Source organism: Pseudomonas sp. GW823-FHT02C05, from assembly GCF_058797595.1.
This window is the reverse complement of the sequence record NZ_JBXAJU010000005.1, coordinates 282810-340480: the sequence shown is the minus strand read 5'-3', so window position 1 is coordinate 340480 and position 57671 is coordinate 282810. Positions and strand designations below refer to the sequence as shown.

At 63.7% G+C, this 57671-nt stretch carries 48 protein-coding genes and 2 pseudogenes (1 of these 50 only partly in view); 19 read left to right on the top strand and 31 right to left on the bottom strand.

Translation table 11 applies throughout. The annotated features are described in order from the left end of the window. Positions 1-28: the 5' end (the start) of a polyhydroxyalkanoic acid system family protein gene (locus tag AC1RGE_RS26755; RefSeq protein WP_047283591.1), read on the bottom strand. It extends 248 nt beyond the left edge of the window; the window shows 28 of its 276 coding nt (coding positions 1-28); it begins with the start codon at positions 26-28; its stop codon lies beyond the left edge, outside the window. 155 nt (positions 29-183) lie between these two features. On the opposite strand from AC1RGE_RS26755, the gene ubiE reads away from it, so the two are divergent. The 11 genes and pseudogenes from ubiE to AC1RGE_RS26700 all read left to right on the top strand — a co-directional run bounded on the left by ubiE (position 184) and on the right by AC1RGE_RS26700 (position 8310). After that, entirely contained in the window at positions 184-954 is a 771-nt protein-coding gene (gene ubiE, locus AC1RGE_RS26750; RefSeq protein WP_011058802.1) for a bifunctional demethylmenaquinone methyltransferase/2-methoxy-6-polyprenyl-1,4-benzoquinol methylase UbiE, read from the top strand. Beyond that, the gene (locus AC1RGE_RS26745) at positions 954-1577 is read left to right on the top strand and encodes a ubiquinone biosynthesis accessory factor UbiJ (protein ID WP_015633857.1); all 624 of its coding nucleotides are present in this window, start codon (positions 954-956) and stop codon (positions 1575-1577) included. Before ubiE ends, AC1RGE_RS26745 begins: the two co-directional genes overlap by 1 nt. After that, entirely contained in the window at positions 1574-3178 is a 1605-nt protein-coding gene (ubiB, locus tag AC1RGE_RS26740; RefSeq protein WP_011058800.1) for a ubiquinone biosynthesis regulatory protein kinase UbiB, read from the top strand. Before AC1RGE_RS26745 ends, ubiB begins: the two co-directional genes overlap by 4 nt. Positions 3179-3258: 80 nt before the next feature. After that, positions 3259-3651 carry a phosphoribosyl-AMP cyclohydrolase gene (gene hisI / locus AC1RGE_RS26735; protein ID WP_011058799.1) on the top strand — a complete coding sequence of 131 codons (393 nt, stop codon included), beginning with the start codon at positions 3259-3261 and terminating at the stop codon, positions 3649-3651. Position 3652: 1 nt separating this feature from the next. Then, positions 3653-3985, top strand: a complete 333-nt coding sequence (locus AC1RGE_RS26730; RefSeq protein WP_011058798.1) for a phosphoribosyl-ATP diphosphatase — start codon at positions 3653-3655, stop codon at positions 3983-3985. Positions 3986-4010: 25 nt separating this feature from the next. Continuing rightward, entirely contained in the window at positions 4011-4292 is a 282-nt protein-coding gene (locus tag AC1RGE_RS26725) for a twin-arginine translocase TatA/TatE family subunit (RefSeq protein ID WP_011058797.1), read from the top strand. Positions 4293-4302: 10 nt separating this feature from the next. Further along, entirely contained in the window at positions 4303-4761 is a 459-nt protein-coding gene (gene tatB / locus AC1RGE_RS26720) for a Sec-independent protein translocase protein TatB (protein ID WP_011058796.1), read from the top strand. Further along, entirely contained in the window at positions 4758-5552 is a 795-nt protein-coding gene (tatC, locus tag AC1RGE_RS26715) for a twin-arginine translocase subunit TatC (RefSeq protein WP_011058795.1), read from the top strand. The genes tatB and tatC overlap by 4 nt, the downstream gene beginning before the upstream one ends. Then, entirely contained in the window at positions 5549-6256 is a 708-nt protein-coding gene (locus AC1RGE_RS26710; RefSeq protein WP_011058794.1) for a 16S rRNA (uracil(1498)-N(3))-methyltransferase, read from the top strand. Before tatC ends, AC1RGE_RS26710 begins: the two co-directional genes overlap by 4 nt. A gap of 137 nt (positions 6257-6393) precedes the next feature. Further along, positions 6394-7455, top strand: a pseudogene (locus AC1RGE_RS26705) (methyl-accepting chemotaxis protein); the annotation flags it as partial. Continuing rightward, the gene (locus AC1RGE_RS26700; protein ID WP_374046634.1) at positions 7438-8310 is read left to right on the top strand and encodes a methyl-accepting chemotaxis protein; all 873 of its coding nucleotides are present in this window, start codon (positions 7438-7440) and stop codon (positions 8308-8310) included. The pseudogene AC1RGE_RS26705 and the gene AC1RGE_RS26700, both read left to right, overlap by 18 nt. A 49-nt stretch (positions 8311-8359) precedes the next feature. Here AC1RGE_RS26700 and AC1RGE_RS26695 read toward each other — a convergent pair whose 3' ends face one another. From AC1RGE_RS26695 to hutC, 19 genes are all read right to left on the bottom strand, one after another. Next, positions 8360-9094 (bottom strand): amino acid ABC transporter ATP-binding protein, encoded by a 735-nt coding sequence (locus AC1RGE_RS26695; protein ID WP_346624874.1) that lies wholly within the window; start codon positions 9092-9094, stop codon positions 8360-8362. Further along, on the bottom strand, positions 9087-10049 hold the full coding sequence (locus AC1RGE_RS26690; RefSeq protein ID WP_492585319.1) for an amino acid ABC transporter permease: 963 nt from the start codon (positions 10047-10049) through the stop codon (positions 9087-9089). Before AC1RGE_RS26690 ends, AC1RGE_RS26695 begins: the two co-directional genes overlap by 8 nt. A gap of 145 nt (positions 10050-10194) precedes the next feature. Further along, positions 10195-10992, bottom strand: a complete 798-nt coding sequence (locus AC1RGE_RS26685) for a transporter substrate-binding domain-containing protein (RefSeq protein ID WP_019095754.1) — start codon at positions 10990-10992, stop codon at positions 10195-10197. A gap of 259 nt (positions 10993-11251) precedes the next feature. Continuing rightward, positions 11252-13822 (bottom strand): glucans biosynthesis glucosyltransferase MdoH, encoded by a 2571-nt coding sequence (mdoH, locus tag AC1RGE_RS26680; protein ID WP_011058789.1) that lies wholly within the window; start codon positions 13820-13822, stop codon positions 11252-11254. Continuing rightward, positions 13815-15647: a glucan biosynthesis protein G gene (locus AC1RGE_RS26675; RefSeq protein WP_011058788.1), complete on the bottom strand. Its 1833-nt coding sequence runs from the start codon at positions 15645-15647 to the stop codon at positions 13815-13817. Before AC1RGE_RS26675 ends, mdoH begins: the two co-directional genes overlap by 8 nt. A gap of 276 nt (positions 15648-15923) precedes the next feature. Further along, a complete protein-coding gene (gene dtd, locus AC1RGE_RS26670; RefSeq protein ID WP_492585317.1) occupies positions 15924-16361 on the bottom strand; it encodes a D-aminoacyl-tRNA deacylase in 438 nt (145 codons plus the stop codon). Then, complete coding sequence (gene pip / locus AC1RGE_RS26665; protein ID WP_011058786.1) at positions 16358-17329, bottom strand: prolyl aminopeptidase; 972 nt, start codon at positions 17327-17329, stop codon at positions 16358-16360. The genes dtd and pip overlap by 4 nt, the downstream gene beginning before the upstream one ends. Before the next feature lie 202 nt (positions 17330-17531). Continuing rightward, on the bottom strand, positions 17532-18332 hold the full coding sequence (hutG, locus tag AC1RGE_RS26660; RefSeq protein ID WP_015633851.1) for an N-formylglutamate deformylase: 801 nt from the start codon (positions 18330-18332) through the stop codon (positions 17532-17534). Between the two features lie 10 nt (positions 18333-18342). Continuing rightward, positions 18343-19548, bottom strand: a complete 1206-nt coding sequence (gene hutI / locus AC1RGE_RS26655) for an imidazolonepropionase (protein WP_011058784.1) — start codon at positions 19546-19548, stop codon at positions 18343-18345. Between the two features lie 10 nt (positions 19549-19558). Then, positions 19559-20971: an amino acid permease gene (locus tag AC1RGE_RS26650; RefSeq protein ID WP_015633849.1), complete on the bottom strand. Its 1413-nt coding sequence runs from the start codon at positions 20969-20971 to the stop codon at positions 19559-19561. 156 nt (positions 20972-21127) lie between these two features. Next, positions 21128-22666: a histidine ammonia-lyase gene (gene hutH / locus AC1RGE_RS26645; protein WP_492585315.1), complete on the bottom strand. Its 1539-nt coding sequence runs from the start codon at positions 22664-22666 to the stop codon at positions 21128-21130. Positions 22667-22783: 117 nt separating this feature from the next. Beyond that, complete coding sequence (locus AC1RGE_RS26640) at positions 22784-24307, bottom strand: HAL/PAL/TAL family ammonia-lyase (RefSeq protein ID WP_492585313.1); 1524 nt, start codon at positions 24305-24307, stop codon at positions 22784-22786. 42 nt (positions 24308-24349) lie between these two features. Next, positions 24350-25180: a quaternary amine ABC transporter ATP-binding protein gene (locus AC1RGE_RS26635; RefSeq protein WP_492585311.1), complete on the bottom strand. Its 831-nt coding sequence runs from the start codon at positions 25178-25180 to the stop codon at positions 24350-24352. Further along, positions 25177-26028, bottom strand: a complete 852-nt coding sequence (locus tag AC1RGE_RS26630) for an ABC transporter permease (RefSeq protein ID WP_102862765.1) — start codon at positions 26026-26028, stop codon at positions 25177-25179. The genes AC1RGE_RS26635 and AC1RGE_RS26630 overlap by 4 nt, the downstream gene beginning before the upstream one ends. Before the next feature lie 71 nt (positions 26029-26099). Next, the gene (locus AC1RGE_RS26625; protein WP_492585309.1) at positions 26100-27065 is read right to left on the bottom strand and encodes an ABC transporter substrate-binding protein; all 966 of its coding nucleotides are present in this window, start codon (positions 27063-27065) and stop codon (positions 26100-26102) included. A 75-nt stretch (positions 27066-27140) separates the two neighbouring features. Further along, entirely contained in the window at positions 27141-28610 is a 1470-nt protein-coding gene (locus tag AC1RGE_RS26620) for a purine-cytosine permease family protein (protein ID WP_401262797.1), read from the bottom strand. Positions 28611-28739: 129 nt separating this feature from the next. Next, a complete protein-coding gene (gene hutU / locus AC1RGE_RS26615) occupies positions 28740-30422 on the bottom strand; it encodes a urocanate hydratase (protein WP_492585307.1) in 1683 nt (560 codons plus the stop codon). Between the two features lie 404 nt (positions 30423-30826). Continuing rightward, positions 30827-31399 (bottom strand): HutD/Ves family protein, encoded by a 573-nt coding sequence (locus tag AC1RGE_RS26610; protein WP_011058775.1) that lies wholly within the window; start codon positions 31397-31399, stop codon positions 30827-30829. Further along, the gene (hutC, locus tag AC1RGE_RS26605; protein WP_011058774.1) at positions 31396-32145 is read right to left on the bottom strand and encodes a histidine utilization transcriptional repressor HutC; all 750 of its coding nucleotides are present in this window, start codon (positions 32143-32145) and stop codon (positions 31396-31398) included. The genes AC1RGE_RS26610 and hutC overlap by 4 nt, the downstream gene beginning before the upstream one ends. A 107-nt stretch (positions 32146-32252) precedes the next feature. On the opposite strand from hutC, the gene AC1RGE_RS26600 reads away from it, so the two are divergent. Continuing rightward, on the top strand, positions 32253-33617 hold the full coding sequence (locus AC1RGE_RS26600; protein ID WP_125063319.1) for a formimidoylglutamate deiminase: 1365 nt from the start codon (positions 32253-32255) through the stop codon (positions 33615-33617). Between the two features lie 81 nt (positions 33618-33698). Here the strand turns inward: AC1RGE_RS26600 and AC1RGE_RS26595 are convergent, their stop codons facing one another. Together AC1RGE_RS26595 and AC1RGE_RS26590 are read right to left on the bottom strand one after the other, a co-directional pair. Continuing rightward, positions 33699-34268: a lipocalin family protein gene (locus AC1RGE_RS26595; protein WP_011058772.1), complete on the bottom strand. Its 570-nt coding sequence runs from the start codon at positions 34266-34268 to the stop codon at positions 33699-33701. A gap of 36 nt (positions 34269-34304) precedes the next feature. After that, entirely contained in the window at positions 34305-34559 is a 255-nt protein-coding gene (locus tag AC1RGE_RS26590) for a hypothetical protein (RefSeq protein WP_011058771.1), read from the bottom strand. Between the two features lie 192 nt (positions 34560-34751). On the opposite strand from AC1RGE_RS26590, the pseudogene AC1RGE_RS26585 reads away from it, so the two are divergent. Further along, positions 34752-35876, top strand: a pseudogene (locus AC1RGE_RS26585) (HAMP domain-containing protein); the annotation flags it as partial. Between the two features lie 93 nt (positions 35877-35969). Next, positions 35970-36734 (top strand): methyl-accepting chemotaxis protein, encoded by a 765-nt coding sequence (locus AC1RGE_RS26580; RefSeq protein ID WP_370059460.1) that lies wholly within the window; start codon positions 35970-35972, stop codon positions 36732-36734. A 36-nt stretch (positions 36735-36770) separates the two neighbouring features. On the opposite strand, the gene AC1RGE_RS26575 is transcribed toward AC1RGE_RS26580, so the two are convergent. The 5 genes from AC1RGE_RS26575 to AC1RGE_RS26555 all read right to left on the bottom strand — a co-directional run bounded on the left by AC1RGE_RS26575 (position 36771) and on the right by AC1RGE_RS26555 (position 46232). Next, positions 36771-37373, bottom strand: coding sequence for a DUF924 family protein (locus tag AC1RGE_RS26575; RefSeq protein WP_492585305.1), 603 nt, complete (start codon positions 37371-37373; stop codon positions 36771-36773). Between the two features lie 3 nt (positions 37374-37376). Then, positions 37377-38387, bottom strand: a complete 1011-nt coding sequence (locus AC1RGE_RS26570; protein ID WP_011058768.1) for a class 1 fructose-bisphosphatase — start codon at positions 38385-38387, stop codon at positions 37377-37379. 186 nt (positions 38388-38573) lie between these two features. Next, the gene (locus tag AC1RGE_RS26565) at positions 38574-39947 is read right to left on the bottom strand and encodes a DUF3999 domain-containing protein (RefSeq protein ID WP_103290641.1); all 1374 of its coding nucleotides are present in this window, start codon (positions 39945-39947) and stop codon (positions 38574-38576) included. Next, positions 39944-43576 carry a DUF2339 domain-containing protein gene (locus AC1RGE_RS26560; protein ID WP_492585303.1) on the bottom strand — a complete coding sequence of 1211 codons (3633 nt, stop codon included), beginning with the start codon at positions 43574-43576 and terminating at the stop codon, positions 39944-39946. Before AC1RGE_RS26560 ends, AC1RGE_RS26565 begins: the two co-directional genes overlap by 4 nt. 205 nt (positions 43577-43781) lie before the next feature. Then, positions 43782-46232, bottom strand: a complete 2451-nt coding sequence (locus AC1RGE_RS26555) for a glycogen/starch/alpha-glucan phosphorylase (protein ID WP_041115300.1) — start codon at positions 46230-46232, stop codon at positions 43782-43784. A 269-nt stretch (positions 46233-46501) separates the two neighbouring features. Here AC1RGE_RS26555 and AC1RGE_RS26550 point away from each other — a divergent pair, with 269 nt between their 5' ends. After that, positions 46502-46942 carry a YkgJ family cysteine cluster protein gene (locus AC1RGE_RS26550; RefSeq protein ID WP_026020056.1) on the top strand — a complete coding sequence of 147 codons (441 nt, stop codon included), beginning with the start codon at positions 46502-46504 and terminating at the stop codon, positions 46940-46942. A 269-nt stretch (positions 46943-47211) separates the two neighbouring features. On the opposite strand, the gene typA is transcribed toward AC1RGE_RS26550, so the two are convergent. Both typA and thiI read right to left on the bottom strand, forming a co-directional pair. Beyond that, a complete protein-coding gene (typA, locus tag AC1RGE_RS26545; RefSeq protein ID WP_019093868.1) occupies positions 47212-49032 on the bottom strand; it encodes a translational GTPase TypA in 1821 nt (606 codons plus the stop codon). 139 nt (positions 49033-49171) lie between these two features. Next, positions 49172-50626, bottom strand: a complete 1455-nt coding sequence (gene thiI / locus AC1RGE_RS26540) for a tRNA uracil 4-sulfurtransferase ThiI (protein ID WP_011058762.1) — start codon at positions 50624-50626, stop codon at positions 49172-49174. Positions 50627-50957: 331 nt separating this feature from the next. Here thiI and glnA point away from each other — a divergent pair, with 331 nt between their 5' ends. From glnA to AC1RGE_RS26525, 3 genes are all read left to right on the top strand, one after another. Next, positions 50958-52364: a glutamate--ammonia ligase gene (gene glnA / locus AC1RGE_RS26535; protein WP_011058761.1), complete on the top strand. Its 1407-nt coding sequence runs from the start codon at positions 50958-50960 to the stop codon at positions 52362-52364. 136 nt (positions 52365-52500) lie between these two features. Then, complete coding sequence (locus AC1RGE_RS26530; RefSeq protein WP_011058760.1) at positions 52501-53055, top strand: chorismate mutase; 555 nt, start codon at positions 52501-52503, stop codon at positions 53053-53055. Positions 53056-53123: 68 nt separating this feature from the next. Further along, entirely contained in the window at positions 53124-53630 is a 507-nt protein-coding gene (locus AC1RGE_RS26525) for a DUF4124 domain-containing protein (RefSeq protein WP_492585302.1), read from the top strand. Positions 53631-53633: 3 nt separating this feature from the next. Here AC1RGE_RS26525 and AC1RGE_RS26520 read toward each other — a convergent pair whose 3' ends face one another. Then, a complete protein-coding gene (locus tag AC1RGE_RS26520) occupies positions 53634-54821 on the bottom strand; it encodes a CaiB/BaiF CoA transferase family protein (RefSeq protein WP_492585300.1) in 1188 nt (395 codons plus the stop codon). Positions 54822-54856: 35 nt separating this feature from the next. Further along, positions 54857-56578: an acyl-CoA dehydrogenase family protein gene (locus tag AC1RGE_RS26515; protein WP_492585298.1), complete on the bottom strand. Its 1722-nt coding sequence runs from the start codon at positions 56576-56578 to the stop codon at positions 54857-54859. Between the two features lie 110 nt (positions 56579-56688). Between AC1RGE_RS26515 and AC1RGE_RS26510 the strand changes: the two genes are divergently transcribed. Then, entirely contained in the window at positions 56689-57588 is a 900-nt protein-coding gene (locus tag AC1RGE_RS26510) for a LysR family transcriptional regulator (protein WP_011058756.1), read from the top strand. Positions 57589-57671 lie beyond the last annotated feature (83 nt).

Genomic DNA, 57671 nt, shown 5'->3' with positions numbered 1-57671 from the left:
GGGCACGTTCAACACTAATACGGGCCATTGAAGGTCTCCTGCTGTTTCGGGACTTGCCTGAAGCATCTTGACCCTGCGTGCGTCAAAACGTCCCGGCGGATCGCTATCTTACATTCAGCCTTGCCAAGACAAAGACCGCCACCGGCATTAGAATGTCCCGCATTCTCTTTTGGTGACAGCGATATGACTGATCAGCGCAAAGGCAGCGATGCCGAACCCACCACTCACTTCGGCTTCAAGAATGTTCCTGAAAGCCAGAAAGCGGAAAAAGTCGCTGAGGTGTTCCACTCGGTAGCGGCCAAGTACGACTTGATGAACGACGTGCTGTCCGGTGGCATGCACCGCCTGTGGAAACGCTTCACGATCGAGCTGTCCGGCGTGCGCGCCGGCAATCGCGTACTGGACATCGCCGGCGGCACGGGTGACTTGACCAAGCGTTTCTCCCACCTGGTGGGCCCGACCGGCCAAGTGGTACTGGCCGACATCAACGAATCCATGCTCAAGGTCGGTCGTGACCGCCTGCTGGACCTGGGTGTGGCCGGCAACGTCGAGTTCGTCCAGGCCGATGCGGAAAAACTGCCGTTCCCGGACAACCATTTCGACTGCGTGACCATTGCCTTCGGCCTGCGCAACGTGACCCACAAGGAAGACGCCCTGCGCTCCATGCTGCGGGTGCTCAAGCCCGGTGGGCGCCTGCTGGTGCTGGAGTTCTCCAAGCCCACCAACGCGCTGATGTCCAAGGTCTACGACGCCTACTCGTTCGCCTTCATGCCCCTGGCCGGCAAGCTGATCACCAACGACTCGGAAAGCTACCGCTACCTGGCCGAATCGATCCGCATGCACCCCAACCAGGAAACCCTGAAGTCGATGATGGTCGAGGCCGGTTTCGACCGCGTGACCTATCACAACATGACCGCAGGCATCGTCGCCCTGCACCGCGGCATCAAGCCCTGATGTTGCTCAGCGGCCTGCTCGCCAGCGTCGAGACCGGCATCAATCGGGTGCTGCGTCTGGACAGCACGGCACTGCCGCGCCTGCAGCACCTCAATGGCAAGGTGATCGCCGTGGAATGCCGCAACCCGGCACTGCAGCTGTTCATCCTGCCCAGCGATGAAGGCCTGATGCTCGCCAGCCAGTGGGCCGCGGACCCGGACTGCACCCTGCGCGCACCGGCCTCGAGCCTGCTGCGCCTGGCCCTGAGCAAGGACAAGACCGCGGTCCTGCACGGCCCCGAAGTGGAGCTGGAAGGCGATAGCGGCGTGCTGCTGGACCTGGCAGCAACCCTTCAGGACCTGGAGCTGGACTGGGAATACGAACTCTCGCGCTGGCTGGGCCCCGTGGCCACCCAGCTGTTCAGTGGCCATGTGCGCAGCCGCGCCCGCTGGTATCAGCAAGGATTTGCCAGCCTCAACCAGAACCTCGCCGAATTCCTCGCCGAAGAATCGCGGACCCTGGTGGGTCAGCGTGAAGCCGAAGCGCGCTTTCGCGAGCTGGATCAGGCCAAACTCGACCTGGAACGTCTCGAGGCGCGCTTGGAGCGCCTTTCCCGATCCCTTGACCCAAGCGATAACGCATGAAGCTGCTTGCCGTCCGCCGTCTGTTGCGCATCCAGCGCGTCGTGATCCGCTACCGCCTCGATGACCTGCTGTTCGACCTGCCCCTGCCCTGGTTCCTCCTGGCCCTGCGCTTCGCCCTGCCCTGGCGCTGGTTCCCGCGCAAGCCGCTGGACCTGAGCCGCGGTGCACGCCTGCGCCTGGCGTTGCAGGACCTGGGGCCGATCTTCATCAAGTTCGGGCAGATCCTCTCGACCCGCCGCGACCTGCTGCCGGAAGACATCGCCGACGAGCTGATGCTGCTGCAGGACCGGGTGCCGCCGTTCGACTCGCAAAAGTCCGTGGCCCTGATCGAAGCGCAGTTGGGCAAGAAGATCAGCGACGTGTTCAGCCGCTTCGACATCGAGCCCCTGGCGTCGGCGTCGGTGGCCCAGGTGCACGCCGCCAAGCTCAAGACCGGCGAAGAAGTGGTGGTCAAGGTGATCCGCCCCGGGCTCAAGCCGATCATCGCCCAGGACCTGGCGTGGCTGTTCATCCTCGCCCGTGCCGCGGAAAAGCTCTCCGCCGACGCGCGCCTGCTGCACCCGGTGGACGTGGTCAGCGACTACGAGAAAACCATCTACGACGAGCTCGACCTGCTGCGCGAGGCGGCCAACGCCAGTCAGCTCAAGCGCAACTTCGAAGGCTCGCCGCTGCTCTATGTACCCCAGGTCTACTGGGACTGGTGCCGGCCCAAAGTGCTGGTGATGGAGCGCATCTACGGCATTCAGGTCACCGACCTGGCCACCCTGGCCGACCAGCGTACCGACATGAAGATGCTCGCCGAGCGTGGCGTGGAGATCTTCTTCACCCAGGTGTTCCGCGACAGTTTCTTCCACGCCGACATGCACCCGGGCAACATCTTCGTCAGCACCGTGCAGCCCTGGAGCCCGCAGTACATCGCCATCGACTGCGGCATCGTCGGCAGCCTGACCCCGGAAGACCAGGACTACCTGGCCCGCAACCTGTTTGCCTTCTTCAAGCGCGACTACCGCCGCGTGGCCCAGTTGCACATTGATTCCGGCTGGGTCCCGGCGGAAACCAAGCTCAACGAATTCGAGGCGGCGATCCGCACCGTGTGCGAGCCGATCTTCGAAAAACCGCTGAAGGACATTTCCTTCGGCCAGGTGCTGATGCGCCTGTTCCAGACCGCTCGGCGCTTCAACATGGAAGTGCAGCCGCAACTGGTGCTGCTGCAGAAGACCCTGCTCAACATCGAGGGCCTGGGCCGCCAGCTGTACCCGGACCTGGACCTGTGGAACACCGCGCAACCCTTCCTCGAACGCTGGATGCGCGAACGGGTCAGCCCCAAGGCCGTGCTCGGCAACATCCACAGCCAGATCGAACAGTTGCCGCACCTGGCCAACATGACCCGCGACCTGCTGGAGCGCATGTCGCAGCCCCATGCCGCCGATCCGCCGGCGCCCTGGCACAAGCGCAAGGACGACTGGTTCCTGCGCCTGCTGGGCACTGCCCACCTGGGCGGTGGCGCGGTCCTGGCCGCCGGCGGTCCATTGCATGAGCTGGGGCACTGGCCTGCTGGCATCATGATTGCGGTCGGTTTGTATCTGATCGTTCGCCGATAGCCAGTGGCGCGACCTGCTGGCAAACTGTCGAAATCGCCGAGGCGTCACCAGCGGGTTGAGCCCGGTTGTCGGAGTCGAAAATGAAAGATTGGCTGGACCAGATCAAATGGGATGCGGACGGCCTGGTGCCGGCCATCGCCCAGGATCACAAGACCGGGCGCGTACTGATGATGGCCTGGATGAACCGCGAGGCCCTGAGCCTGACCGCTGCCGAGAATCGCGCCATCTACTGGTCACGTTCCCGTGGCAAGCTGTGGCGCAAGGGCGAAGAATCCGGGCACGTGCAGAAGCTTCATGAAATGCGCCTGGACTGCGACGCCGATGTGATCATCCTGATGGTTGAGCAGATCGGCGACATCGCCTGCCATACCGGCCGCCACAGCTGTTTCTACCGCGTCTATGAAGATGGCGAGTGGAAAACCGTCGAACCGGTCCTCAAGGACCCGCACGCGATCTATTCTGCAGGACACTGACATGAGCGATACCCTCACCCGTCTGGCCCAGGTGCTGGAAGAGCGTAAAGACGCCGCAGCCGACAGCTCCTACGTTGCCAGCCTGTACCACAAGGGCCTGAACAAGATTCTGGAAAAAGTCGGCGAAGAATCGGTGGAAACCATCATCGCCGCCAAGGACGCTGCCATCAGCGGCGACTGCAGCGATGTGATCTACGAAACCGCGGACCTGTGGTTCCACACCCTGGTCATGCTGGCGCAGCTGGGGCAGCATCCCCAGGCGGTGCTCGATGAGCTGGACCGCCGCTTCGGTTTGTCCGGACACGCCGAGAAAGCCTCGCGTCCGTCCGCCTGAACAACTTTCTAAGAGGAAACGCAGCATGGGCATTTTTGACTGGAAACACTGGATCGTCATCCTGGTGGTCGTGGTACTGGTATTCGGCACCAAGAAGCTCAAGAACCTGGGCACCGACGTCGGCGAATCGATCAAGGGCTTTCGCAAGGCCATGAATGACGACGAAAAGCCTGCCGAACCCGTGGTCCCGCCAGCGGCGCAGCCTGTGCCACCGGTTCAGCCGCAGCAGAGCGCGCCGTTGAACCAGCCGCACACCATCGATGTGCAGGCGCAGAAAGTCGAAGAGCCGACCCGCAAAGACTCGTGAGCACTGACTAATGTTTGGTATCAGCTTCTCTGAACTGCTGCTGGTGGGCCTGGTGGCCCTGCTGGTGCTCGGCCCCGAGCGCCTGCCCGGCGCTGCGCGCACCGCCGGCCTGTGGGTCGGGCGCCTCAAGCGCAGCTTCAACGCGATAAAACAGGAAGTTGAACGTGAAATCGGTGCCGACGAAATCCGCCGGCAACTGCACAACGAGCACATTCTGTCCCTGGAGCAGGAAGCGCGGAAAATCCTCGCCCCGACCCAGCAGCAACCGACTCCGGTAGAGCCTGTGGCCGAGCAGACGATTCACGCGCCAGGCGCCGCTACGGTCGCCGAAGCGCCGCCAGCCAGCGAAGTGCCCGCGCCTCTGCCATCGACACCAGCACCGGCACCGACCGCAGAGCCCGCAGCCCCAGTGGCAACACCCGCCACCACGGCCCCCCACGACTCCACCCTGCCGCCGCGAGCACCATGAGCGATATCCCAGAGAACGACCAACACATGCCGCTGGTGTCGCACCTCACCGAGCTGCGCACCCGCCTGCTGCGCTGCGTAGCGGCGATCTTCATCATCTTCGCCGGGCTGTTCGCCTTCACCCAGCAGATCTACACCATCGTCTCCACACCGCTGCGCCAGTACCTGCCGGTCGGCGCGACGATGATCGCCACCGACGTCGCCTCGCCGTTCCTGACGCCGCTGAAGCTGACCATGATGGTCTCGCTGTTCCTGGCGATCCCGGTGATCCTGCACCAGATCTGGGGCTTTATCGCACCCGGCCTGTACAAGCATGAAAAGCGCATTGCCGTGCCCTTGCTGGTGTCGAGCATCCTGCTGTTCTACATCGGCATGGCGTTCGCCTACTTCCTGGTGTTCCCGCTGATCTTCAAGTTCTTCGCCGCCGCCACCCCGGCCGGCGTGGAGATGATGACCGATATCACCAGCTACCTCGATTTCGTCATGACCCTGTTCTTCGCCTTCGGCGTGGCCTTCGAGATCCCGGTGGCCGTGGTCCTGCTGGTGTGGATAGGCGTGGTCAACGTGGCGTACCTGCGCAAGATCCGCCCTTACGTGATCATCGGCTGCTTCGTGGTGGGCATGATCCTCACCCCGCCGGACATTTTCTCCCAGACCCTGCTGGCCGTGCCCATGTGGCTGCTGTTCGAGATCGGCGTGCTGTTCGGCGGGCTGATCAGCAAACGTGGCGAGCACCCGGACGATGAACCGGCCGACGACCACAACGACCAGCCGCCAGCGACCCAAGCGTGAACCTGCTGCTTCTGGAAGAGGCCGATTTCATTGCGGCCGACCGGGTCGTGCTGCGCGACCGACGCCTGACCCACATGCAGGACGTGCATCGGGTGGCGGTCGGCGACAGCCTGCGGGTCGGGCGCATTGGCGGCTTGATGGGCAGTGCCCAGGTACTGCGCCTGGAGCCTGCTGAAGCCGAACTGCAAGTGACCCTCGATCAGCCGCCACCGGCCAAGCTGCCGTTGACCCTGGTGCTGGCCCTGCCGCGCCCGAAAATGCTTCGCCGGGTGTTCCAGACCATAGCGACCATGGGCGTGCCGCGGCTGGTGCTGGTGAACAGCTACCGGGTAGAAAAGAGCTTCTGGCAGACCCCGTTCCTGGAACCCGAAACGATTCGCGAACACCTGGTGCTCGGCCTGGAACAGGCCCGTGACACCGTGCTGCCCGACGTCCTGATCGAAAAACGCTTCAAGCCCTTCGTCGAAGACCGCCTGCCGGCCCTCAGCGCTGGCACCCTGGGGCTGGTGGGCCACCCTGGCCCATATCCGCCCTGCCCTCGCGGGCTGGACCAGGCCGTCACCCTGGCCATTGGCCCGGAAGGCGGCTGGATTCCCTACGAGATCGATCTTCTGGGCAAGGCCGGCCTGCAACCGGTGCAACTGGGCGAACGCATCCTGCGGGTCGAAACCGCGGTCACCGCCCTGCTTTCGCGCCTGTTCTGAGCCCCCATGTGCGTGCTGGCCAAGTGGCCAGCCGGACCTCACGGTCGTAATGGCAACTAGCCACTCAAGCTACAGAATCCCCCACTCCCGCCGATAGCCTATGGTTAAGCGCACATTGCTAAAAGGGAGTTCGCAGAATGTACCGTTGGCTAGCCAGAAACCTGGGAAACGTAAGCGTCAGCCTCAAGCTGGGTATCGGCTTCGGCCTGGTACTGCTCCTGACCCTGCTGATCACCGCCACCGGCTGGACCGGCCTGGGCCGGGTGATCGACCGGGGCGACAAACTGGGCAATATTTCCGTTATCTACGCCCTGACCAAGGACCTGCGCATCGCCCGCCTCAACTACGAGATGAGCCGCGGTGAACACGGCCCGGCCGCGGTCAACGACTTCCTCAAGCAACTCAACGACGGCCTGCAGGACGCTCGCGCGCAACTGCAGCAACCGGAAAGCATCACCATGGTCGACCAGCAACTGGACGCCGTGGCCGAATACCAGAAGGCCTTTGCCGACATGACTCGCGCCACCGCCAACCGCGAGGCCGCGAGGTCCCAGCTTGGCGCCACCGCGGACAATGCCGTGGCCCGGGTCGCGGAGGTTGAGAACTCACTGCTGCAAGGCGACAGCGTGGCGCAGTTCAATAGCGTGATCGACCTGTCCAAGCTGATCCAGCAGGCACGCTTCCAGGTACGCGGCTACACCTACAGCGCCAAGCCCGAGGCCAAGCAGCCGGCGCTGGACGCCATCGACAACGCCCTGAACAACCTCACCAGCCTGCCTTCGCGCCTGCCCGAGCAGCACGTTGCCAACCTGCAACAGGCCAGCGACTCGCTGAAGGCCTACCGGATGGCCGTCAGCGCCTACAGCGACGCCGAAGAAGCCAGCGCGGCTGCGCTCAAGCGCATGGCCGCCCAGGGCGACCGGCTGATGGACCTGAGCAAGCAGCTGACCGTGGCCCAGACCACCAAGCGTGACAGCGACGCCGCGCAGGCCAAGAGCACCCTGCTGATCGCCACCTTGCTGGCCATGCTGTTCGGCCTGATCGCCGCCTGGGCCATCACCCGGCAGATCACCCAGCCGCTGCAGCAGACCCTCAAGGCCGCCGAGCGCGTGGCTTCCGGGGACCTGAGCCAGAACCTCGCCGTGGAGCGCCGCGACGAACTGGGCCAACTGCAGAAAGCCATGCAGCGCATGACGGTAAGCCTGCGGGAACTGATCGGCGGCATCAGCGACGGGGTGACCCAAATCGCCAGCGCCGCCGAGCAACTGTCCGCGGTGACCGAGCAGACCAGCGCCGGGGTCAACAGCCAGAAAGTCGAAACCGACCAGGTGGCCACGGCCATGAACGAAATGGCCGCCACCGTGCAGGAAGTGGCGCGCAACGCCGAGGAGGCCTCCGAGGCCGCTGTGGCGGCCGACCAGCAGGCCCGCGAGGGTGACCGGGTGGTGAACGAAGCCATCGCCCAGATCGAGCGCCTGGCCAGCGAGGTGGGCCATTCCACCGAGGCCATGGGCCATCTCAAGCAGGAAAGCGACAAGATCGGCAGCGTCCTGGATGTGATCAAGTCGGTGGCCCAGCAGACCAACCTGCTGGCCCTGAACGCCGCCATCGAGGCCGCCCGGGCCGGTGAAGCCGGGCGGGGTTTTGCCGTGGTGGCGGATGAAGTACGCAGCCTGGCGCAACGTACCCAGCAATCCACCGAAGAAATCGCTGAACTCATCGTTGGCCTGCAAAGCGGCACCCAGCAGGTGGCCAGCACCCTGGATACCAGCCGCAGCCTGACCGACAGCAGTGTCGAGCTGACACGCCGGGCTGGTGGTTCCCTGGAAAACATCACCCGTACCGTGTCGGCGATCCAGGCGATGAACCAGCAGATCGCCGCGGCAGCAGAGCAGCAGAGCGCGGTGGCGGAAGAGATCAACCGCAGCGTGTTGAATGTGCGGGATGTGTCTGAACAGACGTCATCGGCCAGCGAGGAAACCGCCGCGTCCAGCGCCGAGCTGGCGCGGCTGGGGATTCACCTGCAAACCCTGGTGGGGCGTTTCCGGGTCTGAGCCGCTTCGCCGGCAAGCCGGCTCCTACCGGGAAATGCAGGAGCCGGCCTTACAGCACCTGGCGCAGGAAAGCCTGGGCCCGCGGGTCTTGCGGCGCGTCGAAGAACACCTGCGGCGCCGCGTCTTCCAGCAATTTGCCGTGATCGAAGAACAGCACCCGATCCGCCACTTCCCGGGCAAAGCCCATCTCGTGGGTCACGCAGACCATGGTCATGCCTTCCAGGGCCAGGGTCTTCATCACATCCAGCACCTCGCCGACCATTTCCGGGTCCAGGGCCGAGGTCGGCTCGTCGAACAGCATCACCTTGGGTTCCATGGCCAGGGCCCGGGCGATGGCCACACGCTGCTGCTGGCCACCGGAAAGCCGCGAAGGAAACTCGTGGGCCTTCTGGGCGATCCCGACCTTTTCCAGCAACGTCAGGGCCTTGGCCTCGCGCTCCTGCTTGCCGCGCTTGCGTACCACCTTCTGCGCCAGGCAGAGGTTTTCCAGCACGGTCATGTGCGGGAACAGGTTGAAGTGCTGGAACACCATGCCGACTTCCCGGCGGTAGGCGTTCACATCGGTCCTCGGGTCGGCCAGTTGCAGGCCGTCGATGCTCACCGAGCCGGAATCGAACTCTTCAAGGCCATTGAGGCAACGCAGGAAGGTCGACTTGCCGGAGCCGGACGGGCCGATCACCACCAGCACCTCGCCCTTGGCCACCTGGGTGGTGACGTTATCCACCGCGCGCACCACCTGGCCGCGGGTGTCGAAGACTTTTACCAGATCGCGGACTTCAATCACTTTGCGCGAGCCTCCGCTCAAGCCGGCTGGCCATCTTCGACAGCGGCAGGTTGATCAACAAATACAGGCCTGCCACGCAGAACAGGATCTCGAATGGCGAGAACGACGTGGTGATGACTTCCCGGCCGCTCTTGAGCAGTTCGGTAATGGCGATCACCGACACCAGGGAGGTGTCCTTGACCAGGCTGATGAACTGCCCGGCCAGCGGCGGCAGCACCCGCTTGAAGGCCTGGGGCAGCACCACATGGCGCATCGACTGGCCCGCGCTGAGCCCCAGGGAGCGAGCGGCTTCGTTCTGCCCGCGGGCGATGGACTGCACCCCGGCGCGAACGATTTCCGCCACATAGGCCCCGGTAAACAGCGACAGCGCGGCGATCCCGGCGAACTCCCGGGACAGATTGAGCACCGTGCCAATAAAGAAATAGAAGATGAAGATCTGCACCAGCAGCGGCGTGCCCCGCACCAGTTCGACATAGATCGTCGACAGGTCGCGCAGGGTCGGGTTGCTGGACAACCGGCACAGGCCGGTACCCAGGCCGATCAGCAGCCCCAGCACGCCGGACACCACCGACAGCCACAAGGTGGTCCACAGGCCCCACAACAGCGGGCCCGCGGCCCAGTGCCGGGTCACGCCAATCACATCGCCTTCGGCCACGTCATCGCCGCTGGCCACCTGCAGGCTGCCTTCATCGACACTCAGACGCTGCTCGGCACCGGAGTCACCGCGCAACGTGACTTGAGCCTTGCCGTCCTGGCGCACCACCTCGGCGACGGTGGAGATCTCCGCCGCCCGCTGGGACTCTTCGGCCTGATAGGCGAAGTACTGGGGGACACGGTTCCAGCGCCATTCGTAGGACATCAGCGAGGTGGCGTAGTACAGGGCGCCGGCCAGGCCGATCAGCACCAGCACGGTCAGTACGTGCCAGGGCCATTGGGCTTTTTTCTGTTTGTTCACTTTGCAGGTTCCAGCGGTTTGCAGCGGGGAGGTTCGGCAGAGCCCGGGTGGGCATCGTCGCGAGCAGGCTCGCTCCTACAAAAACGCTATGCGCCCTGTAGGAGCGAGCTTGCTCGCGATCAACCGCAAATCAGTTGCCTGACACCTATTCCATGTCCTTGAGCCACTCGGTGCTCTTGAACCACTTGTCATGGATGCGATCGTAGGTGCCGTCTTCGTGGATCTGGTGCAGGAAGTTGTTGATGAAGTTGATGCTGTCGTAATCGCCCTTCTTCAAACCGAAGGCCAGGGGCTCGTAGGTGAACGGCTTGTCGAGGAATACCAGCTTGCCATTGCCCACTTTGTTGACGGCCACCACGTTGTACGGAGCGTCGTAGATGAAGGCGTCGGCCTTGCCGTTGACCACGTCCAGCACCGCTTCCTGCTCGTTGTCGTAGCCGTGGTACTTGGCCTTGGCGATCAGCTTCTTGGCGACCATCTCACCGGTGGTGCCCAGCTTGGAGGTGATGCGGTAGTCGGCGCTGTTCAGGTCCTTGTAGGACTTGATGGTGCCTTCCAGGTCCTTGCGGATCAGCAGGGTCTGGCCGACCACGATGAAGGGTTCGCTGAAGTTCAGGCGCAGGTTGCGTTCCTGGGTCAGGGTCATGCCGCTGCCGATCATGTCGAACTTGTCGGTCAGCAGGGCCGGGATGATGCCGTCGTAGCCAGTGGAAACCATCTCCAGCTTGACCCCCATGGACTTGGCCATGGCCTTGAGCAGGTCGACTTCGAAACCGATGATTTCGCCACGCTTGTTGGTCATCTCGAACGGCATGTAGGTCGGGTCCATGCCGACTTTCAGCGTGCCGCGCTTGACCGCGTCGTCGATTGCGCCGGCCTGGGCCGTGTTGACCGCCAGCAGGGCCGCGGCACCCGCCAGCAGCAGCGAAAGATACTTCTTCATCTCAAGTCCCCTGAAGCCATTTTATTGTGGTGTCTGCGCACGGCGGTCATCTGCTTGAGTGCTTCGAATGGCAGGCCGTTGTCGATTGCGCGCAGAAATTTGCGGGTGCGATGCTAACGCACTCGGCCATTTGCACAAGGATTTTTGTTGTTTCAGGGGGAGCGACCGGTGGCCGCTGCCACAGCCTCCGACAAGGCATAGGCGGCCATTGGCGCCATAAAGCAAAACGCCCTTGAGCAAGAGCTCAAGGGCGTTGGCTTCAGGCCGGTTGCGGCGCCGCGTTCAGCGGCTGCAACGGCAGCAGCGGTGCATGGGGATCGGCATCCACCGACTGGCGCCAGGCGCTCAGCCATTCGCTGTGCCCCTCGCTCCAGACCTGCTCGTGCAGGCGCCCCAGGGCTACCGGGTCGCTCAACAGCGCCAGCCGCTCGCTGTTGTTCAGGGCCGCCGGGCCGACTTTCAGAGCATGCCGTACACGCTCCTGGCGCAGCCACTCGATGGGCTCGGCCTGGGTGTGGCGCGAGGTCGCCAGGGCACAGGCCAGGGCGTTCTGCTGCGGATCCACCACGGCCCGGACAAAGCCGTCGTTGAGCGCATGCCAGCGGTTTTCATGGGTGTACTGGTCGGTTGCCAGCAGCGCCTGTGGCGGAGCGTATTCCTCAGGGATCAGGAACAGGCTTTCGTCACGGGACTTCAGGCCCAGGCCCACACGACTGGAGATCACCGACACCGGGATCGACAGCATCAACGAACCGACGATCGGTACCAGCCACCAGAGGAAGCTCGGATTCAACCAGATCACCAACAGCGCCCAGCAGAAGCCCAGCAGGGTCTGCGGACCGTGGCGCTTGACCGCTTCGCTCCACGGCGTGGAGTCGTCGTCACGCTGTGGCGAGTTCCAGGTCGCGGCCCAGCCCAGGAACGCGGCCAGTACGAAACGGGTGTGGAAAATCATCCGCACCGGCGCCAGCAGCATGGAGAACAGCATCTCCAGGAGCATCGACAGGGTCACCTTGAACTTGCCACCGAACTCTTTCGCACCCTTGGCCCAGATCAGGATGATGCTCAAGAGCTTGGGCAGGAATAGCAGCACGATGGTGGTGGAGAACAGCGCGATGGCCTTGTCCGGGTGCCACTGCGGCCACAGCGGATACAGCTGCCGCGGCTCGAGGAAGTACTGCGGCTCCATCAGGGTGTTGACCGCCAGCAGGGCCGTGGACAGCACCAGGAAGAAGAACCACAGCGGCGCCGACAGGTAGGACATCACCCCGGTGAGGAACACCGCGCGGTGCACCGGGTGCATGCCCTTGACCAGGAACAGGCGGAAGTTCATCAGGTTGCCGTGGCACCAGCGCCGGTCACGCTTGAGTTCGTCCAGCAGGTTCGGCGGCAGCTCTTCGTAGCTGCCCGGCAGGTCGTAGGCAATCCACACGCCCCAGCCGGCACGGCGCATCAGCGCGGCTTCGACGAAGTCGTGGGAGAGGATCGCACCGGCGAAGGCACCCTTGCCCGGCAACGGCGCCAGGGCACAGTGCTCGATGAACGGCTGCATGCGGATGATCGCGTTGTGCCCCCAGTAGTGGGATTCCCCCAACTGCCAGAAGTGCAGGCCGGCGGTGAACAGCGGGCCGTAGACCCGGGTGGCGAACTGCTGCATGCGCGCATACAGGGTGTCCATGCCCGAGGCCCGTGGCGCGGTCTGGATGATCCCCGCGTCCGGCGTGGCTTCCATCAGGCGTACCAGGCTGGTCAGGCATTCGCCGCTCATGACGCTGTCAGCGTCGAGCACGACCATGTACTTGTAGTCACCGCCCCAACGACGGCAGAAGTCGTCGAGGTTGCCGCTCTTGCGTTTCACTCGGCGGCGACGGCGGCGATAGAAGATCTTGCCGAAGCCCTTGGCTTCGCGGCAGACATCCAGCCAGGCCTGCTGCTCGGCCACGCAGATATCGCTGTCGTTGCTGTCGCTGAGGACGAAGAAGTCGAAACGGTCCAGGTCACCGGTGGCCGCCACCGACTCGAAGGTCGCGCGCAGGCCGGCAAACACCCGGGGCACGTCTTCGTTGCAGATCGGCATCACCAGTGCGGTGCGCGCATCCTTGGGAATCGGCTCGTTGCCGGCGCTGGCCCCAGAGATGCGGTACTTGTCGTGGCCGGTCAGCAGTTCCAGGAAGCCCATCAGCGCGGTCCAGAAACCTGCCGAGACCCAGCAGAACAGGATCCCGAACAGAATCAGGATGCTGGTCTGCAGGGCATAGGGCAGCACTTGCTGGGCGGTCTGCATCAGCGGCTGGTGCATGACCTCTTCCAGGTCGACGAAGGACCAGCCCTGGTACGGCATGATGCCTTTCATGTACCAGCCGGCGACGATGGTCTGGCCGAGCATCAGCACCAGCAGGATGTAGCGGCGGATAGAACCGACGGTACGCCAGCGAGCGGCCGGCAGTACCCGTTCGTCCTTCTTCGGCGCTGGCGGGTTGGTACGCCCGGTCAGGCGCCGCCAGCCGCGCACCAGGATATTGGTGCGCCACGGCTCCGGGACCACCTTGGTGCGGCGGATCGGTGGCGTGGCCTTGAGGCAGACCCGGCCCTCGGCGTCCACCGCGAGCATTTCCGCTTCTTCCAGCTCAGCGGCGGTGCTCAGGGTCAGGCGCTGGCCCACCGAGGCCTGGGCGGCATCGGTGGGGCCATCGAAGGTGCTGGACGACAGGCGTTGGTGCAATTCGCTGAAGGACTGGCAGCCCGCGAGTTCCGCGCGCTGCTGGTCCGACATCGGCAAATGCGCCAGGTACTCGGCAAGAGACTCTGGCTGTAGTTGAGAGTTACTCATCGGCAGGCAACTGATAGCTCCAGGTCTCGGTCAGGACTTGCTCCGTTTTAACCGGTTCCGGTGTGGCTGGGGCCGCGTCCGCAGCAGCAGGCTGCTTGGCGTCTTTGTGGTCCTTGTCCTTGGCGTTCTTGGCGTCTTTAGCCTCTTTGCCCGGCTGGGCTTGCGCCTGCTTGGCGGCTGCCGCTGCGGCTTCCTTCTCTTTCTTCTCCTGCTGCTTGGCGGCGATCTTGTCGGCCTTGGCGATGGAGGAGTTGGAGTTCGGCGTCGAGGCCTTGGCCGGCTCGGGCTGCGCAATGTCGCGGACCAGAGCGGCACGCATCTCGGTGGACTTGCTCGCGTCCTTGATCTTCATCCGCAGGGTCAGGCGCCAGCCCTTGGTTTCCGGGTTGTAGCGAACGCTGTTTTCCACCAGCTCGGCGTTGTCACCCACGCTGACCTGGCTGCGAACGTCGGCGTTTTCCGGCAATGCCGCCAGGGACGGGCCTTCGAAGTCCACCAGGTAGGCCACGCTGCCGTCGGGCTGACGGATCAGGTTGGACTGCTTGACGTCACCGGTGGAGCGCAGGGTCTGCTGTACCCAGGCGCTGTCAGGGGAATGCAGGGCGGCTTCGTCGATGGTCCAGTGCAGGCGATAGGCGAAATCCAGCGGCTGGCCTGGCTCAGGCTGCTTTTCCGGGTTCCAGAACGCCACGATGTTGTCGTTGGTTTCGTCCGCGGTCGGGATCTCTACCAGGTCGACGGTGCCCTTGCCCCAGTCGCCCTTGGGCTCGATCCAGGCGCTTGGGCGCTTGTCGTAGCGGTCGTCGAGGTCTTCATAGTGGCTGAAGTCGCGGCCACGCTGGAGCAGGCCGAAACCACGCGGGTTCTCCACCGAGAAGTTGCTCACGGCCAGATGTTTCGGGTTGTTCAGCGGGCGCCAGATCCACTCGCCATTGCCGGCGTGGATCGACAGGCCGCTGGAGTCGTGCAGTTCGCGACGGTAGTTGAGGACCTTCGACGGCTGGTTGGCGCCGAACAGGTACATGCTGGTCAGCGGGGCCAGGCCCAGCTTGCCGACCTTGTCACGCAGGAACACCCGGGCCTTGACGTCGACAATGGTGTCGGCGCCCGGCCGCAGGGTCAGGCGATAGGCGCCGGTGGCCCGTGGCGAATCCAGCAGGGCGTAGATCACCAGGTGCTTGTCGGTAGCCTTGGGCTGCTGGATCCAGAACTCGCTGAAACGCGGGAATTCCTCGCCGGATGGCAGGGCGGTGTCGATTGCCAGGCCCCGGGCGGACAGGCCATAGGTATGACCCTTGCCAACGACGCGGAAATAGCTCGCGCCGAGCATGGTCATGATCTCGTCTTGCTTGTCAGCCTTGTTGATCGGGTACAGAACGCGGAAACCGGCATAGCCGAGCTTCTCGGTGGCCTTGGGGTCGAACTTCACGTCGCCGAAATCGAAACGGTTCGGGTCGTACTTGATCTCGGTAACGGTGTTGGCGCTGATCTCGTTGATCTTCACCGGCGTGTCGAAGTGCATGCCCTGGTGGTAGAACGACAGCTTGAACGGTGTCTTCTGGTCGGCCCATTCGGCTTTTTCGGTGAGGAAGCGGATTTTCTGGTAATCCGCGAACTTCATCTCACGGAACTCGTTCGGCAGGTTACTGCGCGGGGCCTCGTACTTCTGCCCGGCCAGGTCCTTGGCCTTGACCGATACATCATCCAGATTGAATGCCATGAGTTGACCGGCGCCGAGCAGGCAGACCAGCGCAGAGCCCGTCACCAGTGCGTTTCGTAACCGTTTGGCAAACAAGTTTGGTGCATTACAGGGACTAACAATCACGAGCAACCCTCGCCGAAAACAGATCAAAAAACCAACGGCCAGCTATCTATATGCCAGGTTGGCGAGCATTGTTCCGACTCCGATGGGGCTAAATGATTCCCCAAACGGCCGTGGACAAGTCTCTACTTAAGTCAAAATGGACCAACGAACGCTGATCCCCGTAGCGCGCGATTATCTAGTAGCCCGCGTTACAACGCATCAGGGGTAACAAAGTATTTATCGCGAAAAACAGCCGTTTGCGGCCCAAATCGGTGGAAAAAGCTGTTTCAGGCGTTTTCAGGTCTGTAACAGGAAGGTTACCGGGCCATCATTGACCAGATGCACCTGCATGTCCGCGCCAAAACGCCCTGATGCCACTTTGCCATGCAACTGTTGCGCCTTCACTACCAGGTAGTCAAAAAGCTCTTCGCCAAGGGCCGGCGGCGCGGCTGTGGAAAAGCTCGGGCGCAGCCCGCTCTTGGTGTCCGCCGCCAGGGTGAATTGCGACACCAGCAGCAAGCCGCCCTGCACATCCGCCAGGGACAGGTTCATCTTGCCCTCGGCATCACTGAACACCCGATAGTTAAGCAGCTTATGCAGGAGTTTGTTGGCACTGGCCCGGGTGTCCTCGGGCTCCACCGCCACCAGTACCAGCAATCCCTGGTCCACCGCGCCGACTATGTCCCCGGCGACTTCCACCCGCGCGCCACGCACGCGCTGCAACAGGCCCTTCATGCTTCTTCGGGCGGCAGGTCGAGCAGACGGCGCGCCATCTGGTCGGTGGCGCGTACCAGAGCATCGGTGATACCCGGCTCGGAAGCGGCGTGGCCAGCGTCGCGGATCACCTGCAGCTCGCTGTTGGGCCAGGCCTGATGCAGCTCCCAGGCGTTGTCCAGCGGGCAGATCACATCGTAGCGGCCATGGACGATGACCCCGGGCAGATGGGCGATCTTGCCCATGTCGCGGATCAGTTGGTCAGGTTCGAGGAAGGCGTTGTTTGTGAAGTAATGGCATTCGATCCGGGCAATCGACAGCGCCCGCTGCGGCTCGGAGAAACGGTCCACCACCAACGGGTTGGGGCGCAGGGTCGCGGTGCGCCCTTCCCAGCCCGACCAGGCCTTGGCCGCATGCATCTGGGCGATCTGGTCGGTGCCGGTCAGGCGCTTGTGGAAGGCGCTGACCAGGTCATGCCGCTCTTCCAGGGGAATCGGCGCCACATAGTCCTGCCAGTAGTCGGGGAACAGGCGGCTGGCGCCACACTGGTAGTACCACTGGATCTCCTGGGGCCGGGCCAGGAAGATGCCCCGCACGATCAGGCCGAGCACGCGCTCCGGGTGGGTCTGGGCATAGGCCAGGGCCAGGGTCGACCCCCAGGAGCCGCCAAACAGCACCCACTTGTCGATGCCCAGGTGCTGGCGAATGCGCTCAAGGTCCGCCACCAGGTCCCAGGTGGTGTTGTTTTCCAGGCTGGCGTGAGGGGTGGAACGCCCGCAACCGCGCTGGTCGAACGTGACGATGCGATACAGATTCGGGTCGAAGTAGCAGCGGCTGGCCCCATCGCAGCCCGCCCCCGGCCCGCCATGAATGAACACCACCGGCAAACCTTCCGGTGAACCACTTTCGTCGACATACAGCACGTGCGGCTCGTCGACGGCCAGATCGTGCCGGGCATAGGGTTTGATCTGCGGGTACAAAGTCTGCATTACGCGCTCCGTGGAGGTCGGGTTCATCCCTGGCGGGGACTACATTTATTCTGCCGTCCGGCATCATAAACCCGAATTACGCAATGAGCATGTCCTTGGAGAAAACAGGGTTGTTTCAGGTTTTGCGCGGGGGGGCGAAGGCGCTTCGCGAGCAAGCGCGCTCCTACACAAAGGCGTGTACCCGCTGTAGGAGCGCTTGCTGTCAGGCGTAACGTTCCTGCCCCCAGGCCAGCAGCCCCTGGAGCAATTCCTTGAGCACCACCTGGGTCGGTGCTGCCAGGTCCCCGCGATAGCGGAACGGTTCGAACTCTTCCATGTAGGCGCTCTGTGCCAGCTCCAGTTGCACGGCATGGATATGCTCGGCCGGGTTGCCGTAGTGGCGGGTGATATGCCCGCCCTTGAAGCGCCCGTTGAGCACATGGGTGTAGCCGCCGTGGCCGGCGCAGATAGCCTCCAGCCGGCTGGCCAGTTGCGGATCGCAGCTGGCGCCATTGAAAGTGCCGAGGTTGAAGTCCGGCAGCTTGCCTTCGAACAGGTGCGGGATCAGCGAGCGGATGGAGTGGGCATCGAACAGCAGGGCATAGCCGAATTCGGCCTTGAGCCGCGCCAGCTCTTCCTGGAGGGTGCGGTGGTAAGGCCCCCACACCTCGTGCAGGTACTGCTCGCGCTCCTCACTGGACGGCGCCTGACCTTCGACGAACAAGGGCTCGCCGTCGAACAGGGTGGCCGGGTACAGGCCCGTTGTGGCCCCCACGTACAGGGGCTTGTCATCGGACGGGCGGTTCAGGTCGATGACAAAACGCGAATATTCGGCCGCCAGGGTACTGGCCCCCAGCTCCTGGGCGAACTGGTACAGCCGTGGAATGTGCCAGTCGGTGTCCGGCAGGCTCTGCGCCTGGGGCACCAGCCCGGCCGCCACCGCCGGGGTCAGGCGCGTACCGGCGTGAGGCATGCTGATCAGCAGCGGCACCCGGCCTTGTTTGAAATTCAGAACCTTATCCACAACCCTTCTCCTACACAGTCACTTCAACGCCGTGTCGCACGACGCGCTTTTCCAGATCGCCGCCCAGCCAGTAGGCCAGGTCGGCAGGACGATCGATCTGCCAGGCGACGAAGTCCGCCACCTTGCCCACCTCCAGCGAACCATGGGTCTTTTCCATGCCCAGGGCCTGGGCCGCATGCAGGGTAACCCCGGCCAGGGCCTCCTCGGGGGTCATACGGAAACAGGTACAGGCCATGTTCAGCATCAGCCGCAGCGACAACGCCGGTGACGTACCGGGATTGAGGTCGCTGGCCACGGCGATCTTCACCCCGTGCTTGCGCAAGGCTTCCATTGGCGGCTGCTGGGTTTCCCGGAGGAAATAGAAGGCCCCCGGCAGCAACACCGCCACGGTCCCGGACGCCGCCATGGCTATTGCATCCTCCTCGGTCATGAACTCCAGGTGATCGGCGGACAGCGCATGGTAGCGGGCCGCCAGGCTCGAACCATGCAGCGACGACAGTTGCTCGGCGTGCAGCTTGACCGGCAGGCCGAGCTGTTGCGCGGCAATGAACACCCGCTCCACCTGCTCCGGGGAGAACGCCAGGTATTCACAGAAGGCATCCACCGCGTCCACCAGCCCCTCGGCCGCCAGGGCCGGGAGCATATCGCTGCAGATATGCTCGATGTAGGCATCGCTGCGCTCGGCGTATTCCGGCGGCAGGGCGTGGGCCGCCAGGCAGGTGCTGCGCACGCTGACCGGCAACTCTTCGCCCAGGCGACGGATCACCCGCAGGATCTTGCGCTCGCTGGCCAGGTCCAGGCCGTAGCCGGACTTGATCTCGACGCTGGTCACGCCATCGCGCAACAGGCTCAGCAGACGCTTGCGGGCGCTGCCGAACAGCTCCTCCTCGGTGGCGGCCCGAGTAGCCCGTACGGTACTGGCGATACCACCGCCGGCAGCGGCGATCTCGGCATAGCTCACCCCTTGCAGGCGCTGCTCGAACTCACCACTGCGGTTGCCGCCAAATACCGTGTGGGTGTGGCAATCGATAAAGCCCGGGGTTACCCAGGCTCCAGCCAGGTCATTGACCTGGGCGTAGTCGCCGGCCGGCGCCTCCGAGCGCCGGCCGATCCACTCGATGTGCGCCCCTGACGTCACCATGGCCGCATCCTCGATGATCGAGTAAACACCCGAGGCCATGCTGGCGACGTTGCAGTGTTGCCAAAGAGTTTTCATCCAACCTCCATTAATGGTCAGTAGGTAAAGGAGCGTCGCTCATGATCGCCTGGGCCTGCCCCGCCATGGGCTTGACCCACAGCATATAGGCCACGATCAGTAGAGCGATCCACACTACGCCGACGATCAGCGCTCCCTGGGTTTTCGGGAAATAGCCCAGCACGCCGAAGATGAACAGCATGAAGGCAATGGCCGCCGCCGGGGCCCAAGGCCAGAATGGCACCTTGAACTGCAACTGGGCCACCTGCTCGGCGGTCATCGAACGGCGCATGGCCACGTGAGTCAGGAGAATCATCAGCCACACCCAGACCGTGGCGAACGTGGCCAGGGACGCGATCAGCAGGAAGATGTTTTCCGGGATTAGGTAGTTCAGCACCACCCCGATCAACAGAGTCACGGCCATCACCACCACGGTCATCCACGGCACCCCGTGCTTGGACACCTGGGCAAAGCCCTTGGGCGCCTGCCCTTGCCGGGCCAGGCCATACATCATCCGGCCGGCGCCGAAGATGTCGCTGTTGATGGCCGATACCGCCGCCGAAATCACCACGATATTGAGGATAGTGGCGGCCGAGCTGATGCCCAGGCTGTCAAAGATCTGCACGAACGGGCTGCCCTGGGTACCGATCTGCGGCCAGGGGAAAATCGACATCAGCACGAACAGGGTCAGCACGTAGAACAGCAGGATACGCAGCGGCACGGCATTGATCGCCTTGGGAATGACCCGCTTCGGATCCTGGGCCTCGCCCGCAGTGACCCCGATGATCTCGATGCCGCCAAAGGCAAACATCACCACGGCAAACGAGGCGATCACCCCACTGATGCCATTGGGCATGAAGCCGCCGTGGGCCCAGAGGTTGGCGGCGCCAGTGGCCTGGTCCTGCGCGGCGCTGCTGATACCGAAGAGCATGATGCCCAGGCCCCCCAGGATCATCGCGACGATCGCCCCGACCTTGAGCAGCGACAGCCAGAACTCCATCTCGCCGAACACCTTGACGTTGCACAGGTTCAGGCCGCCGATGAACAGCACGATGCCCAGCACCCAGATCCAGCGCGCCACTTCGGGAAACCAGAAGCCCATGTAGATGCCAAAGGCAGTCACGTCCGCCAGGCACACGATCAACATCTCGAAGGCGTAGGTCCACCCCAGGATGAAGCCCGGCAACGGCCCCAGGTACTGGCTGGCGTAATGCCCGAACGAACCGGACACCGGGTTGTGCACGGCCATCTCCCCGAGTGCGCGCATCACCATGAAAACCGCCGCGCCACCGATCAGGTAGGCCAGCAACACGGCGGGCCCGGCCATCTGGATGGCCGAGGCCGAACCGTAGAACAATCCTGTACCGATGGCCGACCCCAAGGCCATGAAGCGTATATGGCGGGCTGTCAGCCCTCGGCGTAGTCCACTGTCTTGCGATTGCATGTCATCGTCCCTTTTATTGTTATCGGACAAGTCCGCCCCGCGCAGGGGTGCGGGGCGGAGGAAGCAGACGCTCCGCGCCTGTCTTGCAGGTAAAGCCAACCAGCACGGGCCGCAGCTCCACGCCGAGCGCGAAGCTGCCTGGCGGCCCGGCGTGCATTACAGGCTCGGCAACAACCGGGCTGGCAGCAGCCCGTTCAGGCAACGCGAAGCCAGCAACTCACTGGCGGCGTTGATGTCCGGTGCAAAGAAGCGGTCCTTCTCGTAGTACGCCACTTTCTCGCGCAAGGTGGCACGGGCCTTTTCCAGGGTCGGCGAGGTTTTCAGGCCTTCGCGCAGGTCCAGCCCCTGGCAGGCCGCCAGCCATTCCACAGCCAGGACACCACGGGTGTTCTCGGCCATTTCCCACAAGCGCTTGCCGGCGGCCGGGGCCATGGAGACGTGGTCTTCCTGGTTGGCAGAGGTAGGGATGCTGTCCACCGAGTGCGGGTGGGCCAGGGCCTTGTTCTCGCTGGCCAGGGCCGCGGCGGTGACCTGGGCGATCATGAAGCCGGAGTTGACCCCGCCATTGGCCACCAGGAACGGCGGCAGCTGGGACATGTGCTTGTCCATCATCAGCGAGATCCGCCGTTCGCTCAGGGAGGCGATCTCGGCGATGGCCAGGGCCATGTTGTCGGCGGCCATGGCCACCGGCTCGGCGTGGAAGTTGCCACCGGAAATAACGTCACCTTCGGCGGCGAACACCAGCGGGTTGTCCGACACGGCGTTGGCTTCCACCACCAGCACTTCGGCAGCCTGGCGCAACTGGGTCAGGCAGGCGCCCATCACTTGTGGCTGGCAACGCAGGGAATACGGGTCCTGGACCTTGTCGCAATTCTTGTGCGACGCGGATACCTCGGTGCTGTCCCCCAGCAACGCGCGATAGGCCGCGGCGGTATCGATCTGCCCGCGCTGACCACGAGCGGCGTGAATCCGCGGGTCGAATGGCGAGCGCGAACCCAGCACCGCTTCCACGGTCAGGCCGCCGCACACCAGTGCGCCGGCGAACAGGTCTTCGCCCTCGAACAGACCGCGCAAGGCGTATGCGGTGGAAACCTGGGTGCCGTTGAGCAGCGCCAGGCCTTCCTTGGCGGCCAGGGTCAACGGCTTGAGGCCGGCCACTTCCAGGGCCGCTGTCGCTTCCAGCCACTGCCCCTTGTAGCGCGCCTTGCCCTCGCCCAGCAGCACCAGGGACATGTGGGCCAAAGGCGCCAGGTCGCCGGAAGCACCCACCGAGCCCTTGAGCGGGATGTGCGGGTAGACCTCGGCGTTGATCAGGGCGATCAAGGCGTCGATCACTTGGCGGCGGATCCCGGAGAAACCACGGCTCAGGCTGTTGACCTTGAGCACCATGATCAGGCGTACCAGGTCATCGCTGATAGGCTCGCCAACACCGGCGGCGTGGGACAGCACCAGCGAGCGCTGGAGGTTTTCCAGGTCGGCGCTGGCAATGCGGGTCGAGGCCAGCAGGCCAAAACCGGTGTTGATGCCATAGGCGGTGCGGTTCTCGGCGAGGATCTGCTCGACACAGGCGACGCTGGCGTCGATCTGCGCCGAGGCGCTGCCATCCAGGGTCAGGATCAGCGGCTGCTGATAGATGGCCCGCAGTTGGGCCAGGGTCAGTTGGCCGGGAATCAGGTTTAGCGCAGTCACATTCATGCTCCTTTTGAGAGTTTTGTAATAACTAGCCAGTCGCTCCGGAAGCTTCCGTTGTCCGTCGCCACCCGCAGCTTGAGCAGGTGGCGCCTTGGCACGCTGGCGATGGGGAAATCCGTTTTATTGCACCTTGGAAAAGCGTTTGTTGAGCAATCGCGGGTCCTTGAGCAAGGCCGCCACGCTGGCGATATCCGGGGCCAGCCAGCGGTCCTGGTCGTAGGCCGGAACCCGCTCGCGCAGCAGGCACCAGGCAATGCCGGTGCCGGTGCCGAAGCGCTGCTCCTTGAGAAATTCGAATGCCTGGGCCGCCAGCAGGTACTCGATGGCGAGGATCTGGGTGCAGTTTTCCAGCACCTGCAGCAGCTTCAGGGCGGCGTTGGTGCCCAGGCTCAGGTGGTCTTCCTGCAGGCCCGAGGTGACGAAGTTGTCGAGCACCGCCGGCTGTGCCAGCTGGCGGTTCTGCGCGCACAGCGAGGCCGCCACGTACTGCACGATCATCATCCCGGAGTTGACCCCGGGCTCGGCCACCAGGAACGCCGGCAGGCCACTGACATGGGGGTTGATCAGGCGGTCCAGGCGGCGCTCGGCGATGGAGCCGATCTCGGCCATGGCAATCGCCAGCACGTCCGCCGCCAGGGCCACCGATTGGCCGTGGGGGTTGGCCTGGGACACCACCCGATAGTTGTCCGGGGTGCCCAGCAGCAACGGATTGTCGGTGGCGGCATTGAGCTCGGTTTCCACCTGCCTGGCCGCGTGGGCCAGTTGATCCCGGGCAGCACCGTGCACCTGGGGAATCGAGCGGATGCTCAGGGCGTCCTGGGTACGGATGCCCTTGCTGGAAGCGATCACCTCGCTGCGGTCGAGCAAGGCCCGCAGGTTGCTGCCCACCACCTGCATGCCGGGGTGCGCCTTGAGGGCGATGATCTCGGCATCAAAGGCGGCGATCTGGCCGCGCAGGGCCTCGAAGCTCATGGCGCCGATCACGTCGGCCCACTGCAACAGGCGGCTGGCATCGGCCAGGGCCAGGCAACCGAGGCCGGTCATGCACGGCGTGCCGTTGACCAGGCACAGACCATCCTTGGCCCCCAGTTGCACCGCTTGCAGCCCTTCCTCGGCCAGGGCCTGCTCGGCGCTGACGATGTGCCCGCGATAGCTGACCTGACCGACGCCGAGCAGCGCCACGCCGATATGGGCCATGTGGGTCAGGTAGCCCACCGAACCCTGCGACGGCACCTGCGGGGTGATCCCGCGATTGAGCAGCGCCAGCAGCGCCTGGACCACCTGCCGGTGGATCCCGGACTTGCCGTGGCTGTAGTTGATGATGGCCGCACAGATGATCGCCCGGGTCTGTTCGTCGGCCAGCACCGGGCCAACTCCGCAGGCATGGCTGAGCAGGGTATTGCGCGACAGCTGGCTGAGCTGCTCGCCGGCCAGCAACACATTGCACAAGGCCCCAAGGCCGGTGCTGATGCCATAGGCGCGCTCGCCGCTGTCCACCACTTTGCGCACGATGGCCTGGGCATTGTCGATCCGCGCCCAGGCCTGCTCCGAGAGTTCGAGCTCAGCACCGTGGCGGGCGACGGCGACAACATCCTGCCAACCCAGGGGGGCGTCGGCGATTACGATTTTTTCAGCCAGAGACATCGGTAACCTCGTCATTGAATCAGTGGAGCCCGTGCAGGGGGCTCAGACCGTCGCCGCGCGACGCTGGACGAAACGATCGACGTACTCATCCGCCGGTGAATGCAGGATCTCCCTGGGCGTGCCCACCTGGATCAGGCGGCCGTCCTTGAGGATCGCGATGCGGTTGCCGATGCGCACGGCCTCGTCCAGGTCATGGGTGATGAAGACGATGGTCTTGTGCAGCGTCTTCTGCAGCTCCAGCAACTGGTCCTGCATTTCTGCGCGGATCAGCGGGTCGAGGGCGCTGAAGGCCTCGTCCATGAGGATGATGTCGGTGTCCGCAGCCAGGGCCCGGGCCAGGCCGACCCGCTGGCGCATGCCGCCGGACAGCTGGTGCGGGTACTTGTTCTCGTAGCCCTTGAGGCCCACGGTGTTGATCCAGTGCAGGGCGCGTTCGGCGCACACCGACTTGTTCTCGCCGCGCACCTTGAGGCCGTAGGCGACATTGTCCTGGACGTTGCGATGGGGCAGCAGGCCGAAGCTCTGGAACACCATGCTGATCTTATGCCGGCGGAATTGGCGCAAGGCTTCCATGTCGTACTGCAGGATGTCCTCGCCGTCCACCAGGATCGCGCCGCTGGTGGGGTCGATCAGGCGGTTGAAGTGGCGCACCAGGGTCGACTTGCCGGAACCGGACAGGCCCATGATGACGAAGATCTCACCGGTGCCGATGCTCAGGGACAGGTCGTTGACCCCGACCACGCAGCCGGTCTCGGCCAGCACCTGGTCCTTGCCCTTGCCTTGGCCAATCATCGCCAGGGCGTCGGTGGAACGGCTGCCGAAAATCTTGAAGACGTTCTTCACTTCGATCTTGCTGATGGCAGCGCTGCTCATTTGCTCACCTCATGGCGTGGACGACCGTAGGCCTGGGTAATGCGGTCGATCACCACCGCCAGAATCACGATCGCCAGCCCGGCTTCCAGGCCACGACCGACGTTGAGGGTCTGGATCCCCACCAGCACATCCTCGCCCAGGCCACGGGCACCGATCATCGAGGCGATCACCACCATCGACAGGGCCATCATCGTGGTCTGGTTGATCCCGGCCATGATGCTCGGCAGGGCCAGGGGCAGTTGCACACCGAACAGTTGCTGCCAGCGGTTGGCGCCGAAGGCGTTGATCGCCTCCATCACCTCGCCGTCCACCTGGCGGATCCCCAGGTCGGTGAGGCGGATCAAGGGCGGCGCGGCGTAGATCACCGTAGCGAAGATCGCCGGCACCTTGCCCAGGCCGAACAGCATCAGCACCGGGATCAGGTACACGAAGCTGGGCATGGTCTGCATGATGTCCAAGAGCGGCATCAGCACTGAGCGCAGGCGGTTGCTGCGGGCCGAGAGGATCCCCAGGGGGATGCCGATCAGCACCGAGATCACTGTAGCCACCAGCATCAGTGCCAGGGTCTGCATCAGCTTGTCCCACAGGCCCACGGCGCCCACCAGGAACAGCAGGCCGACAATCACCGCCGTGGTCAGCAGCTTGCGGGTGGAGTGCCAGGCGATGCCGCCGACAATCGCCAGCATCAGCCACCAGGGGGCCATGCGCAGCAGGCCTTCGAGGTTGACGATGGCCCACAGCAGGGTGTCGGAAATGTGCCGGAACACGTCGCCATAGTTGGTCACCAGGGAGTCGACCCAGCCGTTGACCCAGTCGGCGATGGAAAAGGTGAAGCTTTCTGGAAACATAGGAAACTCTCGCTCAAAGGAGGTTGCTGTCCGGTTCCCGACGGCCCTTGGAGCCGTCGGAAAAGCCCGGGCTACAGGGCCGCGTCGATTTTCCCGGCGGCCTCTTCACTGACCCATGGGTGCCAGACTTCAGGATGTTCCTTGAGAAACACTTTCGCCAGTTTCGGCGACTCGATGCGCTCCTTGGTCATGCGCGCCAGGTTCTGGTTCAGCAGGTCGATCGGCAGGTTGACCTTCTCCAGCACGGCCACCAGCTCCGGAGCCTCGTCATGGAAGGTCTTCGACAGGCCGACCTTGACCGTCACGCTCTTGTCCACGCCAGGTTTCTCATCGAGCTTGACCAAGTCCACCTGGCCCATCAGCGGGGTCGGCGACCAGTAGTAGAAGAGGATCGGCTCGCCGCGCTTGTAGCTCGACAGTACCGCCGCATCCAGGGCCGGGCCGGTGCCCGGGCGGAAGTTGGTGTAGCTGCTTTCCAGGCCGTAGCTCTTGAGCATCTCGCTGTTGTCCAGCTCGCAGGTCCAGCCCGCCGGGCAGTTGTAGAAACGCCCCTTGCTCGGTTCTTCCGGGTCCTTGAACACGCTGGCGTACTTGCCCAGGTCGGCAATATTCTTCAGGTCCGGGGCCTTGGCTTCGAGCTTGCGCTTGGCGTCGCCTTCGATCACGTAGCGCGGGACGTACCAGCCTTCGACAGCACCCACCACCGGCGCGCCGACGCCCACCACCTTGCCGGCCTTCTCGGCCTTGTTCCACACCTCGCTGCGGCCCACCCACTCTTCGGCGAAGATCTGGATGTCATTGCTGCCCAGGGCGTTTTCCATGGTGATGGAGTTGCCCGGCAGGCTGTCGGTCTTGCAGCCGTAGCCCTTCTCCAGGACCAGTTGCAGCACGTCGGTCAGCAACATGCCGCTTTCCCAGTTCAGGCCGGCGAACTTCACCGCCTTGCCCGACTCGCACCAGCCCGCGGCCTGGGCGCCGGAAGCGGCCAGCAGGCCCATGGACAGCAACGTGGTCAGCAGGGTCTTATGCATTTTCATTGTGTGACGCTCCTAATCATGAGTTGGCTTACGGCAGTTAAGAGGCATCCAGCCCTGTCCACGTCCAATCAAGACTCATACCGCTGCAGCGCGGGTGGTCCCACTCGTTTTTTGTTCGGTGGGCGCGCCCTGCTCTACTGGCAGGATCAGGTGCTCGGGCACCGCGCCATGCCACTTCTTCGCACAGGCGTAGTACAACGCCGCGGGCACCACCAGGCCGATGATCCAGGAGATGTCGGTATCTCCGAGGCTCGCCACCAGGGGGCCGGTGTAGAAGTGGGTGGAAATGAACGGCATCTGAATCAGCACGCCGAACACATAGATACTGATGCCCATGACATTCCAGCGACCGTAGCGACCGTCCGGATTGGACAGCGCGGGGATGTCATAGCGCTCCTTGGTAATGCAGTAGAAATCCACCAGGTTGATCGCACTCCAGGGCGTGAAGAACGCCAGCAGGAACAGGATGAAGGCGGAGAAGTCCTTGAGGAACGAATCCTTGCCCAACAGTGCCAGGGTGGCGGCAAGCGAGACCATGATGAAGATGTAGAACAGGCGGACACCGCTGCCGATATGCCGGCTGCCGCGAAAGCCGCTGATGATGGTGGCGATCGACATGAAGCTGCCGTAGGCATTCAGCGTGGTCACCGTGACCTTGCCGAAGGCCACGGCGAAATACAGCAGGCCGGCGACGACACCGGTACCGCCGAGGCTGACGATGAACGACACCTCGTGGTGGGCGAACTGGGACCCGGCCAGGGCCGCCGCGAAGACCCCGAAGACCATCGCGGCCTGGGCCCCGATCACCGAACCCAGGCCTACGGCCCAGAAGGTTTTCGCCGCCGAGGTGCTGCGCGGCAGGTAGCGCGAGTAGTCCGCCACATAAGGGCCGAAGGCGATCTGCCAGGAGGCCGACAGCGATACCGCCAGCAGGAAGCTGGCCAGGGAAAAATGCTTGTTGCCGAGCAGGGCCGCGATGTCGTTGCCTGCCAGCAGCTTGTAGAACAGGTAGATGAAGGCCACCACGCCAAGCAAGCTGGCGATCCGCCCGATGCCGTGGATGACCCGGTAGCCGAAAATGGTGAAGACCATGATCGAGCCGGCGAACAGCAGGATGCCGGCCCAGTCTTCGACGTGCAGCAGTTGCGCCACCGCCTGCCCCGCCAGCAGCGAACCGCTGGCGGAAAAGCCGACGTACATCAGGCACACCAGCACCAGGGGAATCACCGCACCGTACACGCCGAACTGCACGCGGCTGGAGATCATCTGCGGCAGCCCCAGTTGCGGGCCCTGGGCGGCATGCAGGGCCATGACCCCGCCCCCCAGCAACTGACCGACCAGCAAGCCGATCAGCGACCAGAACACATCACCGCCCAGGACCACTGCCAGGGCGCCGGTGACAATGGCGGTGATCTGCAGGTTGGCGCCCAACCACAGGGTGAATTGACTCAAGAGACGACCGTGTCTTTCCGCTTCCGGGATGTAGTCGATCGAACGCCTTTCGATCAACGGTTTGTTGCTTGCACGATCATTCGCTAAAGCCATGGACGTCGAACCTCTAGTGGGCACTGCAGACGATTTCCCCTGTAGGAGCGAGCGGGCTCGCGAGGCGGTGTGCCTGATGCACCGCGGTGCATGCTTGGCCAGCAAGCTGGCTCCTACAGAGAGCGGTGGTTACTTGCCGGTGATCATCGGCAGATTCAGGCCCTGTTCCTTGGCGCAATCGATGGCGATCTGGTAGCCGGCATCGGCGTGACGCATCACCCCGGTGGCCGGGTCGTTGTGCAGCACCCGGGCAATACGCTCGGCCGCTTCATCGGTGCCGTCGCAGACGATCACCATCCCCGAATGCTGGGAGAAGCCCATGCCGACGCCGCCGCCGTGGTGCAGGGAAACCCAGGTCGCGCCACTGGCGGTGTTCAACAGGGCATTGAGCAGCGGCCAGTCGGATACGGCATCGGAACCGTCCTGCATCGATTCGGTTTCACGGTTCGGGCTGGCCACGGAACCGGAGTCCAGGTGGTCGCGACCGATGACGATCGGTGCCGACAGCTCGCCGCTGCGGACCATTTCGTTGAAGGCCAGGCCGAGCTTGGCACGCAGGCCCAGGCCAACCCAGCAGATCCGTGCCGGCAAGCCCTGGAAGCTGATGCGCTCGCGCGCCATGTCCAGCCAGTTGTGCAGGTGGGCGTCGTCGGGGATCAGTTCCTTGACCTTGGCGTCGGTCTTGTAGATGTCCTGCGGATCGCCGGACAGCGCCGCCCAGCGGAACGGGCCGATGCCACGGCAGAACAGCGGACGGATATAGGCCGGGACGAAGCCGGGGAAGTCGAAAGCGTTTTCCACGCCCTCTTCCTGGGCCATCTGGCGGATGTTGTTGCCGTAGTCGAAGGTCGGAACCCCCATTTTCTGGAAGTCCAGCATGGCTTGGACGTGCACGGCCATGGACTGCTTGGCCGCCTTGATCACCGCCGCCGGCTCGGTCTGGGCGCGGTCACGGTACTGCTCCCAGGTCCAGCCCTTGGGCAGGTAGCCGTTCAGCGGGTCGTGGGCGCTGGTCTGGTCGGTGACCATGTCCGGGCGCACGCAGCGGCGTACCAGTTCCGGCAGGATCTCGGCAGCGTTGCCGCACAGGGCAATGGAGATGGCACGGCCTTCGGCGGTGTATTTCTTGATCCGCGCCAGGGCGTCGTCCAGGTCGGTGGCCTGCTCGTCGACGTAGCGGGTCTTGAGGCGGAAGTCGATGCTGGTCTGCTGGCACTCGATGTTCAGCGAGCAGGCCCCGGCCAGGGTCGCGGCCAGTGGCTGGGCGCCGCCCATGCCGCCCAGACCGGCAGTCAGTACCCAACGGCCCTTGAGGTTGGAATCGTAATGCTGGCGGCCGGCTTCGACGAAGGTTTCATAGGTGCCCTGGACGATGCCCTGGCTGCCGATGTAGATCCAGCTGCCGGCGGTCATCTGGCCGTACATGGCCAGGCCCTTGGCATCCAGTTCGTTGAAGTGTTCCCAGCTGGCCCAGTGCGGCACCAGGTTGGAGTTGGCGATCAGTACCCGCGGGGCATTGCTGTGGGTCTTGAACACGCCCACCGGCTTGCCGGACTGCACCAGCAGGGTTTCGTCGTCATTCAGATGGGTCAGGGCCTCGACGATCTTGTCGTAGCACTCCCAGTTGCGCGCCGCGCGGCCGATGCCGCCGTACACCACCAGTTCCTTGGGGTTCTCGGCAACTTCCGGGTCGAGGTTGTTCATCAGCATGCGCAGCGGCGCTTCGGTCAGCCAGCTCTTGGCGGTCAGCTTGTTGCCGCGTGCAGCACGGATTTCGACGTTACGGTATTTAGTTGGCTTGCTGTCGGTCACGGAAAAACTCCTCGGCGATGAGTCCAAGGTGCGAAGAGGATTCCATCGACTCTTACGCACACATATTTACTTGTACATACAAGCATATGCAATCAAGCGGCCAACTCCCTTGAGATCATTCTCATAAACCTGACGAACACATCGCAGGCCTTGTAGAACGGGGCTTTCAACCAAAGATAAATTTTCAGCGAAGGTTTTTTGCCACGCGCGCGGCTGTTACCAGGATGGGCTTTTGCGCCGAGCTGGGGCGTTCGGTAACAAATGAGTGCGCGCAAGAAACAGCAGGCGCGCCGGCGCAGGCACGCAGGACCCCGCACGAAGCCGAGGGCAACCAAGCACGAATAAAGAAAGGAGGTTTGCAGCATCCGCAGGCCGTATCCCGACCTGCGGCAAGACGCGATGAATCAGCGGGCGGTGAGTTCGATCACGCAGCACAGCCCGTCCAGGGCGACTTCCAGCAGCCCGCGATTGCCTTCCAGGCGCAGGCAGTCATAACGCCCCAGTGCTTGCACCGGTGCGCTACCGGTATCCACCCAGGCTTGCTCGGCAGCACTGAACAACAACAAGGTGTGCGCCTGGGTGAAAAACCGCTGCTGGCCATCGAGCCACTGCAAACGGGCGACGTAGCGCTGTGGGCAATAGATCAGGTTGAAGTCGCGGATCGCCCCCTCCAGCAATGTGCAATCGACCTGGCTGGCGCCGCTGAAGGCAAAGGCGTCCAGAGGCAACAGCGGCCGCACATCCTCGCCATCGATGGTCAGTTGCATGCCCGCGCCCTGGAGCACGGTGATGACCCGCTGGTAACCGGCAAAACTGGAAAACCCGCCGGACTCGGCGATATCGGCAATCGACAGGCGCCAGCCGAAACCGTCCAGGCCGTCACCGGTATCCCGGGCAATCTCTTCGGTGCTGCCTCCACCGTTTTTCCAGGGCATGCGTGGGTAGTCGGCGGCACGCAGATGGGTGAGCTGGATCATTTGTGAAAGCGCCCTTCCAGACGATGACGGGAACCGGGGTGGATCAGCCGCGCGGCGGTCACCGGCTGGCGCCCGGACCAGGTGCGACGGCGAATCAGCAGGCAAGGCTCGCCCCGCTCGATCTGCAGCAGCCGGCATTCTTCGGCTTCGGCGAGAATCGCCTCCACCACATGCTCGCCCTCGGTCAGGGGCGCGACCTGGGACAGATAGGCGTAGGGAGTCTGCAGGGTGAAGTCCTGCTTGAGGTACTCCGGCGCCACCAGGGCGTTGACGAAACGGTCCTCGATCTGCACCGGGATGTCGTTCTCGAAATGCACGATCAGCGAGTGGAAGACCTTCTGCCCTTCACGCATGTCCAGGGCCAGGGCACGCTCGGAACCGGCGGCCTCCTCGCCCAGGGTGATCACCTGGCAAGTGTGGCGATGACCGCGGGACGCGATCTCGTCGGCAATGTTGTGCACTTCGAACAGGGCGGACTGGCTCTTGGGTTCGGCGACGAACGTGCCCACGCCCTGCATCCGCACCAGCATGCCTTCGGCCGTCATCTCGCGCAGCGCGCGGTTGATGGTCATGCGGCTGAAACCCAGCTGATTGACCAGCTCGCTTTCCGAGGGAACACGGTAGTGCGGCGGCCAGTTTCCGCTCTCGATCTGCTGGGTGATCATCTGTTTGACGCGGGCGTACAAGGGCGCCGGACTATCGCCCAAGTGGGCAGCCAGCGGCGATTTGGCAGGCGGAGTCGGCACAGGAAATCCTTGTTGATCGATAAAGGTGGCTAGCTTGCCGGAGTTTACCGGGCAGGCAAACGTCTGTATATGTATATACAAATAACAAACGATAGGGTGCTTGAACCATGTCCGCCTTTTTCGCCGAACGTGCACTGCTGCCTGATGGCTGGGCCAACCATGTACGCCTTGAAGTCAGCGCTAACGGCCAACTGACACAGATCCAGGCCAACGCCAGCGCAGACGGCGCGGAACGGCTCAAGGGCCCGCTGCTGCCGGGCATGCCCAACCTGCACTCCCATGCATTCCAGCGGGCCATGGCCGGGCTGGCGGAAGTGGCCGGCAACCCCAATGACAGCTTCTGGACCTGGCGCGACCTGATGTACCGCCTGGTGGGCAAGATCAATCCCGAGCAGTTGGAAGTCATCGCCCGGCAGCTGTATATCGAAATGCTCAAGGCCGGCTACACCTCGGTAGCTGAATTCCACTACGTGCATCACGACAGCGACGGCAAGCCCTACGCCGACCCCACCGAACTGTCCCGACGCATCAGCCAGGCCGCCGCCGGCAGCGGTATCGGCCTGACCCTGCTGCCAGTGCTCTACAGCCACGCAGGCTTTGGTGGCCAGGCACCGAATGACGGCCAGCGCCGCTTCATCAACAGCACGGAAAACTACCTCAAGCTGCAACAGCACTTGCAGCCGCTGCTGGCGCAGCAGGCCAACCAGCAACTGGGCCTGTGCTTTCACTCGTTGCGAGCGGTCACGCCACAGCAGATCAGCGAAGTGCTGGCTGCCAGTGATCGCCATTGCCCGGTGCATATCCACATCGCCGAGCAGCAGAAGGAAGTCGACGACTGCCTGAGCTGGAGCGGCCGGCGTCCATTGCAGTGGCTGTATGAAAACGTCGCGGTGGATCAGCGCTGGTGCCTGGTCCACGCCACCCACGCTAACCCCGAGGAAGTCAGCCTCATGGCCAGAAGCCGGGCCATCGCCGGCCTGTGCCTGACCACCGAGGCCAACCTGGGCGACGGTATTTTCCCGGCGGTGGACTTCCTGGCCCAGGGCGGGCGCCTGGGCATCGGCTCCGACAGCCATGTGTCCTTGAGCGTGGTGGAAGAGCTGCGCTGGCTGGAGTACGGCCAGCGCCTGCGGGACCAGCGCCGCAACCGCCTGTACCGCGCCGACCAACCGATGGTCGGCCGGACCCTGTACGACGCCGCGCTGGACGGCGGGGCCCAGGCCCTGGGACAAGGCATTGGCGCCCTGGCCGTGGGTACCCGCGCCGACTGGCTGGTGCTGGATGGCAACGACCCCTACCTGGCCACCGCCGACGGCGACGGGATTCTCAACCGCTGGCTGTTCGCCGGCGGCGACCGTCAGGTGCGCGATGTGATGGTGGGTGGGCAGTGGGTCGTGCGCGACGGGCGTCACGCCGCCGAAGAAGACAGCAGCCGGGCCTTCACCCAGGTCCTGCGTGACCTGCTCAACTAACCCCGACCTGTAGGAGCCGGCTGGCCGGCGAAAGCATTCTCGCGAGCGCCTTCGCCGACCAGCCGGCTCCTGCGGATGAGCTTATTTCGAGGTCTTGGCCATGGCCGAGTCCGACACCCGCCAGATCAGCCGCGTGGTGTCATACCCCTGCTGGCGAGCCTTGCTCAGCAGTTCCTCGCGCACCGTTTCGTTGACCTCCTTGGTCCGCGACAGCAGCCACAGGTAACGGCGGTTCGGGTTGCCGACAATCGCGGTCTTGTAGTCATCGCTGACGTACAACACCCAGTAGTCGCCCTTGGTAGCGCCCGGTAGCAGCCGCGAGAACCAGTTATCGAACTCCACCCACAGCTTGTCGGTCTTGCCCGGCACTTGAGGCGTGGCCGTACCACGGGCCTCTTCCCATTTCCATTCCGGGGTCAGGCAGCGATTGAGCACCGCCACGTTGCCCTCCGGCAGCAGGGTATAGCGAGCCTCGGATTGCGCACAGTTGCGCTGGAAGTACATGGGCAACCGCGCCAGCTCGTACCAGGTGCCCTGATAACGCTTGAGATCGACGTGGTTGACGGTCTTGGGCGCCAGCGAATCGTCCCGGGACGTGGCGCAGCCGGCCAAGAGCAGGCCGACCAGAAGAGTGACAGCAAAACGCATCATTATTTTTCTCCCGTGGGCCCGAAGCCCCGGTTTTTTTTACTTCAGGCCTTGCCCGGAAAACATCAGAACCTTGTCACCGGCGTACTGCACGCTGATAAAGCTGTTCTTGTCACCCCAGGTGCAGCTGGACATGCCCAGCGCGCCCGAACAGTCAGTCGGCTTGCCCAGGAGTTGTTCGACCTCGGCCTTGGGCATACCCGCCGACAGCTTGGAATAGTTTTCCTGATTGACCTTGCTGCACGCGGCCAGCAGCACGCAGAACGACAACAGAGCGAGAGAACGCAGGGACATGGTGAACTCCTGAACAAAAGGGGGAAGGCCTGTCAGCCAACCAGAAGCTTAGAAGAGAAAACCCCCTTCTGGTTCCCCGGGGAGACGGGTATTTCTTGCCTGGCAAACCGGGCAATTGCCTCGTAAATCAAGGACCTTTTTGCCGCACCTGACAGTTCGTCGGCTTTGTGCATCTGCCCCTCATTTTCAGTGATGGCCAGTCGACATAAGATGCAGCGCAAAGCCCTCCACTGTGGCAAATTGACGCCCCTCGTTGACCAGCCCCTCGCGGTAGTTCATTTAATGACCAGAAATATGAAGTTCAGCCACAAGATCCTGCTCGCCGCCGCCCTTGTGGTTGCCGTTGCGTTCGCCTGTTTTATTCTGTTCAACGACTATCGACAGCGAGAAGCCTTGCGCAGCAGCACCGAAGCCTCGATGCAGGAACTGGGCAGCCTGACCACCAGCAACATCCAGACCTGGCTGGAGAGCCGCATCCAGCTCCTGCAATCCCTGGCCCAGCAGATCGCCGTGGACGGCAGCGGCGCCGATAGCCTGAAACGCAGCGTCGGCCTGCCCGCCTACACCGGCAACTTCCAGCTCAGCTACTTCGGGGGCCAGGACGGCGTGATGTTCTCGGTACCGGCCGGCAACCGCGCCGCCGATTACGACCCCCGCGCCCGCGGCTGGTACAAGGCAGCCACCGGCGCCCAGCGGACCATCGTCACCGAACCCTACATCGCCGCCTCGTCGGGCAAGCTGGTGATCACCGTCGCCACCCCGGTACAGCACCAGAACCAGATGATCGGCGTGGCCGGTGCCGACATCGACCTGTCGAGCGTCAGCGCCATCATCAACTCACTGAACTTCGGCGGCCACGGCCATGCCTTCATCGTCAGTGCCGAGGGCAAGATCCTCATCCACCCTGACAGCAAGCTGGTGCTCAAGAACCTGAGCGAGGCCTACCCCAACGCAGCGCCGAACGTCAGCCCGGGCCTGAAAGAAGTACAGCAGGGCGGCAAGACCCAGTTCATTTCCTTCACCCACGTCAATGGCGTGCCCTCGGCCGATTGGTACGTGGCCCTGGTCCTGGACCAGGACACCGCCTTCGCCATGCTCAGCGAGTTCCGCACCTCGGCCATCATCGCCATGGCCATTGCCGTGGTGATCATCATCAGCCTGCTGGGCATGCTTATCCGCATGCTGATGCAGCCCCTGCACCTGATGGGCCGGGCCATGCACGATATCGCCGAAGGTGAAGGCGACCTGACCAAACGCCTGGTGATCCACGGCCACGACGAATTCGGCACCCTGGGAGTGTCGTTCAACCGTTTCGTCGAACGCATCCACAGCTCGATCCGCGAAGTGTCCTCGGCCACCGGCCAGGTCAACGAAGTGGCCCTGCGGGTCGTGGCTGCCTCCAATTCGTCGATGTTCAACTCCGACCAGCAGGCCTCGCGCACCAGCAGCGTGGCCGCAGCCATCAACCAGCTGGGCGCCGCCGCCCAGGAAATCGCCCAGAACGCAGCCCTGGCCTCGCAGCACTCCAGCGACGCCCGCAGCCTGGCGGAAGACGGCCAGCAGGTAGTGGACAAGACCATCGCCGCGATGCACCAGCTGTCGGCCAAGATCAGCAGCTCCTGCGACAACATCGAAACCCTCAACAGCAGCACGGTGAACATCGGGCAGATTCTGGAAGTGATCACCAGCATCTCCCAGCAGACCAACCTGCTGGCCCTCAACGCCGCCATCGAAGCCGCCCGCGCCGGTGAAGCCGGGCGCGGCTTCGCAGTGGTAGCGGACGAGGTGCGCAACCTCGCCCACCGCACCCAGGATTCGGCGCAGCAAGTGCAGAAGATGATCGAGGAACTGCAGGTAGGCGCCCGTGAAGCGGTGGGCACCATGACCGAAAGCCAGCGCGAGAGCGAGAACAGCGTGGGCATTGCCAACCAGGCCGGCGAGCGCCTGGGCAGCGTGACCCAGCGCATCGGCGAGATCGACGGCATGAACCAGTCGGTGGCCACCGCCACCGAGGAGCAGACCGCCGTGGTGGAGTCGATCAACGTCGACATCACCGAGATCAACACCCTCAACCAGGAAGGCGTGGAAAACCTCCAGGCCACCTTGCGCGCCTGCGCCGACCTGGAGCAGCAGGCCAAGCGCCTGCAGCATCTGGTGGGCAGTTTCCGTATTTAAAGGAACAGCCTCGCCGGCTTGCCGGCGAAAGTGCCCTTAAAAACGCGAACCGGGCTCGCGCAGGAAAGCCAGTTCCTCGGCCGTGGATTCGCGGCCCAGGATGGCATTGCGATGGGGGAAGCGCCCAAAGCGGGCAATGACTTTCTGGTGCCGTTCGGCGTAGTCCAGGTTGTCGGCAAACACTGCACGCTCGTCCGCTGGCTGTTCACCATGCAGGGCGGTAAAGCGTGAAACGCTCTCGTTCTGCACCGCCAGGTTTTCGCAGTGCTCGAACACCAGGTAGATGAAGCAGCGCTGCATGGCCGGCAGGCGCCGGTCAAAATCCGCGGCGATACCCTGGGCCACCAGTGCCTGGGCACGCAGGTCGCCGGCAAATGCCTTGGGAGTGTCGCGATAGATCATCCGTGGCAGTTGGTCGAGCAACAGCACCATGGCCAGCCAACCTTGGGGGCTTTGCGCCCATTCGGTCAAACCGCCAGCCAGGGCCTGCTCCACCAGGCCGGCGAAACGCTGACGCGCTTCGAGGTCCTGGCTGTCGCGCTTGCCGAACCACAACCGGCCCTTGGCAGCGACAATCTCCGCCGGCTTTTCGGCTGAACCGAACCACCAATCAAGCAGAGGCTGCCAGGGCGCGCTCATGATTTATTCCTTGTGGTAGCCGGTCACGCGGGCCACTTCTTCCTTCGAGCCGAGGAACACCGCCACACGCTGGTGCAGGCCTTCAGGCTGAATGTCGAGAATGCGCTTGTGACCATCGGTGGACGCGCCGCCGGCCTGTTCCACCAGGAACGACATCGGGTTGGCTTCGTACATCAGGCGCAGCTTGCCCGGTTTTTCCGGCTCGCGGCTGTCACGTGGGTACATGAACAGGCCGCCACGGGTCAGGATACGGTGCACGTCAGCCACCATCGCCGCGACCCAGCGCATGTTGTAGTTCTTTTTCAGCGGGCCGGTGTCGCCCGCCAGCAGTTCTTCCACGTAGCGCTTGACCGGGGCTTCCCAGTGACGCTCGTTGGACATGTTGATGGCGAATTCCTGGGTGGATTCCGGAATCTTGATGTCTTCGTGGGTCAGGACGAAGCTGCCCATTTCGCGGTCCAGGGTGAAGCCTTTGACGCCGTCGCCCAGGGTCAGCACCAGCATGGTCTGCGGGCCGTAGATGGCGTAACCGGCGGCGACCTGCTGGGTGCCCGGCTGCAGGAAGGCCTTTTCATTCAGGGCTTCGTTCTGGCTCAGGTACTCGTTCGGGCAGCGCAGTACCGAGAAAATGGTGCCGACCGGTGCGTTGATATCGATGTTCGAGGAGCCGTCCAGCGGGTCGAATACCAGCAGGTAGGCGCCTTTGGGGTACTTGCCCGGGATCTGGTAGGCATTGTCCATTTCCTCGGACGCCATGCCGGCCAGGTGGCCGCCCCATTCGTTGGCTTCGAGCAGGATCTCGTTGGAGATCACGTCGAGCTTCTTCTGCACTTCGCCCTGCACGTTTTCCGTGCCCATGCTGCCCAGGACACCGCCCAGGGCGCCCTTGGAAACGGCGTGGCTGATCTCCTTGCAAGCACGCGCCACCACTTCGATCAGGAAGCGCAGATCGGCAGGAGTGTTGTTGCTGCGGGTCTGCTCAATCAAATAGCGACTCAGGGTAACGCGGGACATGGAAGGCTCCGGAGGAATGGGGGGCTAAAAACCCGCGCAGTTTAACGCGAGTCGAGGCGCATTTCCTCCTCTCAGACAGGGAACCGCCAGTTAGAGTTCAGGCGCCGGTTTCAGCGTAGTCAAAAACCCCGGGCACGATGGACCTTGGTGGCGAGGGAGCTTGGTCCCTCGCCACACCTGCCCGCCTCAGGCCTCGGGTTTGCGCAACATGCTGAAGGCCATGCCGGCCAGGGCCAGCACGCCGAGAAGCAATACGGCCCACAGGCCGATCTTCTTCCAGTCCGGCCCGCCTGCCGCCACGGCAGCGGCAGGAGCGACAGTGGCCGAGGCCAGCTGCGCCGCACCCTCGACCTTGGCCTGGCCCAACTGCTTGAGGCGTTGCGCACTGTAGTCGGGGATCAGGGTCGCCAGCGGCAGGTTGGCCGCGCTCGCGGTGGGGTTGCCCAGGGCCAGGGTGTAAGGGCCGGCTCCCCGAGCCAGGAACACCAGTTGGGTGCCACGCACGGCGAACTCCAGGCTCGGGGCCTCGGCGCCCAGGCCGCCACCACGTTCATCCACCACCAGCCTGAGTTGCTGCACGGTCTGCCCCGGCAGTTGCAGTTCGTTCTGCTGTACGTCCTGGCCATTCTGGGTCAGGCGGTACAGCAGGCCATTGCCCAGTGGCTGCCACGGCAGGCTGCTTTCTCGGCGCCCATAAAGCGTGGCCGGAGCCAGGCTGTTGGCCTGGGTCAGGGCAATGCGCACTCGCTCCAGGTTCAAACCCATGGGCAACTGCCAGGTGTACTCGCCGGCCTTGGCACTGCTGCCTCCCAGGGGCTGCGACCACACCAGCGGCGAGGGCAGGCTGCTGGTGGTACTGCTTTGCAATTGCGCCGAAGTCAGCACCGGCGCCGTTTGCGGGGTGTTCCACAAGAGGCGCAGGTAGCGCGCCGTCTGCCCGGGCAACGCCACTTCATGTTGTTCGACCCGCTCGTCGGCGAACGACAGGCGCGCCACCTGGCCTTCGCCCCAGGGCTGCCAGTGTTGCAGGTCGTCGCTGGCTTCGATGCTGAACCGCTGGAAGCCGTCGCGTTCGCTGGTCCAGTCCAGCACCAGTTGCTGCAACGGTGCCTTGATTGCGCTGGCATCCAGCAACCAGCCACGCAGGACCTCCTCGCCGGCCTCCAGTTGAGTGGAGGGCTGAACCTCCACCAGCGTGCCATTGGTGGTGGATTGCACCCGCACGCTGGGGGTGCTGTCGGCGGCATCTGCCGAGCTGTACAACGGGAACCACTTCACATCGCTGAGCGTGTGCTGCTCGGTGGTCTGCGCCTGCTGGCGCGCCAGGGCATAGGCCTGGGGCTCACCGGCAGCGTTGAACACACGGATATCCCGCAGGTCGGTCTGGCTGGCGTGCAGTTGCACCGCCAACGGCAGTTCCAGGCGATACCAGGGCCCCTCGCCGCTCAGGCTCAGGGGTGCCAGGGACTTGAAGTCCCCCGGTTTGTCCTGGGCCACGGCGGACAACGCCACACACAGGCCCACAGCCCCCAACCAGCCCAGGCTCAGCTTCACACTCACGATGACACTCCTTCATTCAACGGTTTGCCGGGCTCGGCTTGCGCCTCGGCGCGCTTGGGCGGCAATGGGGCGAAATAGCCCACCACCAGCAGCAATACTCCCACCCCGATGAACGAGACGATCCGCGCCAGCCCGCCACGGTTGCTCAACTCCACCAGGAACAGCTTGGCCACCACCACGGCAATCAGCACTGCGCCGATCAGCCAGACTTCACGGCGATGACGCAGGTGGCCGCCGATCATCAGGCTCAGGGCAATCAGGGTCCAGACGATGGACAGCCCGGCCTGGACCATCATCGATTCCAGCAACGCATCCGCCTGGAACGGCACGCCGCTCCAATGGTGGGCCGCCCGCATCACCAGCACGGTGAAGAAGGCGAACAGCGACAGCCCCGCCACCAGTTGCGTGGCACGCTCGGCGTAGTCGGCACGGATCGCCAGTTCCCGCACCGCGCTGCGCGACCAGACATAGACGCCGAACAGCGCGAACAGCAGCCCCAGTTCCAGCGGGTTGAGCAGCGGCAGGTAAGGCAGTGGTTCGGCCCGGCCATCGCTGAAGATATTCGCCAGCCAGAACCAGCCGAGCATCAGCACCGCCAGGGGCAGCGCGGCATACAGGCGGTACTCGCGGGAGTGGGCAGAAACCGGCCACGGCCAGGCGCGCGGCGCGGCCATCGCCACCAGGTACAGGCTCGGCAGGATCGCCCAGCCCAGCCAGCGCCAGGCGTTGTACTGCTCGGACAACAGCAGCAGGCCATAACGCAGCTCCAGCGCCAGCACGCCGATCAGCAACCAGCAGCCCAGCACATGGGCGATGCTCGCCACCCGTGCCGGCAGCTGCGACGCCAGGCGCCGCTGGCTGAAGAAGTGCACGGCGAACAACAGGGTCCAGGCCAGCCAGCCGAAATCCGCCGCCGGGTGATAGCGCGGAGCCCAGGAAGCCAGGAGCACCAGACCCGCGGCCGGTATCAACAGGCTGCACAACAGGCCCAGGGACGACCATTTCAAACGTACCGCCAGCAGCGCCCAGAGCAACACGCTAGCCGCGCTGATCAGCAACAGCAGGCTGGCCTGCCAATGGGCCGGGGCGAAGCGCAGCACTTCCTTGAGCCAGGTAAAGGCCCACCAGCACGCGCCCCAGGCCAGCAACAGATCGGACAGATGGCCCAGGCTCAAGGTATCGAAGGCCGAACCATGGTTGCCCCGCTGCAGGCGCCAGGCGCCCACCAGGGCCGCCAGGGCCAGGACCATCGGCGTCCAGAAATCGCCATTGGCCAGAGGCCGCGCAGCGTCCGCCGCCACGAAATACCAACCCGAACCGGCCAGCAGGAAAGTGCTGCCGCCAATCACCTGGAGCACCAGGCCGAAGACAAAGCTGGCCCGCTGCTGCAGATACAGGCTGAGCCAGATGATCAGCAGGCCACTGGCGGCCCAGACGCCACTGGCCGTGCTCCAGGGCAGGACGAACAGCACCGCCAGGTTGATCATCATCAGGCCGGCCAGCAGTACCAGGGACAAGCCCCGCAGCAGCCGCGGATCGCTGCGCACCATGTCATTGCGGGCTGCCATGAGCATGCCGCCGATCAGCGCCAGGCCAATCAGCGAAGCGCTCATCAGCCCGCTCCAGCCGGCGTTGAACACCGCACCGGCATCGCCGTCCGCACCTTGCAGGCGCATCAGGAACAGCGCACCGCCCAACAGCTGCACGGCGAAGGCGGTGAACAGGAACGTCCGCGATTGCAGGCGCAGGCCGACAAACAGCGTCGCCAACCCGGCCACCGCCCAGCTGATGGCGGTGCCCTGGGTGAACAGGAACAACGGCGCCAGCAGGTACAGGAAAGCCAGCCCGGCCACCGCCAGGATCGGCGCAATGCCCTGCTCCCAGCTCGCTACCTGGGTCTTCCGCGCCCGCCGCAACTGGTCGAAGATGAACAGCAGCGCGACGCCCAGCAGCAACGCCCCCAGCGGCGCGCCGTCCAGCAGGCTGGTAGCGCCAGGCTGCAGCTTACTGAGGAAGGCCAGGGCCGACCCCAGTTGCAGCAGCAGGGCGAACGCCCGGGCCAGCGGCCGTTGCTGGCGCAGGCCGAGCCAGAAGATTCCCGCCCCTTCCACGGCCCAGGCGGCGCAGGTCCAGCGCGCATCCAGGCCTAGAGGGATCGCCAGGCTGGCGAAGATCACGCCCAGGGCCAGGCAGGTTTCACCCAGCAACAGGGCGCGGCCGCCCATCAGTAGCCGGGCCAGGACCATGTAGGTCAGGCCCAGGGCCAGGGCACTGAAGGAAGCGGCGAACTCCAGGTGCTGGACCAGCGCCAGTTGCAGGCCGAAGCCCACCAGGGGCGGGCCGAAGAGCATGCTGCCGTCGACGTAGTCACCCTTGCGCGCAGACCAGTGCAGCAGCGCCTGGCGGCTGTCATCCGCCGGTGCGTCGGGCATTTCCAGCAGCTTGCGCCGGGTGAACAGCAGGCCAATGGCCAGGTACATGACAAAGAACAGGATCAGGAAGGGCTCGGTGCTCCACAGCAGCTCCGGCGTGTAGGAGCGCAGGCCCCAGGCAAAGCCGATACCGAAGGTGCCGACAAAGCCGATCAGGTTCAGCAGGCGCCAGGCCTTGAACCAGGCAATGGCCAGGATGCCGGCATTGAGCAGGGCGAAGTAACTGAACAGTGCCACATGGCTGCCGGCGCCGGTGGACGTCAGGATCGGTGCGGCAAAGCCACCCAGGGCTGCAGCGGCCGCCAGACTGAGGGCGTCCTGGGTAATGGCCAGGATCGCCGAAAACACCGTGACCGCCACCAACAGGCCAAGGGCCGCGGAAGGGTCGAGCAACGGATGCAGGCGCATCGCCGCGAACACCGTCAGGTACAGCACGGCGATACCGGTGCCCTGGAGCATCAGGGCGTAGTTGCTGTTGCGCCGCCGCAACCACCAGCCCAGGCCCAGGAGGCCCAGGGAGCAGGCCGCAACCCCGGCGTAGCGCAGCTCCAGCGGCACCACCATGCCTTCGGTGGCGTAGCGCAGAAGGAAAGCCAGGCCAAGGAACAACAGCACCACGCCGACCCGCAGCACAGTGTTGCCGCCAAACAGCCAGTTGCGCGCGCCGCTCAGGGCGCGCTCGATCAGGTTGGGTTCCCGAGGCGCAGCTACGGACTCACGGGCCGGCGCCTGGGGCTGGGGTTGCCATACTGACTCCGGCACCGGCTGGCTGGCCTCCACGGAGGCGGCAGGGCTCGCTGCCGCGGGCAACTCCCAGACCAGCTCGGGGGCAGCCGGCGCCGGCTCCACGGGCTGGACTTCCTCAAGAATGAATTCGGGAAGGTCTGCAAGTTCCGGCGCGGCGCTCATGCCGCTGCCTGCCTCGGCCAGCGGGGCGCTGGCCTGGGGTTCTGAGGCGGGTTCGGCAGCGGGGCCGCCGGTGCTTTCCAGCAGGGCAAGGCGCTGGCCCAGGGTAGCGAGGGCCTTCTTTGCCTTCTCCAGCTCACGATGCTGGTCGACAACTTGTCGATGCAAGGCGTCGGAACGAATCGCCAGGCCGATGGCCAAGCCCGAGACCGCGCCAATCAGGGCGTCGCTGAAGGACTCGTCAAGGAGCCAGCCCAGTCCCCCTCCCAGCAGCATGAATATCCATTGCATGTGTCGATATCCCTAAGCAGTCCATTGACGGACGGGTGCAACCGTATGGGTGCCCGCGCCGGTAAACCGGTAAAGGCCCCTCCCCGCTTGGAAGCCGGACACCAGCCAAAAGACACCGCCGGGGAGGCAAAACGCTGCCCAGTATATCGGCAAGGCCCAACAAACGCTGGGCCTTGTACACACTTCTAGAATTTTCTCAGGGGCCTCATTCCAGGGCCTTCCAGATCTCCGTAGCGTATTCACGGATGGTCCGGTCCGAAGAGAACCAGCCCATGCGCGCAGTGTTGAGCACCGCCGAACGCCACCATTCCTTGGAGTCGTGCCAGCGCTCCTCGACCCGAGCCTGGGCGTTCCAGTAAGCGTCAAAATCGGCGCAGACCAGGAACCGGTCGTAATCGATCAGCGAATCGATCAGCGCGGTATAGCGCGACGGATCGTCCGGGGAGAACACCCCGCCGCGAATCGCCTGCAGCACGTCGTTCAGCCGATGGGAGGCGGCGATGTCCGGCACCGCGCTGAACTCGCCATTGCGTTTGCGCGCCTCCACCTGCTGGGCACTGAGGCCGAAGATGAACATGTGCTCCGCGCCGACCTGCTCGCACATCTCCACGTTGGCGCCGTCCAGGGTGCCGATGGTCAACGCGCCATTGAGGCCGAACTTCATGTTGCTGGTGCCCGAGGCCTCGAACCCGGCGGTGGAGATCTGCTCCGACAGGTCGGCGGCAGGAATGATGCTTTCCGCCAGGCTGACGTTGTAGTTGGGCAAGAACACCACCTTGAGCAAGCCGCGCACCGTGGGGTCATTGTTCACCGTACGGGCGATGTCGTTGGTCAGCTTGATGATCAGCTTGGCCTGGTGATAGCTGGCGGCAGCCTTGCCGGCGAAGATCTTCACCCGGGGTACCCAGTCGGTTTCCGGCTCGGCGCGGATCGCCTGGTACAACGCCACGGTGTGCAACAGGTTGAGCAACTGGCGCTTGTATTCGTGGATGCGCTTGACCTGCACATCGAACATTGCCGCCGGGTTGATCGCGATTCCCAGGCGCTCATGGATGATCGCCGCGAGGGCGCGCTTGCTGTGCAGGCGCTGTTCGGCGAACTGTTTGCGAAAGGCCGGTTTCTCGGCAAAGGGTTCGAGCCCCCTGAGCAGTTCCTCGGGGCTGTCCAGCAGCTCGGGGCCCAGGGCCTCCACCAGCATTTCAGTGAGTTGCGGGTTGGCCTGGTACAGCCAGCGGCGGAAGGTGATGCCGTTGGTCTTGTTGTTGATGCGCTCGGGGTACAGCTTGTGCAGCTCGGAGAACACCGTGCTGCGCATCAACTGGGTGTGCAGCCCGGACACGCCGTTGACGCTGTGGGAGCCGAGGAATGCCAGGTTGCCCATGCGCACCCGGCGGCCGTTGTCTTCCTCGATCAGCGACACTGCCCGCAGCACGTCGAAATCGTGCAGGCCCTTGGCCCGCAGCGAGTCGATGTGCTGGGCGTTGATCAGGTAGATGATCTGCATGTGCCGCGGCAGCATGCGCTCCATCAGGCCCACCGGCCAGGTTTCCAGGGCCTCGGGCAGCAAGGTGTGGTTGGTGTAGGAGAGGGTTTCCACGGTGATCTGCCACGCCGCGTCCCAGGCGATGCCGTGCAGGTCGACCAGTTGGCGCATCAGCTCGGCCACGGCGATCGACGGGTGGGTGTCATTGAGCTGGATCGCCGCGTGCTCGCCGAGGCTGAGCACCGAGTCGTGCATGTTCTTGTGGCGGCGCAGCAGGTCCTGCAGCGACGCCGAGACGAAGAAATATTCCTGGCGCAGGCGCAGCTCCTGGCCGGCCTCGGTGCTGTCGGCCGGGTACAGCACCCGGGAAATGCTCTCGGCCCGGGCCACTTCGGCTACCGCGCCCAGGTGGTCACCGGCATTGAAGCGCTCCAGGTGCAGGTCTTCCATGGCCCGTGCCCGCCACAGGCGCAAGGTGTTGACGCTGGCCCCGCGCCAGCCCACCACCGGGGTGTCGTAGGCCACCGCGCGCACCGTTTCCGCCGGCCACCAGACCTGCCGGGTGTTGCCCGCCTCGTCGGTCACGGTGTCGACACTGCCGCCAAAGCCGATGGAGTAGATCACCTCGGGGCGCTCGAACTCCCAGGGGTTGCCGAAATCCAGCCAGTGCTCGGTCTGCTCCTGCTGCCAGCCATCGACGATGGCCTGGCGGAACAGCCCGTGTTCGTAGCGGATGCCGTAGCCGTGGCCGGCGATGCCCAGGGTCGACATGCTTTCCATGAAGCATGCCGCCAGGCGCCCCAGGCCACCGTTGCCCAAGGCCGCATCGGGCTCCAGCAGGCGGATGCGCTCCAGGTCCACCCCCAGGTCGGTGAGGGCCTCGCGGGCCACCTCCAGCAGCCCGAGGTTGCTCAGGCTGTCGAACAGCAGGCGGCCGATAAGGAACTCCAGGGACAGGTAGTACACCCGCTTCTGGCCCTTGCGGTAGATCTGCCGCGTGTGATCCATCCAGTGGTCGACCATGTGGTCCCGCGCGGCCAGGGCAATGGCTTCGAACCAGTCGTGGTCGAAGGCGTGATCCGGGTCTTTGCCTACCGCGTAGGTGAGTTTGGTCAAGACGGCTTCGCGAAAAGCGGCCACCTCAGCGTCGCGAACAAGGGGTTCCTGAGTCATCGATACGACCTCTGACGAGATACACAGTGAGCATGGAATTGTCTGAGCCTAGTCGGTCTGACACGAGGCGAAGGCTCTGGTTCGGCGCTATTTCAAATGGCTCGGCTAAACAGGGAGTCTTCTGCGCCAGCGGGAGAAAAGGATGCAGTTGCCGTGCCGCCAGGTATTGTTCGGCGCCACATGAAGAAAAATCCGACCTAAAGTCGTTCAAAAATCCACCAGTCCCGGTATGATCGCGCGCCCTGGAACACCTGCCGGAAATGACCTTGATGAAGTCCAACCTGATCGCCGCCGCGGAAATCGATCGTCTCGATACCTGGGCCAAATACACCGCCCCCATGTGCGGCTCCTGCATGTCCAGCTGCTGCACACTGCCGGTGGAAGTGAAGATCAAGGACCTGATCCGCATCGGCATCGTCGATGAATTCGAACGCGGCGAGCCGGCGAAGAACATCGCCAAGCGCCTGCAGAAGGAAGGCATCGTCGAGCGCTACAACCAGAAGTCGGAAATCTTCACCCTGCAGCGCATGAGCAACAACGACTGCCTGTATCTGGATCGTAAAAGCCGCCTGTGCACCATTTATGACAAGCGCCCGGACACCTGCCGCAACCATCCGAAGATCGGCCCGCGCCCCGGTTACTGCGCCTACAAGCCCAAGCCTCAGGTGCGCCCGACCAATACCAGCAGCCGGACCCTGGAACGCTTCTGAGCCCCGGCCTGCGCCTGCAACCCCGTTCCCCATGTAACCCTGCCGCCCTGTAGCCGCTGCCGAGCCTTGGCGAGGCTGCGAACGGCTGCAAAGCCGCCGCAGTACGGGCCACTGCAGAGTTTCAGATACACCGTTTTACGACCGCTACGCGGTCGATCGCAGCCTCGCAGGCTAGGCAGCGGCTACAGGACCCGAGCTTTTTCACAGATCAAAAAAAACGCCCCCGGCCGCAAGGCCGGGGGCGTTTTCATTCAGCCGGAACTAAAGACTCAGTTCTTGGCTTTCTTGGCAGCGCGAGTACGCTCGCCTTCGTCCAGGATCTTCTTGCGAAGACGGATGGACTTAGGCGTCACTTCACACAGCTCGTCGTCCTGGATGAATTCCAGAGCCTGTTCCAGGGTGAAACGGACCGGTGGAACCAGGGCGATGGTTTCGTCCTTGCCCGAAGCACGCATGTTGTCGAGCTTCTTGCCTTTGGTTGGGTTCACACCCAGGTCGTTGTCACGGCTGTTCAGACCAACGATCTGACCGTTGTAGATTTCCTGGCCGTGCTCGACGAACAGCTTGCCGCGCGCCTGCAGGGTTTCCAGGGAGTAGGTCAGGGCCTTGCCGGTTTCTACCGATACCAGTACGCCGTTCTGACGGCCGGACATGTGGCCGGACTTCATCGGAGCGTAGCGATCGAAGATCGAGGTCAGGATGCCTGCACCGTTGGTCAGGGTCAGGAACTGGTTACGGAAACCGATCAGACCACGGGCTGGAATGTTGTATTCCAGGCGTACACGGCCCTTGCCATCCGGAACCATGTTGCTCAGGTCGCCCTTACGCAGGCCCATTTCTTCCATGACCTTGCCCTGGGAATCTTCAGGGATGTCGATGGTGACGTTTTCGAACGGTTCCTGCTTCACGCCGTCAACTTCACGGATGATCACTTCAGGACGGCCAACGCCCATTTCGAAACCTTCGCGACGCATGGTTTCGATCAGTACCGACAGGTGCAGCTCACCACGGCCGGAAACCTTGAACTTGTCGGCCGAGTCGCCTTCTTCGACACGCAGAGCAACGTTGTACAGCAGCTCCTTGTCCAGACGCTCCTTGATGTTACGGGAGGTCACGAACTTGCCTTCTTTACCGCAGAATGGCGAGTCGTTGACCTGGAAGGTCATGGAAACGGTTGGCTCGTCGACGGTCAGCGGCTTCATCGCTTCAACAGCGGTCGGGTCGCACAGGGTGTCGGAGATGAACAGCTCGTCGAAACCGCTGATGCAGACGATGTCGCCGGCAGCGGCTTCTTCAACGTCTACGCGGTGCAGACCGTGGTGGCCCATCAGCTTGAGGATACGACCGTTGCGGCGCTTGCCGTCGACGTCGATGGCCACTACCGGGGTGTTGGGCTTGACGCGACCGCGAGCGATACGGCCAACGCCGATCACACCCAGGAAGCTGTTGTAGTCCAGAGCGGAGATCTGCATCTGGAACGGACCGTCACGGTCAACGCTTGGCGCTGGCACGTTGTCGACGATCGACTGGTACAGCGGGGTCATGTCTTCGGCCATTTCGGTGTGGTCCAGACCGGCGATGCCGTTCAGGGCCGAGGCGTAGACGACTTTGAAGTCCAGCTGTTCTTCGGTGGCGCCCAGGTTGTCGAACAGGTCGAAGATCTGGTCCAGAACCCAGTCAGGACGCGCGCCCGGACGGTCGACCTTGTTGATCACCACGATTGGACGCAGGCCGGCTTCGAACGCCTTCTTGGTCACGAAACGGGTTTGCGGCATAGGGCCGTCTTGAGCGTCGACCAGCAGCAGCACGGAGTCGACCATGGACATTACGCGCTCAACTTCGCCGCCGAAGTCGGCGTGGCCCGGGGTGTCCACGATGTTGATGTGGTAGCCGTTCCAGTTGATGGCGGTGTTTTTCGCCAGGATGGTAATGCCGCGCTCTTTTTCCTGGTCGTTGGAGTCCATCACGCGCTCGTCGTTGAGCTCGTTGCGCTCCAGGGTGCCGGATTGACGCAGGAGTTTGTCTACCAGGGTGGTCTTACCATGGTCAACGTGGGCAATGATGGCGATGTTGCGTAGATTTTCGATCACTTGTGTATCTCGATCAGAGGATTCGGTGTGCTGACAAATGCTGGCAGCGATTAACAATAGATTCAGGCCTGGCCGTTACAGCTGGACGGCGGCGTCGGGGGGCCGGTGACGCAAGCCACAGGCGAACATCCCCGGGCACTTAGCTCGGTCTATAAACGCGCACATTGGCATGTCCCTCACTGAGCAGATGGTGAGCATGCAGGCGACTCATGACGCCTTTGTCGCAATACAGCAGGTACTGGCGCGTAGGGTCCAGTTCCTTGAAGCGGGCGTTCAATGCATAGAACGGCAGCGCTTTTACTTCGATGCCTGCGAGCTCCAGCGGCTGGTCTTCCTCGGCATCCGGATGACGGATGTCGATGACGATCTGACCGGCCAGCGCCTCACTGACTTCTTCAATCTGCACATCCTGGCCCAACTCGTCGATCACCCGATCGATCGGCACCAGTTTGGCCCGCTCGATCGCACGCTCGAGCACCGCCATATCGAATTCTTTCTCTTCATGCTCGACGCGATGGCGCTTGGCATGGGTCTTGGGGTTCACCGAGATGACCCCGCAGTACTCCGGCATGTGCTTGGCGAAGTCGGCGGTGCCGATCTCCACGGCCAGGTCGATGATGTCCTGCTTGTGGCTGGCGATCAGGGGGCGCAGTACCAGTTTCTCGGTCACGCAGTCGATCACCGACAGGTTCGGCAGGGTCTGGCTGGACACCTGGGAAATCGCCTCGCCGGTCACCAGCGCATCGATGTGCAGGCGGTCGGCGATGCTCGACGCGGCACGCAACATCATACGCTTCAAAATGACGCCCATATGACTGTTGTCGACTTTGCCGAGGATTTCCCCGAGCACTTCCTCGAACGGCACGCTGACGAACAGCACGCGCTGGGAGCTGCCGTACTTCTTCCATATATAGTGCGCGACTTCCATCACGCCCAGTTCATGGGCACGCCCGCCCAGGTTGAAGAAGCAGAAATGCCCCATCAGGCCGCGGCGCATGATCTGGTACGCCGCCACCGTGGAATCGAAACCGCCGGACATCAGGACCAGGGTCTGTTCCAGGGCGCCCAGCGGGTAGCCGCCGATGCCGTTGTGCTGGCTGTGGATCACGAACAACCGTTGGTCGCGAATTTCCATCCGCACTTCGATTTCAGGCTCTTTCAGGGAAATTCCGGCGGCACCGCACTGCCGACGCAGTTGGCTGCCGACGTATTTTTCCACGTCCATGGAGCTGAATTCATGCTTGCCGGCACGCTTGCAGCGCACGGCAAAAACCTTCCCCGGGAGGGCTTCGCCAAAGTGCTGCTTGCACTTGGCGACGATGTCGTCGAAGTCGCCCAGAGGGTACTCGTCGACCTGCAGGAAATGCGCGATGCCGGGCATGCAGCTCAGGCGCTCGGTCATGTCCTTCAGGGCCTTGGGCTCGCTGACGGCGGTTTCCAGCTCGAGGTTGTCCCACACACCATTGACCACCACGGCCGGGTCCAGGTCGCGGAGCACGGCACGGATGTTCTTCGCCAACTGACGGATGAAACGCGTCCGAACCGGGCGGCTCTTGATGGTGATTTCCGGGAAAACTTTAACGATTAGTTTCATGAAAACAGCGCGCGCTGGGCCAGCCGAAAAAGGGGGGCGCGGATTATAGCGGAAATTGCTCAAGGTTTAACCAGTTTATGTGCAGAAGGTTTTCGATGCACCAAAACGGGTCATTTATTGGCAAAGACGCTACATTGCAGTGCGCCAAATGCCGGCATTCAACCCAATACGTCGCAGAAAGCGTGATTTTGGGGCAGAAAACCCATCTCGGGGCACTGGCATGCAATTTGCTCCCTTGTGAGGCAGGTTGCCATGGCAGAGTATTCGCGCCGGCATCACCCACATTCTAAGGGCACTCCAACACCAAGCCCGAAGCCACCCGGAGGACACTATGTCGAAGTCGGTTCAACTCATCAAAGATCATGACGTCAAATGGATTGATCTGCGCTTCACTGACACCAAGGGCACTCAACATCACGTGACCATGCCGGCTCGTGATGCGCTGGATGAAGACTTCTTCGAAGCTGGCAAGATGTTCGACGGCTCCTCCATCGCTGGCTGGAAAGGCATCGAAGCCTCCGACATGATCCTGATGCCGGACGACGAAACCGCCGTACTGGACCCGTTCACCGAAGAACCGACCCTGATCCTGGTGTGCGACATCATCGAGCCTTCGAGCATGCAGGGTTACGATCGTGACCCACGTGCCATCGCCAAGCGTGCCGAAGAGCACCTGAAAGCCACCGGTATCGGCGACACCGTATTCGCCGGCCCAGAGCCAGAGTTCTTCATCTTCGACCAGGTGAAATTCAAGTCCGACATCTCCGGCTCCATGTTCAAGATCTACTCCGAACAAGGTTCGTGGATGTCCGACCAGGACATCGAAGGCGGTAACAAGGGCCACCGTCCAGGCGTCAAGGGCGGCTACTTCCCGGTTCCACCGTTCGACCACGACCACGAAATCCGTACCTCCATGTGCAACGCACTGGAAGAAATGGGCCTGACCGTCGAAGTTCACCACCACGAAGTGGCGACTGCCGGCCAGAACGAAATCGGCGTCAAGTTCAACACCCTGGTGAAGAAGGCCGACGAAACCCAGACCCTGAAGTACGTGGTGCACAACGTGGCTGACGCCTACGGCCGCACTGCCACCTTCATGCCCAAGCCTCTGTACGGCGACAACGGCTCGGGCATGCACGTCCACATGTCGATCTGGAAAGACGGCAAGAACACCTTCGCAGGTGAAGGCTATGCCGGCCTGTCCGATACCGCCCTGTACTTCATCGGCGGCATCATCAAGCACGGTAAGGCCCTGAACGGCTTCACCAACCCGGCGACCAACTCCTACAAGCGTCTGGTGCCAGGCTTCGAAGCCCCGGTCATGCTGGCCTACTCGGCGCGCAACCGCTCCGCTTCGATCCGTATTCCTTACGTGTCGAGCCCTAAGGCCCGCCGTATCGAAGCCCGTTTCCCGGACCCGGCTGCCAACCCGTACCTGGCCTTCGCTGCCCTGCTGATGGCCGGCCTGGACGGTATCCAGAACAAGATCCACCCTGGCGACGCTGCTGACAAAAACCTGTACGACCTGCCGCCTGAAGAGGCCAAAGAGATCCCACAAGTTTGCGGCAGCCTGAAGGAAGCCCTGGAAGAGCTGGACAAAGGTCGTGCGTTCCTGACCAAAGGCGGCGTTTTCAGCGACGACTTCATCGACGCCTACATCGCCCTGAAAAGCGAAGAAGAAATCAAGGTACGTACCTTCGTACACCCACTGGAATACGAGCTGTACTACAGCTGCTGATCCGGTAACGCCGGCGCAAGCCGCGTGATCAAGAGGCCTCCTTCGGGAGGCCTTTTTTATGCCCGCGCATTTGCCCTGCCCGGGGTGGTTGCGTGCATCATGGGCGCCGTCTCCCCATCAGCAGCCGAGCCCGCCCATGACTTCGCGCCTCAACCTGTGCCTCGCCCTGACTTGCAGCCTGTTCGCCACCGCCGCCTGCGCCAGTGACGCCCCGCCCGCCCTCGCCCCGCTGCTGCAGAGCATCGGCGAACGCCTGGCGATTGCCGATCAGGTGGCCCTGAGCAAATGGGACAGCCACAAGGCCGTGGAAGACCGCCCGCGGGAACAACAGGTGATCGCCGGGGCAACCGCCCAGGCCGCAACCTATCACTTGAGCGAAGAAACGGTTGGGCAGTTCTTCGCCGCCCAGATCGAAGCCAACAAGCTGGTGCAATACGCCCGACTCTCGACCTGGCACTTGCAAGGCCGGGCACCGGACACGCCGCGCCAGGACCTGGCCGGGCAGATCCGCCCCCAACTTGATCAGTTACAAAAACGCCTGCTGCAGCAACTGGCCGACTTCAGCCCGCAGCGCACCGACCGCCAATGCCCGCAATGGCTGGCCCGGGCCAATCAGGCCAGCAGCAGCGACCCACTGCGACGACTGGCGATGGTTCGTGCCACGGCAGAGTTATGTGTGTTCAAAGGTTAACCACGCCTGTGCCACGCGCAGCAGCACCCTATGCTGGAGCCTTTCAGGCACCCGCCAGGATCAGCGAGATGCACCTCGTCATTGCTTGCCTGCTGTGGATCAGCGCATTGCCAGCCGGCGCGCAGATCTACCAGTACACCGACTCGGCCGGTAATCGCGCCTATAGCGACCAGCCACCGGGAACCTCGTACCGGCAGATTGAAACGCCCGCGCCGAATCGCCTCCCCAGCCCGGCCACACCGGCGCCACATACGCCGGCAGCACAACCTGCCAGCACCCTTCTGGCCTACGAACGGCTAAAACTGAGCGGCGTACCGGAGCACGGTGCCTTGCGCGCCAACAACGGCAGTTTCAGCGTGCAGGTGGAGTTGCAGCCCAGCCTGCGGCCCGGCCACCGTCTGCGCCTGCTGCTGGATGGCCAGCCCTATGGCCAGGCCGGCCAGGGGCCCGAGCTGCAACTGGTGAATATCGACCGTGGCCAGCACCGGTTGGCGGTGCAGGTGCTGGCTGGCGACAAGGTCCTGCAACAGAGCCCGGCCATCAGCTTCACTCTGCTGCGGGCCCGCCGCCCCTGAGCCTCAACCGTGCACCACGCCGCTGGCCAGCAGTGCGGCGATGGTCGATTCATCCAGGCCCAGCCCCTGCAATACCGCCCGGGTGTCCTGCCCCAGGCTCGGCGGCGCCGTACGGTAGCTGGCCGGCGTGCGCGACAACTTCACCGGCGAACCTATGCCCCGGTAGCCATCGAGTTCCACCAGCAGCCCGCGATGCCGGGTGTGGGGATGAGCCACCACCTGGTCGACGGTGGCGATCGAACCACAAGGCACCCCCAGGCCGATCAGCCGCGGGGCCAGCAACGCGCCGTCGTGTGCCGACAGGTAATGCTCCAGTTGCTGCTTCAAGGCCTCGCGGTTGACCGAGCGCTGGCCGTTGTCGGTAAAGCGCGGGTCCTCCAGCAACGCGCCGGCCCCCAGTTCCTGGCACAGCCGGGTGAACTGGCGGTCGTTGCCCACCGCCAGGAAAATCGGCTCGCCAGCGGTGCGGTAGCTGTCGTAGGGAGCAATGTTGGGATGGGCGTTGCCCGTGCGTTTGGGCGTCTGGCCGGCGGCGAAGTAGTTCGGCAGGTGCGGGTGCAACAGAGACACGCCACAGTCGTACAGGGAGATGTCCAGTGACTGCCCGAGGCCGCTGCGCTGGCGCTCGTTGAGGGCCAGGAGAATCCCCGCCAGGGCATTAAGGCCGGTGACCATATCGACAATCGGCAGGCCGATGCGCAACGGCCCGCCGTCGCCTTCGCCGTTGACGCTCATCAGCCCGGCCATGGCCTGGATCACCGCGTCGTAACCCGGTAGCCCGCCCAGCGGGCCATCGGCGCCAAAGCCGGAAATCCCGCAGTGGATCAACGCCGGAAAACGCTGGCTCAGCACCTCCTGGTAACCGATGCCCCAACGCTGCAGGGTGCCCGGCTTGAAGTTCTCGATCAGCACGTCGGCGCCTTCCAGCAACTGCATCAGCAGTTCCAGGCCTTCGGGGCGCGACAGGTCGACGGCGATCCCCTGCTTGTTACGGTTGATGCCGCGAAAATACGCCGCATCATCACCTTCGAAAGGCGGCCCCCAGCCCCGGGTCTCATCACCGCTCAAAGGTTCCAGCTTGATCACCTCGGCCCCGTGGTCGGCCAGGGCCTGGGAGCAGTAGGGGCCGCCCAGCACACGGCTGAGATCGATGATTTTCACGCCCGCCAGGGCGCCTTGGGCAAACGTCATGGATGTACTCCGGCAGATCGGACAAGGACGGCCATTCAGGCCGGCAGCAATTGCATGGCCTGGGCCTGGGACAGCGGGCTTTCATTGGCCAGGCGCGCCAGCAGCTCGGCATCGATCACCGGCTCCAGGCCCAACGGATCGCGCGGCAATACCTTGTGCACCAGCACCAGGTGAGCCAGGGCCAGGCGCCGATGGTCCGCACCCTGGCGCGCGGCCTCCCAGGCCATGAAGATGGCGCTGGCCAGGTGATAGAGAACGCTGCCCACCTGCCGTACCTGCTCGTCCCGGCGCTGCTGCGCCACGGCATGGAAGCCGGTCACGGTGCGCAACAGGGCCGAATCGAACAGCCGGCGGCTCGCCGGTGGCAAATCGGCCTCGGCCAGCAGCCCGGCCAGATAGCCCTGCAACGGCTCCAGCGCCTGCTCCCGAGTCACCGCCCGGGCAATGTCCAGGGCGACGATGTTGCTGGTGCCCTCCCAGATCGACCCCAGGTGCGCATCGCGCACCAGCCGGGCATCGCTCCACTCCTCGATATAGCCAACCCCGCCGCGCACTTCCATGGCATCGCCGGTCACCCGGCGGGCATCACGGCAGGCGCGGAACTTGATCAGCGGCGTAAGGATCCGCACGCACTTGCGCGCCGTCTCATCGCCGCCATCGGCCCGGGGCAGCAAGCTGGCGATCTGCATGAACATCGAGCGCGCCTGTTCGGCGGGCAGCATCATCTTCAGCAACTGGCGCTGCATCAGCGGCATTTCGATCAGGTGCTTGCCGAAGGCCCGGCGCCGGCGGGCGATGTACAACGCCTCGCTCAGCCCCCGGCGCATCAGCCCCGCCGCGCGCACGCCATTGGACAGGCGCGACATGTTGATCATGTCGGCCATCTGCTGAAAACCGCGGCCGACCTCACCGATCAGGTAGGCCGTGGCGCCTTCCAGGGTGATCTCGCCACTGGCCATGGAGCGGCTGCCCAGCTTGTCCTTCAGGCGCTGGATCCGGTAGTGGTTGCGCGAGCCGTCGGGCAGCACCTTGGGCAACAGGAACAGGGTCACCCCGGCCATGCCCGGTGGTGCGTCTTCCGGGCGCGCCAGGACCATGGCCAGGTCGGCATCCGGGTTGGAGCAGAACCACTTCTCACCGAACAGGCGCCATTGGCCATCTTCCAGCCGGGCCCGGGTTTCGGTGCGCGAAACGTCGGAACCGGCGGCCTGTTCGGTCATGAACATCGCCCCCTGGAACAGCGTCTCGAAATCCTGGGACTGCAACTGCGGCAGGTAGCGCGCCACCAGTTCCGGCGTACCGAACTTGCACAGGGTGCGGGTCAGGGAGTCGGTCATGCTCACCGGGCAGCACAGGCCGAACTCGGCCTGGACGAACAGGTAGGTCAGGGCGTACTTGATCAGTGGCGGCGGGCCTCCGGGCTGGTGGCTCATGGCAGCCAGCCCCAGTTCGGCAAAGGCCACCCGTTCCAGGGTGACGTAGTCCGGATGCTTGGCAATGCTTTGCAGGTTCTCGCCGCGGCGGGTACGCGGTTGCAGCACCGGGGGATTCTTGTCGGCGCTCAGGGCCAGCACATCCAGCTCGCCACCGGCCCGGGCGCCCATGTGCTGCAAGGTGGGCAACCACTGCTGGTAGACCGCCGAGGGCAGGTAGACCTGGAGCAGCGCGGCCAGGCCGGCGTCGCACTCGAACAGGTTGATGCCGCGGCTGTCGGGGATGTTGAGGCTGTCTTCAATGGGGCGGGGCTCGGCGGTCATGGCGTGTCTCCTGTTTTTTGTAGGCCGAGACTAGAGCCGCCATCGATAAGTATCTAATACAAAATCAATCAACTACGATAAGAAATCCATATCGTAGAACCGGAGTCGCCATGGACCTCAAACAGTTGCGCTACTTCGTCGCGGTAGCCGAAGAACTGCATTTCGGGCGGGCCGCGAACCGTCTGTGCATTTCCCAGCCGGCCCTGAGTTTCGACATCAAGAAGCTTGAGGGGCAACTGGAAGTCCAACTGCTCAATCGCAACAACAAGTCGGTGAGCCTGACCAACGCCGGACAGGTTCTGCTGGACGAGGCCCGCTACCTGCTGCTGCGTGCCGACCAGGCGCGGCACCTGACCCAGCGCTCGGCAGAAGGCTTTGCCGGGCGCCTGAGCCTGGGTTTCGTCAACTCGATCCTGCACCGCGGGCTGCCCGAGGCGGTCAAGGCCTTCGAACAGCAATACCCGGAAACCGAAGTGGTGCTGATGGAAATGAACAGTGCCGACCAGACCCAGGCCCTGCAACGCGGCCAGATCGACATCGGTTTCGTCCATGGCAGCACCTTTGCCGCCGGCATCCACAGCGAACCGCTGCTGGCCGAGCCGTTCCTCTGCTGCCTGCCCCAGAGCCACTCGCTGGCCACCCAGGCGCGGATCGACCTGGCGCAACTGGCCAATGACGATTTCATCCTGTTTCCGCGGGCGGTCTCGCCGCACTACCACGACCTGATCATTTCCCGCTGCGTGGCGGCCGGGTTCAGCCCGCGCATTCGCCACGAGACGCGGCTATGGCAAACGGTGGTGGCAATGGTGGCCCACGAGATGGGCGTGGCGCTGGTGCCCCAGACCCTGGCCATGCTCGGCCAGCCGGGCGTGCATTACGGCGAGCTCGAAGGCTCCGGCGCGCCTTCGCAGATCCAGGCGATCCGCCTGGAGGACAAGCCTTCGGCGGCGGCCGAAAGCTTTCTCGGGCTGCTCAAGTCCCTGATCAAACCGGCCGCCGGAGGGCGCTGAGCGTTGGGGCGCGATACGCAATCACGTATCAAACCATAAGATTTAATCATTATATTTTTCGATTCCTGCCTGTATAGGCTCCC

Excerpts from the sequence above, each read along its gene's own strand:
- ubiE (WP_011058802.1), top strand. The coding sequence starts at position 184 with ATGACTGATCAGCGCAAAGGCAGCGATGCCGAACCCACCACTCACTTC.
- AC1RGE_RS26745 (WP_015633857.1), top strand. The coding sequence starts at position 954 with ATGTTGCTCAGCGGCCTGCTCGCCAGCGTCGAGACCGGCATCAATCGG.
- ubiB (WP_011058800.1), top strand. The coding sequence starts at position 1,574 with ATGAAGCTGCTTGCCGTCCGCCGTCTGTTGCGCATCCAGCGCGTCGTG.
- hisI (WP_011058799.1), top strand. The coding sequence starts at position 3,259 with ATGAAAGATTGGCTGGACCAGATCAAATGGGATGCGGACGGCCTGGTG.
- AC1RGE_RS26730 (WP_011058798.1), top strand. The coding sequence starts at position 3,653 with ATGAGCGATACCCTCACCCGTCTGGCCCAGGTGCTGGAAGAGCGTAAA.
- AC1RGE_RS26725 (WP_011058797.1), top strand. The coding sequence starts at position 4,011 with ATGGGCATTTTTGACTGGAAACACTGGATCGTCATCCTGGTGGTCGTG.
- tatB (WP_011058796.1), top strand. The coding sequence starts at position 4,303 with ATGTTTGGTATCAGCTTCTCTGAACTGCTGCTGGTGGGCCTGGTGGCC.
- tatC (WP_011058795.1), top strand. The coding sequence starts at position 4,758 with ATGAGCGATATCCCAGAGAACGACCAACACATGCCGCTGGTGTCGCAC.
- AC1RGE_RS26700 (WP_374046634.1), top strand. The coding sequence starts at position 7,438 with ATGCAGCGCATGACGGTAAGCCTGCGGGAACTGATCGGCGGCATCAGC.
- AC1RGE_RS26685 (WP_019095754.1), bottom strand. The coding sequence starts at position 10,992 with ATGAAGAAGTATCTTTCGCTGCTGCTGGCGGGTGCCGCGGCCCTGCTG.
- mdoH (WP_011058789.1), bottom strand. The coding sequence starts at position 13,822 with ATGAGTAACTCTCAACTACAGCCAGAGTCTCTTGCCGAGTACCTGGCG.
- dtd (WP_492585317.1), bottom strand. The coding sequence starts at position 16,361 with ATGAAGGGCCTGTTGCAGCGCGTGCGTGGCGCGCGGGTGGAAGTCGCC.
- pip (WP_011058786.1), bottom strand. The coding sequence starts at position 17,329 with ATGCAGACTTTGTACCCGCAGATCAAACCCTATGCCCGGCACGATCTG.
- hutI (WP_011058784.1), bottom strand. The coding sequence starts at position 19,548 with ATGAAAACTCTTTGGCAACACTGCAACGTCGCCAGCATGGCCTCGGGT.
- AC1RGE_RS26650 (WP_015633849.1), bottom strand. The coding sequence starts at position 20,971 with ATGCAATCGCAAGACAGTGGACTACGCCGAGGGCTGACAGCCCGCCAT.
- hutH (WP_492585315.1), bottom strand. The coding sequence starts at position 22,666 with ATGAATGTGACTGCGCTAAACCTGATTCCCGGCCAACTGACCCTGGCC.
- AC1RGE_RS26640 (WP_492585313.1), bottom strand. The coding sequence starts at position 24,307 with ATGTCTCTGGCTGAAAAAATCGTAATCGCCGACGCCCCCCTGGGTTGG.
- AC1RGE_RS26635 (WP_492585311.1), bottom strand. The coding sequence starts at position 25,180 with ATGAGCAGCGCTGCCATCAGCAAGATCGAAGTGAAGAACGTCTTCAAG.
- AC1RGE_RS26630 (WP_102862765.1), bottom strand. The coding sequence starts at position 26,028 with ATGTTTCCAGAAAGCTTCACCTTTTCCATCGCCGACTGGGTCAACGGC.
- AC1RGE_RS26625 (WP_492585309.1), bottom strand. The coding sequence starts at position 27,065 with ATGAAAATGCATAAGACCCTGCTGACCACGTTGCTGTCCATGGGCCTG.
- AC1RGE_RS26620 (WP_401262797.1), bottom strand. The coding sequence starts at position 28,610 with ATGGCTTTAGCGAATGATCGTGCAAGCAACAAACCGTTGATCGAAAGG.
- AC1RGE_RS26610 (WP_011058775.1), bottom strand. The coding sequence starts at position 31,399 with ATGATCCAGCTCACCCATCTGCGTGCCGCCGACTACCCACGCATGCCC.
- AC1RGE_RS26600 (WP_125063319.1), top strand. The coding sequence starts at position 32,253 with ATGTCCGCCTTTTTCGCCGAACGTGCACTGCTGCCTGATGGCTGGGCC.
- AC1RGE_RS26595 (WP_011058772.1), bottom strand. The coding sequence starts at position 34,268 with ATGATGCGTTTTGCTGTCACTCTTCTGGTCGGCCTGCTCTTGGCCGGC.
- AC1RGE_RS26590 (WP_011058771.1), bottom strand. The coding sequence starts at position 34,559 with ATGTCCCTGCGTTCTCTCGCTCTGTTGTCGTTCTGCGTGCTGCTGGCC.
- AC1RGE_RS26580 (WP_370059460.1), top strand. The coding sequence starts at position 35,970 with ATGTTCAACTCCGACCAGCAGGCCTCGCGCACCAGCAGCGTGGCCGCA.
- AC1RGE_RS26575 (WP_492585305.1), bottom strand. The coding sequence starts at position 37,373 with ATGAGCGCGCCCTGGCAGCCTCTGCTTGATTGGTGGTTCGGTTCAGCC.
- AC1RGE_RS26570 (WP_011058768.1), bottom strand. The coding sequence starts at position 38,387 with ATGTCCCGCGTTACCCTGAGTCGCTATTTGATTGAGCAGACCCGCAGC.
- AC1RGE_RS26560 (WP_492585303.1), bottom strand. The coding sequence starts at position 43,576 with ATGCAATGGATATTCATGCTGCTGGGAGGGGGACTGGGCTGGCTCCTT.
- AC1RGE_RS26555 (WP_041115300.1), bottom strand. The coding sequence starts at position 46,232 with ATGACTCAGGAACCCCTTGTTCGCGACGCTGAGGTGGCCGCTTTTCGC.
- AC1RGE_RS26550 (WP_026020056.1), top strand. The coding sequence starts at position 46,502 with ATGAAGTCCAACCTGATCGCCGCCGCGGAAATCGATCGTCTCGATACC.
- thiI (WP_011058762.1), bottom strand. The coding sequence starts at position 50,626 with ATGAAACTAATCGTTAAAGTTTTCCCGGAAATCACCATCAAGAGCCGC.
- glnA (WP_011058761.1), top strand. The coding sequence starts at position 50,958 with ATGTCGAAGTCGGTTCAACTCATCAAAGATCATGACGTCAAATGGATT.
- AC1RGE_RS26530 (WP_011058760.1), top strand. The coding sequence starts at position 52,501 with ATGACTTCGCGCCTCAACCTGTGCCTCGCCCTGACTTGCAGCCTGTTC.
- AC1RGE_RS26525 (WP_492585302.1), top strand. The coding sequence starts at position 53,124 with ATGCACCTCGTCATTGCTTGCCTGCTGTGGATCAGCGCATTGCCAGCC.
- AC1RGE_RS26520 (WP_492585300.1), bottom strand. The coding sequence starts at position 54,821 with ATGACGTTTGCCCAAGGCGCCCTGGCGGGCGTGAAAATCATCGATCTC.
- AC1RGE_RS26515 (WP_492585298.1), bottom strand. The coding sequence starts at position 56,578 with ATGACCGCCGAGCCCCGCCCCATTGAAGACAGCCTCAACATCCCCGAC.
- AC1RGE_RS26510 (WP_011058756.1), top strand. The coding sequence starts at position 56,689 with ATGGACCTCAAACAGTTGCGCTACTTCGTCGCGGTAGCCGAAGAACTG.